Here is a 56,668-nt window from a genome sequence, read left to right as displayed (position 1 = left end):
CGTGATAGGCGTGCCTTGCTTCTCGTTAGCCTCGCGGCCACCAACGATGCACTTAATCTCGGGCTTAGGAATTGGACGAACCTGGAAGGTTTGCGAACCAATGGCATTGCCGCTGCTGCTCACGCTCAGAGTTACTTCGCGCGAGTTAGGAATTAGGGTTACGTCACCAGTTTTTGAACCAGAAATAACCGAAGCACCTGACGCCGAGAAGCTAGGCTTGTATTGGGCGCCCAGAGCGGGTACCTGTACGCTCAGCTTGTTGCCACACTTGAAATACAGAGCCTGGACCGAAGCCGATTGAATCTGCATTACAGGCTTGGTTACCGTGTAAGGAACCGTAACCTTAAAGGTAGTGTCGCGGCCGTTCTGCTTAAAGCGGATCGTGCCAGTCCACTGGGCTTTGGCGTTGCCAGCAGCGTCAAAAGAGCCAGGGCGAGCGGTGAACTCCACTTTACCTTTGCCATCGGGACCAACTGTCAGCGGGCTGCCGTTCAAGGTCATCGAGGGCTTCAGGCCAGTCGCCGAAGCCGTCAAAAATAGCTCAGCTTTGTACTTAGTGCCGGCAGCTACCGTGTTCGACTCTGCGCTAGCGAAAGCACCAACTTTGTCGAATACAATGATAGTACCACCAACTTTAGCTGACTGAGCAGCCAGAGCATCCGACTCGTACTTCAGAACTTCAGCTTCTTTTTGAGCCAACGTAGCCAAAGCTGCTACTACCGGAGTATTTTCAAAGTTCAGCTCAGCAAAGTTCTTGTTACGCTGCTCTTTGTCTGTAACCATTGGATCGTCCTTGGCATCGAGTGCCAAAGGAGCAATACCTGGAACATATTTGCCGATGTAAGAAGAATAGGCATTCAGCTTATTCTTCATCTCATAGGCAACGCCGTCTTTTTTGCCGCCAAGCATGGTGCTAGCCACCTTGTCTTCGGCACTCATATTTTTAAACTCGTTTTTGCCAGTATTTTCAGTGGCAGCCAAGAGTTTTTCGCGTACAGTACCTAGGTAGGCAACCATCTCCTGAGTGGATTTGCGAATCTCTTCGCTTTCTTTCAGGATAGCTAAATCGCGGGGTTGACCATGGTTTTTCTCGACCTGGGCCTGGATACCTTTTACCGTACCGTCGTTCGACTTCGAAACCTTATCGTTGATTGCAGAAAGGCTGTCATCGAGGAACTTGAACTTGAGTAGAATTGCTGAGTTTACTTGAAGGGCCAGAAGTGCAGTCAGTACCAAGTACATCATGCCAATCATCTTCTGCCTTGGAGTTTCTTTTCCTCCCGCCATCGTGTCGTGCCTAATCTATATGTGTTGGACGGAAACTTTTGCTACGCTATGATTAGCTGGTAGCACGCATAGCGTTGAGCATGTTGCCATACACCCGGTTCAACGAACCCAGGTTGCTGGTCAACTGAGTTACTTCCTGCTTGAACTGGTCGGTTTCTTTGCCAGCTTCGGTCAGGTTCTCCATAGCCTGGCTCAGAGTGCCATAGAATTTGTTCATGGACTTCAGGTGCGTGTTAGCATCCTGCAGCTCCATTTCGTACACTGCATTCAGAGCGCCCAAGTTTTTGGTTACGTTCTGCACCTGCAGGTGGTACTCGCGAGCATCAGAAGTAGCTTCAGACATTGCGCCAATAGCCTGAGCCGTTTGCGAATACGCTTCGTTGATGCGCTCCAGCGACTGAGCAGCCGAACGAACCTTTGTGGTGTACTCTTCGGTAGCGTTAGTAGCATCACCCAGCGAAGAGAGTTGCTGCGTGGTCGTCGACAGACGGTTCAAACCAGCACCCAAAGAAGAAATAGCCTCTGGCGTCACGTTGGCATCCTTTAGCATGTCATCCAATTTCTTGGTCAAACCCATGCTATTGTTGTCCGAAGTAGAGAAGCTTTTGCTTCCGGTAGAAGGATCATATCCTTCGCTCAGTTCAGGGTAAACCAACGACCAATCTGGCTCGTGTGAAGCAGGCTGGAACGCACTAAGTAAGAAAATCAATGCTTCAGTGCCGAGACCAACGATAAGCATTTCGCTAGCGCCATCCCAGTGCTGAATTTTAAACAAAGCCCCGACGATTACGACTGCGGCCCGATGCCGTACACCTTGGGCATAACCACGTCATACAGGAAACTACCGCCTTTTGCTGCCATTTGAATTTGAATTGGAAAATTTGTTGTGTGATGATGTAAAACCGAGGGGGGATGCGAGTATTAAGTTTTCCTAAAGAGCTGATCCGATTTGGATCATAGCCGTGCGGAAACCAATGTAGGAGCGCGCGGAATCTTGGTACTCAAAGTTACGAGTACCAGTTTCCAGGAAATAAGAGATGTCTTTCCACGAACCGCCACGTACTACTTTGCGGGGCTCGTTGTCGTCGGGGTTGGTTGGGTTCATGTCCCATACCACCGGTACTGAAGCTTCCATGTAAGCATCATCACACCACTCCGACACGTTGCCCGACATATCGTACAGGCCAAAATCGTTCGGGAAGAAGGCCCCTACGGGGGCGGTGTAAGCGTAACCATCGCTGGCGTAGTCACCACGGCCCGGCTTAAAATTTGCCAACATGCAGCCTTTCGAGTTGCGCAGGTAAGGGCCACCCCAAGGGTATGTAGCAAGGTCACGACCACCACGAGCAGCGTACTCCCATTCAGCCTCGGAAGGCAAGCGGAAGTTTGGCGTAGGAGCCAAGCCCGCCTCCGCGTTAGCAGCATTCTTATTCTTGGTGCGCCAGTTGCAGAAATACTTAGCCGCGAACCAGTCAACACCAACTACCGGGTAGTCATCAAAAGCAGGGTGAGTGTAGTAATACTCCATCAGGGGGTCACCCATGTGGTAGGTGAAGTCCCGGACCCATACCGTAGTATCGGGGTAGAGCTCTGTCATTACATACTCCTCGCCGAGCACATCAATAGAGTCCTGCCGAATGGCGTTCATAAATTGACGATACTCATTGTTGGTAATTTCCGTCTCATCCATGTAGAAGCCGGCGATAGTCACCTGCTTGTTCATGTTAACCATGGAAGCCGAAATGTCTTGGTCGGTTTGACCCATGTGGAAGGTTCCGCCGGGGCAGGGTACCATGCCAAAAGGAACTTCCTGCGGATTGAACTCGGGGCGGTCCTCCGCTCCGACCAAATCGCCTTGCGGTCCTTTGCCGAAACCACAGCCTCCCAGAAACAGCGCCGACAGGGCTACGAGAGGCAATACGAGAAACTTGTTCATGTTAAGGAAAAAAAGACTGTTCAGGCGGCGATACCCTAAGATTACAATTTAACGATCCGGCAAATCTAGCGAATATTACATTCGCTCGCAAGCCTGTCGCCCAATGCTTGCCTTTTGTCTACGAACCGGGACAGATACCGGTTAAACGATGGTAAGCAAAGAGTTAGTGTAAAAGCCCTGCAAATTACCCATGCACACAACCAACAACTCAACAATCTAGAAAGAGCCCCCTAAAATCAGAAGCTGTATCGGGAGTGCGGATAGCTGGACGTGTAGTGGGACCAGGCTTTGGTAACCGGTACGAAAGCATAATCTCGTGAGAGCTGAATGCACGTGCAGCTTGGTTAAATGCAATAAAGTCGAATGCGTAGCCGAAGCGCAAAGCATTGTCCTTAGCAAAGCTCATGCCCAATAAGCCAGTAATGGACTCATCGTACCGGTAACTTACTCCACCCCAGAACTTATCATTGAGCGTAGCCCGAACACCACCTTCGTACGAGTTGTTCTTCAAACTGAATTTATTGTTGTCACCAAACTTCCCGGGCAATACCATCTTCACCAGAACTGTGGGGGTAACAATAACGGAGGCCGAGGCCTCAATATTGTAACCAGCCGTCAGATATGCGTGATTTTCACCGATTACCTTAGCGCTGTTGGTTCCACCTTCGCTTTTAAAGCGGTATTCTGAGCGCAACAGGTTGTTGGTACTCAAGCCAGCGTAGAGCTTGTCTGACTCGTACCACACTCCTACGCCCGCATCAAACTTCTGGTCCGATCCTTCCCGCGGCACGCTTCCATCAGGACGCTCATCGGCTGGCCGGTATACACCTTTGCTCAGGTGATTGAAGATACCCTGCACCCCAATACCCAATCGACCCTCTCCCACCTTCAGGTGTTTAGAGTAAGACAGTTGCACGTTCGTAATGCTTGACTGGGCTATTTTGTCGCGGAACAGGCTAAGGCCTACGCCGCCGCCAATAGCCGCTACTGGCAGTGAGGCACTAAGTGTGTAGGTCTGGGGAGACCCACCGTCGTCAAACGTTGCGTTATAACCCAAGTATTGATAACGGCCCAACGTAGTAATTTCGCCCTGCCCTTGATACCTGCATAAGCGGGGTTCAGATACATCCCATTAAAGCCGTAATGGCTAAACTGGGGCTGCTGCTGGGCAAGCGCAGTAGCCGAAATTGCTGTGGTCAGCAGGATAGAAAGTAAAGTTCTCTTCATAGAACTGATTGATTTGTGGCCTGTTAGGGCTTGGGTTGGCCAACGTAGGTATTTCCAAATGTATGGAAAAAACCCTCCTCTACAAACCTCTATAAAAAAACAAGCGGAAGAGCATTTTAGTGCCCTTCCGCTTATTTTACGTGCTAAGCGTTTTGTTTGCCGCTTTTACTTTTTTCTTTTCCCACATCAGGTCCATGATGCAGGCGAATATAGGCTTCAATAGCTCCCGTCATGGACGGGGCATTAGGCTGCGGGGCCTCAATATCTAACTCTAAGCCAGCATCCAACACGGCTTTAGCCGTCGTGGGACCAAAGGCCGCGATACGGGTTCCGTTTTGCTCGAAGTCGGGAAAGTTGATGAAGAGCGAGCTAATACCGGAGGGGCTGAAGAAAGCAATGCAGTCGTACTTCACATCCGACAAGTCGGACAGGTCGCTGGCGACGGTGTGGTAGATGACGGCCTCCGTGAATTTGAAGTTATTGGCCCGCATAAACTCAGGGATATCGTCTTTACGGATATCCGAGCAGGGGTACAGAAACTTCTCACCCTTATGCTTTTTGATTACGTCAAAAAGATCAGCGGCAGTGCGCTGGCCGACAAATAGCTTACGCTTTCGGAGCACAATGTACTTCTGCAGGTAGTTAGCGGTTTGCTCCGAAATGCAGAAATACTTCATCTCGGCGGGCATTTCCAGCTTGGCTTCCTGGCAAATGCGGAAGAAGTGGTCTACTGCGTTGCGGCTGGTGAAGATTACCGCCGTGTGCTCCGCAATATTGATTTTCTCCTTGCGAAAATCCTTATAGGAAACTGGGTCCACCTGGATAAACTCGCGGAAATCGACTTTAATGCCATACTTCTCAGCAATGCTGAAGTAGGGGGAAACGTCGGTTGCGGGTTTAGGCTGGGTAACCAGAATGCTGGAGATGCGCTTGGCGTGACGGCCCGTCCCCGGTTTGTCTGTGCTCTCGGCCATAGGGTAAAAGAAAGAGTAAATCTAAGGCAATAAGGCGGCGTTGGGGTAATAGAAGAGCTTCTGCTACAGCACGATTAGTAAGTGAATACAATCAGTTTTAGCAGAATGATTAAGGGAATCACTTCTGTGGCGCAAAGGTACGAAAACAAATGCAGATTTAGTAAAGACGCACGCCGGTGCAGGGTGCGTCCAATCCGGATAACGGTACCAATCAACATCAAGGAAACCACCCCATTGGATACCCACAGGACAGTTTCGGGCAAAGTCTGGTTCAGTCCGAGGTAAAGCAGCATGACCCCGGGCAGGAAAAGGCCCATAAACAGGATGGTCCGCATAAACTCGCGGTACTGCACCATCACCAGTTCGGTCACATCGAAGATGTAGCCCATTACTTCCAGAAACAGGTATTTGCCTAGCACGAAGGCGGCAATCAAGGTGGCGTAAAAGAGCACCCGCACAACAATAGCTGACTCGGGCACGTCGAACAGGCGCCGCAGAATGATGATGCTCTGAATATTGGTATGAATAGCCACCAGCAGCAGGGCAAAGGACAGGGAGAATACCATGACCAGCAGCAGGTTCAGCCAAGTGACAGTGGGCTTGGTGAGAAAATCCTGGTCGTTAGCTGGTTTACCCCAGAGTCCTTCGAAGTGGTAGATGCGGGCAAAGCCGGGTTGATAGGCCGAGCGGATGCTGCCGTAGAGCAAGCCAATGAGCAGCAGAAAGCACAGAAAAACGTTTTGCCCCTGATGGCCGCGGGGAAGCGGCTGTACCGTTACCGGACCAGCGGGACTCTTGTCGGTAGCACGCACTGCAGGCAGAGCATTGGTAAAAGTGGTCAGGTTAGGGGGCGTTTCAGGGTGCCACACGCAAAGCAAATGGGGACCTGAGCCCGTTCCGGCCGGCAGTAATTTGGCTACATCCAGGGTATATGATGCGGAGGAAGCAGCCGAGAAAACCAGCCGGTTATCTAGGAAGACGCTTAGCCCCTTAGGAGCAGCAAAGCTGATGGTAAAGGGCCGGTTGGGCCGGATAGAAACCCACTGGTAATACGCCAGCGCCGGGCTGTGGTAGTCGGGCAGGTATAGCACCAGACGGTTGTGGGCCGCATCGTGAATCAACCAATCGGTGGATAAGCCCCCTTTGGCCGCGGGCGGCAGGGGCCGGTACTCGGCGGCGAGTGAGGCTGACCAGCCCAGCATTAGTAGCAGCCCCAGCAGCCAACGTACCTGTTGATAGAAGCTTGGCCTAGCCATTGCGGCGTGTACTGATAGAATTAGGATGCGACGCGCTGCTGGGCACTTCGGCTCTGGTAAACACCCAGGAAGATGCTGATCAGCACGGAGAAGCCGACGAGAGCACCGATTAACAGCATATTCCCTAGCGCCGCGAAGTTGATGACAAACAGAATCACAACCAGATTGAGCAGGCCGAGCAGCATAACGGTGCTGATTTGCTGGAAGCCCATAGCCAGAATCCGGTGGTGAACGTGGTTCTTGTCGGGGGAGAAGGGCGAGCGGCCGGCCATCATGCGGACGATAAACACCCGCAGCGTATCGAAGAGCGGCACGAAGAGGATGCCAATGGCTACGGCCGGCGACGAGGTAGCAAATGGGCCACCCACTTTCAGACCCATCTCAATGAACTGAATAGTGAGAATGGACACGATAAAGCCGCAGACCAACGAGCCAGTGTCACCCATAAAGATGCTGGCCCGGTGAAAGTTATAGCGCAGGAAGCCCAGCATGCCGCCAATCAGGCAGATGGAAACAAACACGTAGTTGCCGTAGCTAGCCCCACCGTAACGCGCAAAATAGTAGCCGTAAGTGCTGGTGATAATCAGCACGATAGTACCAGCCAGGCCGTCGAGTCCATCGATGAGGTTGATGGCGTTGGTGATGCCGACAATGGCCAGGAACGTGAAGGCATAGCTAATGCCAATGGGCAGCTCATGTACTCCCAGGATGCCCTGGAAGCTGGTTACACGGATATCGGCCATAATCATGACCACACCGGTAGCCAGTAGCTGGCCTACAAACTTCTTGGAGACGGAGATGCTGACCAAATCGTCTTTCAGACCCACGAAAAACAACACGATGCAGCCCGCCAGCAGCTGTTGAATTCCGTTGCTGAGGTCGGCGAAGATGGTGAGGGCCGACATAAAGCCCGCAAAAACGGCTACGCCACCTAGCCGGGGCGTTAGCGACTCATGCACGGTACGCACGTTGGGCGTATCCAGCATGTTCTTCAGGTGGGCAATATAGATAATGGATGGCACGGCAAAGAGTGCTACCAAAAATGCCCATAGGAAGGACAACCCCAACTGAATTCCGAGTGCATTCATCACGTATCGGCTCAAAATTAAGCAAATAGCCAGGATTCTTCTCTCCTCGCTGTCTGCAAATAGAAGTTAGCTGTGCAGGACGCCTTCGCGGTTTAGCAAAGCAATGTGAATCAGGTTGGCGGCAACGATAGAATCGGGGACGAAGATGAACTTCTTGTCGAAAATCTGGGAACCCCGGTAGTAGCTTACCCAATACTGGTTATTGAGGTGAAACAAGGCCGGGTCGATGGGCTCGATAGGTACAGCCGTGTGGGGCTCCACCTCCAGGATAACGTGACGCAAAGTAGAGGTGCGTACGCTTTCCCCGTCGCTCTGGATGCCGTAGCCGTTGGAACTGACGATGACATTGCTCAGCGGATAAGGGTTGTGGTTGAGCAGGTACACCTGCCAGGCCGTCGTACCTTCCTCTGTAGCTACAGTTTCGTCGGGAGCAATGGCAATGGAAACACCCTCTACTGGGTCGAATGAAATATGCTCTTTCATGGATTAGGCAACAAGGAATTCAGCCCCGAAGACGTGCGCCAGATAACCTACCAGCCGCTGTTCTACTTCCGGCAAGGGCACGGCACGGCCCAGCTCCTGCTGCAGCGAAGTCACGGCTTTATCGGTGATACCGCAGGGCACGATATAGCCGAAATACGAAAGGTCGGAGTTGATGTTGAAAGCAAAGCCGTGCATGGTAACCCAGCGGCTGCACTTGACGCCCATGGCGCAGATTTTACGGGGGTTAGCAGCACCTTCTTCAAAGTCGAGCCAGACGCCGGTAAGCCCGGCAATGCGGCCCGCGGCCAGACCGTAGTCGGCCAGGGTCAGGATAACGGCTTCTTCCAGCAGGCGCAGGTAGCGGTGAATGTCGGTGAAGAAGTTTTCTAGGTCGAGAATCGGGTAGCCTACCAGCTGACCAGGGCCGTGGTAGGTGATGTCGCCGCCGCGGTTGATGCGGTGAAAAGTAGCGCCGTGCTGGGCCAAGCCGGCCTCATCGAGCAGCAGGTGTTCGGGCTTGCCGCTTTTGCCCAGGGTGTACACGTGCGGGTGCTGGCAAAGCAGCAGGTAATTGGGCGTGGGCTCGGGGGCACGACCTTCTTCCTGGGCCTGTCGGTTGCGGCTTTTGATGGCCAGCGTAGACGCCAGCAGCTCTTCCTGGTACGCCCAGGTCGTTTCGTAATCGGCCAAGCCCAGGTTACGAACCTCTACCTGCCGGCCGGCTACTACTGGGGTAGCAGCCACGGCTGCCGGAGCCGGGTTGGGAGCTGATGTAGTGCAGGAACTGTATTGGGACATAATCAACTCAGGGAATGGCCAAACGACGGACTGCTCTGCGCTGCTTTCTACGGCTGCCGGGCGGGCTAAAAGGCTGAGCTTTCGCTCATGACCGAGCTTAACCAGCTGCGGCAGTTTCCGCAAAGAACTACTACGGAAAGCGCGCAAAGGTACTAGATTTAGACCCAACCCCAATCGGCTGACTGTAACTACCCACCCTATGACCCACGCGGCGCACGAGCTCGGACAGGCCGGAGAAACGGCAGCCAGTGCCTTCCTGACGAGCTTGGGCTACGCGGTGCTCCGGCAGGGGTACCGCCACCGCCGGGCCGAGGTAGACCTGATTGCGCAGCACGGCCCCGATCTGCTGGTGTTCGTGGAAGTTAAAACCCGTTCCTCGACTCAGTATGGTTTTCCGGAGGAGTTCGTGACGGAACGCAAACGCCAGCTGTTTCGGCTGGCTGCCGAGCAGTTTCAGCTCGAAACCGACTGGCACGGCGACATCCGCTTCGACATCGTGGCCCTGACGCCCAGCAGCACCGGGTTTCGGGTTGAGCACTTCCAGGACGCTTTTTACTAGGGACTTAACTCCACAAAAAAGCCCATCCTTGATGGATAGGCTTTGTGCTTAGCTGGCAGTCATAGACGAGTTAGCGCTTGGCACCGGGCCGGTCAGATACGGCGTCGCGCTTGTCGATGCCCTTTTCCTTGTCGTAGACCAGCACCGAGTTGCGGTTGTATTCCTTTATCAGCTCGGGCTCGGCCACTTCCGGGTCGTAGCCGGATTCGCCGTACTGATACTCGAAGCGGCGGCGGTTGCGGAAGCCCCAGTACTTGGTCCAGACGCCCACTTTCTTGCCGTTCTCAAACTGCCCGTCCCAGTCGCGCTGCCCGTTTTCGAGGTAGCGCACGTAGTCGCCTTCTACTTTGCCGGCCACGTAGGGAATAACCTCCTTTATCTTCTTACGCTCAGCGTCATAGTACGTCACGGCCGCGTCGCGCGGGAAGCCCATTTCGTAGTGGGTCTTGGTTAGCAGCTCGTTGTCCTTATTGAGCCGCTCCCACCGCAGATGGCGGGTGCCCAGGGCAAAGTAGCCCGTTTCGACCACCTTGCCACCCTGCAGCTTTTTGTAGGGCCCGTGTAGCACCTTGTCGGTAGCGGGGTTCAGCTCAGCCGTCGACTTGAAGATCTTACGCTTCTTGGGGTTGAAGTAGTACAGAGCGGGAGCGTACTCGTTGGGCTTCTGGAAGGTCTTGAGGTAGTAAAACTGCTCAATGATCTGGTTGCGGCCCTTGGGTCCCGACTTGGTGAAGCTCTTTTTGATCTTCTCGCCCAGGAAAACGTTCTTTTTCTTCTTGGGCTTACGCTGACCAGCCTTTTCCTTCTCTTTAGCAGCCCGCTCCTGCTCCTTGGTCATGGCCACGCGTTTGGTGTCCAAGGAAGGAGCGTTGGTCGTATCCCGGCTGTTGGTCAGCGAGTCCGGCATAAGGGCCAGGGCCGGCTGCTCGGGCTTACTATTAAAGGAAACCGTCTTTTTGCTGCAGGCTCCTACTATGAGCAGGGTCAGGGTGAGCAAAAGAGGCAGAAAGGAAAACCGAAGTAGGCGCATCAACAAAGCTGACAGAATTCTTAGGGTCGAACGTAAAGATATAGGGATTTAGTGCCCCGGCGGCGTAGGGGGTACGCTGGTGAAATATGGAGCCTGACGTTCTGCTGACTCCAGAAATGGAAAACGGCTCCGGCAGCAAATGCCACCGGAGCCGTTTTCTGTTGCTGCTATGGAAAGGTTGAATGACAACGCTTGCACGACAAACTCACCATTCTCACCATCTCGCCGCTACGCCGTCAGCAGGTCGGCGCTACGCTTCACGAAGGCTGTCAGGGCTTCGCCTTTCAGCAAACCCTGCGCCAGCAAGGCCAAATCGAAAGCCTGGCGGGCCAGTTTCTGGCTGGCTTCGTCATCGGTGCTGAGCACGCGCTGGGCTACGGGGTGGTTGGCATTCACGCTCACGGTGTAGGTATCGGGCAGGGAGCCAAACATCTGCATGCCTCCTCCCCCACCGGCACGCTGCATGTCCTTCATGCGGCGCATAAACTCGGGCACGGTGATAATGACCGGCGCATCCTGGGGCGAGAGGGCCTCCACCTGCACGTTCATGCTCGGGTTGCTGATGGCCTTGGTGAAAAGCTCCTGCAGCTTGGTCTTATCCTCGGTGCTCAGTACGCTCTCGATGGTCTCGTCCTTCTCGATGAGCTTGCCGATGGTATCGGCGTCCACGCGCTTGAAGGTGACTTTCTCCAGCTTCTGCTCCAGCTGCCCGATGAAGTGGGAGTCGAGCACTGCATCGAGCTTGAGCACGTCGTAGCCCCGGTCGAGGGCGGCCTGCACGAAGCTGTGCTGGGTTTCGGCATCGGTGGTGTAGAGCACCACGGTCTGCTCGTTTTTATCCTTCTGGTTGGCCTGCACAAACTCCTGGTACTCGCTCAGGGTAAAGAACTTGCCAGCCGTGTTCTGCAGCAGCACGAAGTCCTTGGCCTTGTCGTAGAACTTGTCATCGGAGAGCATGCCGTACTTCACGAACAGCCCAATGTCCGACCACTTCTCCTCGAAGCCCGTGCGGTCCTTGCGGTAGAGCTCAGCAAGCTTGTCGGCTACCTTCTTGGTAATGTAGGTGTTGATTTTCTTCACTGCCGCGTCGGCCTGCAGGAAGCTGCGCGACACGTTCAGTGGAATATCGGGCGAGTCAATCACGCCGTGGAGCAACATCAGGAACTCGGGCACTACATCCTTTACCTCGTCGGTGATGAATACCTGGCGCGAGTAGAGCTGAATCTTGTTGCGGGAGAACTGCAGCTCGTCCTTCACCTTAGGGAAGTAGAGAATACCGGTCAGGTTGAACGGATAGTCTACGTTGAGGTGAATCCAGAACAGCGGGGGCTCCGAGAAGGGGTACAGCTCCTGGTAGAACTTGGTGTAGTCCTCGTCGGTCAGCTCGGCCGGCTGCTTGGCCCAGATCGGCTGGGTCTGGTTGATAACCTCACCTTCGAACTCGATTTCGATGGGCAGGAACTTGCAGTACTTGGTGAGGATGGTGCGCAGGCGGGCCGCTTCCAAGAACTCGTCGGAATCAGCGGCTACGTGCAGCACCACGTCGGTGCCGCGGTCGGCTTTGTCGGTGGTTTCGAGGCTGAACTCGGTGCTACCGTCGCAGGTCCAATGGGCACCTTCGGTGTCGTCCTTGTAGCTCTTGGAGAAGATTTCGACGTTGTCGGCCACCATGAAAGCCGAGTAGAAGCCCAAACCGAACTGCCCGATAATCTGGTCTTTAGCAGCCGTGTCCTTCTCTTTGTACTGCTCCACAAACTCGGTGGCGCCGGAGAAGGCAATCTGGTTGATGTACTTCTTGATTTCCTCGGCCGTCATGCCCAGGCCGCGGTCCGAAATGGTGATGGTGCGGGCTTCCTTGTCCACGCTCACCTTCACTTTCAGTTCGCCCAGCTCCCCTTTGAACTCTCCCAGCTGCCCCAGGCTCTTGAGCTTCTGGGTGGCGTCTACGGCGTTGGAAACCAGCTCCCGCAGGAAGATTTCGTGGTCGGAGTAGAGAAACTTCTTGATGATGGGGAAGATATTCTCGGTATGAATCGAGATGCTACCTTTCTCTTGCATAGCGCGTTGGCAAAAGGGTTTGAAATAAGAATCCGGACGAAACGCCAGCTTCCGCAGCCAGCGTCCCGTACCGGTGCTCGTCTCAAAACCTGTTCCACGACTTCCTTTCTGCCAGTTTGACAGCGCAATACCTGTTTACCCGGAAAAAGAAAAAGCCGTCCGGGTCGGGACGACTTTCATCAGCACTAGCTACGTAAACTAGAACGTATCCGTGAGCTGACTGGCCGAGGCGGTCATTTTACCAGCTGCCGGGTTATTTAACTTTTCTAGCTCAGCACCATTCTCTTCCAGCCACTCCAGCTCCAGCTCCGGTCCGCGGCCCGAGGAGTTGGTGAGCCAGTCCAGAGCGGAAGTAACGTCGGAGAAGAATTGAATTTCTCCACAGTCGTAGCGCTGACCATCAGCCAGTACGGTTTCTACCACCAACTGATTGTGCAGGCTAGAGGGCAGAATAATAGCAATGTCCGTCACCTGTAGCCGGGCAAAAAGCGGCAGCCAGGTATCGCTCAGCCAGGCCTGCTCGTCAATGCCGACTACGGGCATGCCCGTTGTGTCCACCAGCCAGCGCCTAACCTTCTCTTTTTCCGAAATTTCCGTCAGATGATAGAAGGCCGCCTGAAACTGAGCTGCGTGAATAGGACCGCGCCACTGCCAGCGCAACAGGCGCAGGCCTTTGTCATAATGCAAAAAGAGAGAATCGGGCTTGGTCATACTAGGCAATTCCGACTACGAACTAATAGTCAGCAATAGAACAAAGGTAAAGTAAACAAAGTGCGAATCTATAACTTTTCGACTATGCCCTACTATCACCGGCTTAATGATGCTTTGTAACCGGCCGGTAGCTTCAGGGGGCGCAAAGGCAAAAACCAATAGAGTCAGCAACTTAGTAAAAATTGCATTTATTGACAACCAAAAAGCACTTAAACATATCAATAAACGTCTACGCGACTTATTTAATATTGCACTTATATAAGATTAAACAGAGCCTTTAAATTAACTTTAGCTTTGGACGCTCTATACTCATGAGCTTAACGCAGCTGTTGAGCTTGCCCGTTTCTGGGTTAGGAATAAAGCAAGCTTTCACTTGTGTAAAGTAAGGAATGAGGCCGTCGTCATTAGCCTACAAAGCACTCATTTCAAACCTATTATATATAACTAACTGGATATTATTAGGCTTCTTCCAGGAAATATCCTGCTCGTTTTGCTGATTCATAATTTGTTTTACCTTTGGCTCACCTTCTGACACATTGTTGCAAATGCACGCACTTCGGTCCCGGTTAGCTATTCTGTTGCTGCTCTGCTTCATGCGGGTGCTGCTGCCGGATACGTGGGTTCTGGCGTTGCACGCACACGAGCACACCAAGGAGGAGACAACTCAGTTGCCGGGCTCAACCAAAGGCAAAGCCCTGCTCTCAGCCAAGCACCAGCACTGCGCCGTCGACCATTTCTACGACGTACCCTTCCAGGCGGCCTCGCCCCTGGAGTTTGCGTTTTTTACCAGTTACGCCGCCCCCACCACCGAGCGGGGCACTTCCGTATGGCTGGCCACCAGCCCGTCGACTGCCGACCTGCGCGGCCCGCCCAGCCAGGGGTAAATTTCGAGTAATGAGCTGCTGCTAGCCTGTAATCCGTGCCCTCGCACCTGATTCGGGCTGGGGCCCAACGTTGCCCAGAGCCGTTGAGCTGCTCCATTGCAGTAGTGGTTTTACCCACTGGCTTCCCTCTTTGTTTATGAATTTTCGCTTCCTGGCAGCCGCTAGGGCAGCGTGCGTACTGTGGCTTTTGCTAGTATTGGCAGCAACCGGAGTAGCGCAGGCCGCCCAGCAGCCGTCCGAATGCACGCTCTCCTTGAGCGGCCGTGCTACCGACCATGAGTCGCGGGAGGGGCTGCCGGGCGCTACGGTGGTTTTGCTGGAAACCCAGCAGGCTACCCAGACGGACGCGGCCGGCAACTACCATTTCCACGTTTGCGCGGGCCTTTACCACGTGCAGATAACCTACCTCGGCTACAGCAATGAGGTGGCTGAGGTGCGCGTGGCTGAGGCCGTCATTCGGGACTTCCGGCTGCATCCCGATGCTATTCTGCTTAACAGCGCCCTGGTACAGGGCCAGCGGACGGCCGCGCCTACGACCCAGCCCACGGCGGTGCTGAGCGGGCAGGCCCTGCAACAAACCCGGGGCAGGCATTGGGAGAAGCCTTGCAGAAAATGGCGGGCGTCACGGCTATTCAGACCGGGCCGGGCATTTTCAAACCCATGGTGCACGGCCTGCACTCCAACCGGGTTACGATTCTGAACAACGGTGTGCGCCAGGAAGGCCAGCAGTGGGGCGTAGAGCACGGCCCCGAAATTGACCCCTTCATTGCCTCCCGCCTCACAGTGGTGAAGGGCGCGGCCAGTGTGCGCTACGGCTCCGATGCCATTGGCGGCGTGGTACTAGTGGAGCCCAAGCCTCTGCGCGACTCCGCCGGCACCAGCGCCGACCTCAGCCTGGTGGGCATGAGCAACAATGGGCTGGGCGCGGCATCGGGCACGCTCGATGGCAACCTGCGCCAGCTACCAGCCCTGAGTTGGCGGGTCCAGGGAACCTTGCGGCGGGCCGGCACGATGCGTACTCCCGACTATAACCTGAAAAACTCGGGGTTTGCCGAGCACAACTTTTCCGGGGCCGTGGGCTGGCGTAAGCCGACCTACGGACTGGAAGTTTTCTACAGCCAGTTCAACACTCGAATCGGCATTTTGCCGGCCTCGCACGCCGAAAGCAAGACCGACCTGCTGCTGGCCATTGCCCGGACCGAGCCCCTGGAAACCACTGGCTTCAGCTACGCCATAGACCGCGCCTACCAGCACGTGCGCCACGATGTAGCCAAGCTCACGGGCTTTGTGCAGACTGGTGAGGCGGGTCAGCTGCAGTTCACCGTGGCCCAGCAGACCGACTTCCGGGACGAGTACGACAAGTTTCGGCCCCGCAACGACAACTTGGCCAGCCTCAACAAGCCCGAGCTGAGCTACACCAACCGCACCAGCACCGGCGAGCTGCTGTGGGAGCACAAGCCCTGGCACCACTTCCGCGGCAGTGTGGGCCTGGCAGGCACCTATCAGGCCAACCGCTACGCCAACGGCAGCCGGCAGTTTATTCCCTATTACACCAACTTGGTGGGTGGAGCATTCTGGATTGAAAAGTGGCAGCAAGGTCCCTGGCTGCTCGAAGCCGGTTTGCGCCTAGACCGACGTGACCTAGCCGTGAAGCGTGGCGACCGGGACGCCAACGGGGCCTTCTTCGTGGACCGCAGCCGCTTTCAGTATACCACCCGGCGGCCTCAGTAGGCGCTACCTACGACCCCTCGGCTCACCTTACCTTCAGCCTGAATGCCGGCCTGACCCGCCGGGCTCCGGCCGCCAACGAACGGTTTAGTGAAGGCGTGCACAATGGCATGTATGAGCTAGGCAACGACCTGGTACCGGGCGCTGTGCCCCTAAGCCCCGAAACGGCGCTGAATACTGGCCTAACGATGAACTGGCACGCCAACCCCCGCTTCAACGGCGAGGTGACGGTGTATCAGAACCGTATTCTGGACTTCATCTACCAAGTCCCGCTGGCGGAGCCCGTGCAAACTGTGCGCGGCAGCCATATCAGCTGGCAATACCTACAAACTGACGCCACCTTCCGCGGCGTGGATGTGAGCAGCAGCTACCAGCTGACCCCCGAGTGGCTGCTGTCGGCGAAAGGCTCGGTGGTGCGCACCCGCGACACCCGCGCCGATGAATGGCAGATTTTGATGCCCGCCGACCGGCTCGAAACGACCCTGCGTTACACCTGGAGCCGCGACCAGGGGCGGCTGGCGGGCCGCTACGCCCAGGCCGGCGTGTATGCCGTGGCCCGCCAGACCCGGGTGCCCGACAACTACGAAGCCCGCGACCTGCTGGCCCCGCCGGCTGGCTACGCGCTGCTCAACGCGGAAATCGGGACGACCATCCGTTGGGGCCAGCTGCCGCTAGAGGTGAGCCTGGCGGGCTCAAACCTGCTCAACCAGCGCTACCGCGACTACCTGAACCGCTACCGCTACTTCACCGACGAAATGGGCCGCAACGTGAGCCTGCGGGTACACATCCCGCTGGAACTGCCCCACAAGCTTCATTAATCTCCTTTCCATTTTTTACCTTTTTTACCCATGACTCATCCTTCGATCAAGAAATCCTGGTTGGCCCTGCTGTTGGTTGCTCCTTTACTCGGAGCCTGCAAAAAAGACGATGACGACCCTCAGCCCGACGACGACAACGAGCAAATCACGACGGTGCGCTACGAACTGACCCCGGTGGGCGGCGGCACGCCCGTGACGGTGCAGTACCGTGATGCGGACGGCGACGGTGGTGTAGCCCCGGTTATCGGGACGCTCACGCTGGCCGCTGGTACCTCCTACACCGGCAAGCTGGTTCTGCTCGACGAAACCAAGAACCCGGTAGTCAACACTTCCGACGAAATCAAGGAAGAGGCCGACGAGCACATCTTCTTCTTCGAGCCTAGCGGCGTGAACCTCACTATCACTCCCACCGATAAGGATGCCAAAGGCCTGGCAGTGGGCCTCGAAACCAGTGTAATAGCCGGCGCGGCTAATGCTACTGGCGCTACGGGCAACCTCAAAATCACGCTGCGGCACCAGCCCGGCGCGAAGAATGGCACGTTTGCCCCCGGCGACACCGATGTGGAAGTTACCTTCCCGACGGCCGTGCGCTAGGGCAAAATCACGATAGTCGGGCCCTGCTTCGGTTGGGCCTCACGTCTCCAATTGGTTTGGTTTTGGAGAGCTTAACGAAGACATCGGCTGCTGGCCGGTGTTTTCTTGTTTCCGGGCTGCATCTTCTCCCCTCATTTCCCGTTCATGCGCTACGGCGTATTTGCAGTTATTATGTCTTCTTCTTCCTGGGCTCCTGGCCTGCTCCTTTTCGCTTTCTCCGGCACCGTGTTGGCCCAAACACCCCCGCCGGTTAGTTCTACTCCAGCTACTCCCGCTACCCGCGCCGCCCGGGTGCCCGCTGTGCCCACCACCGGCCGGGTACTGGATGCCGCCACCAACGAGCCGCTGCCCGGCGCCACCGTCGTATTTCCCGACCTGCGCCAAGCCACGACCAGCGGCCCCGACGGCTCCTTCCGTCTCCCGAATCTGCCTAAAGGGCGCTTTCTGATGCAGGTGCGCTTTATCGGCTACAACACGTTTGTGAAGACTGTGGATACCGGTACGGGGCAGCCGCTGGACGTGACACTGGCTACGGCCGCCACCGAAATCGGGCAGATCGTCGTTACGGGCGTGTCGGCTTCCACGGAAATGCGCCGCTCCCCGGTGCCTACCACCGTCGTGGACCGCAACCAGCTCAACCAGGCCGCTTCGACCAACGCCATTGACGCCATTGCCCACACGCCCGGCCTGGCCCAGATTACGACCGGGGCGGCCATCAGCAAGCCCGTAATCCGGGGGCTGGGCTCGAATCGGGTTATTACCCTGAACAACGGGGCCAAGCAGGAAGGCCAGCAGTGGGGCGACGAGCACGGCATCGAAATCGACGAGTACGCCATCGACCGGGCCGAGATTATCAAGGGCCCCGGCAGCTTGCTGTACGGCTCCGACGGCATGGCTGGGGTAGTCAACTTCCTGGCCCCCGACCCAGTGGAGGAAGGCAAAGTGCTGGGCTCGGTGGCGGCCAATTACCAAACCAACAACCACCTGCAGGGCTATTCGCTGATGAATGCCGGCAACCTGAATGGCTTCAACTGGCTGGTGCGGGGCAGCGGCAAAATAGCCGGCGCCTACCGCAACCGCTACGACGGCCGCGTGTATAACTCCGGCTTTCGGGAGCTGGATGGCAACGGCTACGTGGGCCTGAACAAAAGCTGGGGCTACTCCCACCTGACCTTCAACTCCTTTAACCAGCAGCTGGGTCTGGTGGAAGGCGAGCGGGACGAGGAAACGGGCCGGTTTCTGAAGCTGGTGAACGTGGGCGGCCAATACGCCGACGAGCGGGCCGTAACCGACCAGGACCTGCGCGGCTATGACCTGGACGTGCCCCAGCAGCAGGTTAACCACCTGCGCATCGGTACCGACAACAACTTTATCCTGGGCCAAAGCCGACTGACGGTAAACGTGGGCTGGCAGCAGAACCTGCGCCGGGAGTTTGGCGACGTGCTGGCCCCCAGGACCCTTCCTTGTTCTTCCAGCTCCGCACCCTCGACTACGCCGCCCGCTACTTTCTGCCCGAAATGAACGGCTGGAGCACCACGCTCGGCTTGAGCGGCATGCGCCAGGAAAATACCAACAAGGGCGTCGAATTCCTGATTCCGGCCTACCGCCTGCTTGACGGCGGGGTGTTTGCCGTGACCAAGAAAACCTTCGGCAACCTGGACCTCAGCGGTGGTCTACGCTACGACCTGCGCCGCATCACCGCCGATGCCCTCTACCTCGACCCCGACACCGAGCAGCCCGTGGGCAGTGGGCAGGGCGAAGAGAAATTTGGGGCTTTACCAGCAATTTCCGCAACGTGTCGGGCAGCCTGGGCGGGGCTTACAGCCTGACTGAGAAGCTGCTGCTCAAGGCCAACGTGTCGCGCGGGTTCCGGGCCCCCAACATTGCCGAGCTGGCCTCCAACGGCAAGCACGAAGGCACCATCCGCTACGAGCTCGGCGACCCTACTCTCAAGGCCGAAACCAGCCTGCAGCTCGATGGCGGCGTGAGCTACACCACCGACCACATCAGCCTGAGCCTCGACGCTTTCCGCAACCAGATTCAGAACTACGTGTTTCCGGAGCGGGTCGAAGGGGCCGTGAGTGAGGAAGGCGACCCGGTGTTTCAGTACAACCAGGGCACGGCCCGCTTGGCCGGCGGTGAGGCCACGCTCGACATTCACCCCCACCCGCTCGACTGGCTGCACTTCGAAAACTCGTTTTCCATGGTGCGGGCCCGGCAGCTCAACCAGCCCGAGGGCCAGCAGTACCTGCCCTTCATTCCCGCCGACCGGCTACAGTCTACCGTGCGGGTAAACTTCCACACCGTGGGCAAGTCCCGCCTGAGCAACCTTTACGCCCGGGCCGGCCTGGAGCATACCTTCGCCCAGAACCGCTTTTTCTCAGCCTTCGACACCGAAACCCGGACGCCGGGCTACACGCTGGTCAACGTGGGCCTGGGCTCCGACGTGGTGAATGCCCGGGCCCGCACTCTTTTTTCGCTTTACCTGACGGCCACCAACCTCTTCGACGTGGGCTACCAGAGCCACCTGAGTCGCCTGAAGTATGCGGCTTACAACGTGGCCAACGGGCGTAACGGCGTATTCAACATGGGCCGCAACGTGAGCCTGAAGCTGGTCGTGCCGCTGGCGTTTAACTAAAGCCCAGGAGTCGGCAATAGCTTCTTAATGCCGATTCCAGCCGATAAAGGCACCTTACGTACGTTCCGGTAGTTGGCAGCAAGTAGGTAACTTGCTGCCAACTGCTTTTTTAGCCCCTGGCCTGTATGGCTCATTCTCACGACCACCATAGCCACGACCATCACCACCATTCCCACGCCCCGGCGGAGTTTGGGCGGGCGTTTGGCATAGGCATTGCCCTGAACGTGGCCTTCGTTATTGCGGAAGTGGTCGGCGGCCTGTGGGCCAATTCCACGGCTCTGCTTTCCGACGCGGGCCACAACCTGAGCGACGTGCTCAGCCTGGCCCTGGCCTGGGGCGCGGCGGTACTGGCCAAGCGCCGCAGCTCGGCCCGCTACACCTACGGCTACAAGGGGGCCACCATTCAGGCCGCGCTCATCAATGCTGCCTTGCTCTATGCGGCCTTAGGGGCCATTCTGTGGGAAACCATTGAGCACCTGCGCCACCCCGAGCCCGTCAACGGCAAGCTGGTCATGCTGCTAGCCGGCCTGGGCATTGTGGTCAACGGCTTCACGGCCTGGCTGTTCAGCCGGGGGCAGAAAGGCGACGTGAACGTGCGCGGGGCCTACCTGCACATGCTCACCGACGCCCTGGTTTCGGCTGGCGTGGTAGTGGGTGGCGGCCTGGTGCTCTGGACCGGCTGGCTCTGGCTTGACCCGGCCATCAGCTTTATTATTCTGGCCGTCATTGCCTACAGCTCCTGGGGCTTGCTCCGCGAAACGGTGCAGCTCAGCCTGCAGGCCGTGCCCCCGGTATTGATTTGGAAGCCGTCCGCACCTTTCTACTGGCCCAGCCCGGCGTGACGGAGGTCCACGACCTGCACGTGTGGCCCCTGAGCACCCAGGATACCGCCCTGACGGCCCACGTGGTGCGCCCCACCAGCAGCTCCGACGCCAACCATTTCCTTAAAAACCTGCAGCACGACCTGGTCCACGAATTCAACATCGGCCACTGCACCGTTCAGATTGAGCAGGACACTGCCGTGGCAGGCCACCACGGCTGCTGCGACGCCGAGGAAGTAGCTGCTGCTACTACATCAGGGAAATCTTTGTAATCTGCGGCTCTAATCCCGCTCACTCCGCTCTTTTCCCGCATGGCCACTACCACCCCCGCCCTGATTCCGCCCCAAAACAGCCTCTCTGTTCAGCGCCATTGTCATTGTGGCTTCCCTGGGCTACTTCGTCGATATCTACGACCTGATTCTGTTCAGCATCGTGCGGGTGCAGAGCCTCAATACGCTGGGCATCACAGCTGCTGCTGAAGTAACCGACCAAGGCTTGTACCTGATTAACATGCAGATGGGCGGCATGCTGCTTGGCGGTATTTTGTGGGGCATTCTGGGCGACAAACGGGGCCGGCTGTCGGTGCTGTTCGGTTCCATTCTGCTGTACTCCCTGGCTAATCTGGCCAACGGCTTCGTCCAAACCATCGACCAGTACGCCTGGCTGCGGCTGATTGCCGGCGTAGGTCTGGCCGGGGAACTGGGCGCGGGCATTACCCTGGTTTCCGAAACCCTGCCCAAGGAAAAGCGCGGCTACGGCACCATGATTGTGGCCACCGTAGGTGTGTCGGGGGCCATGCTGGCGTATTGGGTGGGCGAGGCTCTTGGCTGGCGCAATGCCTATTTCGTGGGCGGCGGCCTGGGTCTGGCGCTGCTGGCGTTGCGCGTGGGTGTCTATGAGTCGGGTATGTTTGAGCAAGCTAAGCAGTCGGAGGCCTCGCGGGGCAACTTCCTGAGCTTGTTTACCAATGGTCCGCGCCTGGCCCGCTACCTGAAGTGTCTGCTCATCGGGGTGCCGCTGTGGTTTGTGGTCGGCATCCTGATTACCCTGGCCCCGAGTTTGGCCGCGCGTTGGGCATCACCGGCGAGGTTACAGCAGGCCTGGGCGTGTTCTGGTGCTACTTCGGTCTGGTCTTCGGCGACTTTGCCAGCGGCACCCTAAGCCAGCTGCTACGCAGCCGCAACCGGGCGTTGCAGCTGTTTCTCCTTATCTGCGGTATTTTATGCGCAGTATACCTGTTTGCCATTCGGGGCGCTTCGCCCACGGCGTTCTACGCAGTGTGCTTCGTGCTGGGCTTCACGGTAGGCTTCTGGGCCTTGTTCGTGACGGTGGCCGCCGAGCAGTTTGGCACCAACCTGCGGGCCACGGTGGCTACTACGGCCCCAACTTTGCCCGGGCTCGGTGGTGCTGCTGGTTCCTATCTTCAAAGGTCTTTCCGGATTGCAGATTGGCGGGCAGCCGCTGGGCATTATCGGCAGCGCGGCCATTATTGGGGTTGTGTCGCTGCTGGTAGCTTTCTGGGCCGTCAGCACCCTGCCCGAGAGCTACGGCAAAGACCTTGACTATCTGGAGGAATAAACGCCTGCATTACCAACTATGGCACCCGGGGCCGTTACAGCCTAAACAGTAACTCCCCTTTGTCATGAAAAAGTTTCTCGCCATACTTACCGGCGCCGTGCTGCTCGCCAGTGCTGCCCAGGCCCAAACCGCTCCCGCTGATACGGCCCAGGCCCGCCTGCAAATGCAGCAGCAGCGCACCGCCGACGCCAAAGCCACCCTAGCCACCCAGAAAGACCAGGCCACGGCCAGCAGCAGCGCCGTATCTGACACCAAAGCGCAGATGAAAGAGCAGAAGCGCCAGCTCAAGGAGCAGCAATTGGCGGCCAAACAGGCCCGTACGCAGCAAAAAGCCGCTAAGCAAGCCTTGCAAGAAGAGAAAAGGCGCACTCGGGCCGCCAAAGCCGCGACCAAAGTATCGTAGGCGGGCTCCGCCTGCTGTGCGCTGATACCCGTACATACTGACACTCCGGCCCTTGGGTCGGAGTGTTTTTTGTGCTACTTGCCCCTTCCTTCACCTTCATTCTTTCCGCGCTATGGCCGATAATCCGACCAAAAACAAACCAATGTATTATCCCTGGCACCACTTTGTACTGGTGCCCGCTGCCCTAGTGCTAGCTGGCTACGGCATTCGGCGCTACCTGAACGTGGCCGGCAACGACGACGAAATCTCCCGGCTCTGGTTTACCGTGATGCTGCTGGGCATCGTCACCCTGGGCGGGCTCATCATGCTGCGCCAGCACTACGCCCTGAGTTTGCAGGACCGCTTGATTCGGCTGGAAGTTCGGCAGCGCTACTTCGAGCTGACTGGCAAAAGCCTGCGCGCCTACGAAACCCAGCTCCAGATGAAGCAGATTCTGTCCCTGCGCTTTGCCGGCGACGCCCAACTGCCTGCCCTGGTCGAGACGGCTGCCAAGGAAAACCTTAGCCCCAAAGACATTCAGGCCCGCATCCAGGACTTCCAATTCGACCACCTGCGGGTCTGATTTTCGGCTCCTACCGCCGTAAGAATTCCGGAGCATGGATTTTTCCGCCGACTTTTGCGTTACCCTAGGCTGATACGCCGCTGGCCGGCCCACCTTCACTTGGCCCCAGCTGAAATTTCTGCCTTTCAAGCCCCGCAGCACCAATAGCTCACTATGATTCTCTACAACGTCACCACCAGCCTCGATCCGGAAATTGCGGAGGAATGGCTTGTTTACATGCGCGACACGCACATGCCCGAAGTTATGGCCACCGGCTTTTTCCTGAAAAGTCAGCTCTGCCGCATGCTCAATGAGGAAGACAACGGCGTTACCTACGCCTCCCAGTACTACTGCGTGAGCATGGAGCAGCTCGAAGAATACCAGCAAGTAGCTGCTCCGGCCCTCATCCGGGAAATGGAAAAGCACTTCGGGGGCGCTATGCCTCCTTCCGCACCATGCTGGAAGTAGTCGACTAGCACCAGCTGTTTGCCGCTTAGCCCAACAGAAGGGGCCGTTCCTGTCAGGAGCGGCCCTTTTTTGCTATATTCCTATTCCCAACTCTGCCCTCTCCCACCCTAGCTATTCCCACCCATGAACCTGAACCCTATCGTTTTATCTATTCCAATTTACTTCACCCTCATCGGCGTGGAGCTGCTGGTCGAGCGGCTGCAACACACCGAGCGGTACCGCTTCCACGACGCTATTACCAACATCAGCTGCGGCATGACCTCCCAGATTACCGGCGTGCTGCTCAAGGTTGGCGTCATTGGTATGTACGAGCTGCTGTACACTCACTTTGCCCTGTTTCACATTCCGCAAACCTGGGCCTGGGGCATCGTGCTCTTCATCCTGGCCGACTTGTGCTACTACTTTGCCCACCGCTACTCCCACGAAATCAACTTCTTCTGGGGCGGGCACGTGGTACACCACCAAAGTGAGGACTACAACCTCTCGGTAGCCCTGCGCCAAAGCTCATTGCAGGGCTTCTTTACTTTCCTGTTTTACTTGCCGCTGGCTATTCTGGGCTTCGAAACCGAGTTTTTCGTCTACGTCTCGGCCCTGGTTACCCTCTACCAGTTCTGGATTCATACCGAGTTTATCGGTAAGCTAGGCCCGCTGGAATGGGTTTTCAACACTCCATCTCACCACCGCGTGCACCACGGCCGCAACCCCAAGTACATCGACAAAAACTACGCGGGCACCTTCATTATCTGGGACCGGCTGTTCGGCACCTTCCAGGTCGAAGAGGAAACCCCAGTGTACGGCATTACCACCCCGGTGCAGTCCTGGAACCCGGTGTGGGTCAACTTCGGGCACTACTTCCAGATGCGGGAGCAGGTGCGCGAAACGCCCGGTTTCTGGAATAAGCTGCGCGTCATGTTTGGCCGGCCCGGCTGGCGCCCCGCCGCCCTGGGCGGCCCCTACCAGATTCCGGAAGTCAGCGCCGACACCGTGCAAAAGTACACGACCAGCGCCCCGCGTACCGTCAACTTCTACGTGCTGCTACAATACGCCGTGCTGCTGAGCGTGGCGGCTGTGTTTATGTTCACCCAGAAAGACATGCAGCCCGCCGTGCGCTACCTCGTGGCCGGCTGGTGCATGTGGACAGCCGTAGCCTGCGGAGCCCTGTTTGAAGCCAAGCGCACCGGCTACCTGCTGGAGCCGGTGCGCCTTGCGGCCTCTTTGGCCCTGCTACTGTTCGCCCTGCGTGAGTCGTCCCTATTCGTAACTGCGGCGGCGGCTGGCACGGCCTGGCTGGCAGTTTCGCTCTGCTGGGCTTACTCGTTCCGCAAAGTATTCGCCTCTACGGCGGCTACTACAGCCTCGTCGCACGCGTATGCCTGAAGCTGCTCGGCGTTGAGGTTGCCGTTGAACCATTCCGGGTCGAGGTTGGCGCCGATGTGCTTGTAGAAGCCAATGGCGGGCTCATTCCACTCCAGGACCTGCCACCTGAGGCGGTGGGCCCCGGTGCGGCGGGCTTCGGCTACCACGGCATCAAACAGCTTCTTGCCGATACCCGTGCCGCGGGCTGCTTCGGTTACCACCAGGTCTTCCAGATACAGCATCCGCCCCTTCCAGGTCGAGTAGGCCGTGTAGAACAGCGCAATGCCCAGAATGCCCTGCTCAGCCGTTTCGGCCACGAAAAAGCCGAAGATGGGCTCGGGCCCGAACCCGTCGCGGTGCATGTCCACCAGGGTATTGGTGACTTCCTCGGGAGCCCGCTCATAAATAGCCAGCTCCACAATCAGCTCGTGCACGCGGGCCAGGTCGTCGGGCGTACCGCGCCGAATGGTAATGTTTGCCATGGATCAGAAGAATTTAGAACCGAAAAAGCACGTCATGCAGAGCGCAGCATCACAAACGGCTTTCAGCCTCGCAAGAATAGCAAAAAACACCAACGCCCACCTGCTCAAACGAAGCGCAAGTGGGCGTTGGCAGAAAAGCCCGAAGGCTGAAATTACATCTGGGGCTGCATTTTCTTGATATCCTCGGTAGCATTCACCGAGTTGATTTCGCGGGTAGCGGCGTTCTGAGGAGCCGTTTTGCCGCCCGTCGTGTCGGGAGCCGGAGGAATGGGGGCAGGGCCTGAGCCTCTACCGTCTCATTGGTTTCGTTATCAGGATTTTTGCACGAGGTCACGGACAGCGTCAGCAGCGAAGCGCCGGTCAGCAGACCGAGCAGGAACTTTTTGTTCATAGTAAGCCGAAATAAGACAGGCGTTTGGGACTTTGGGGCCGCAAGATACGAAGCGACGCCCGAAACCTACCTACGGCTTAGCGCCCCATTGGATACGGATTGACGCCCATGTTCTGGAAGGCAAACGACCACACATCGGCCCACTCCTGAATCTGCAGGGCCGTACTCTTGCCCGCGCCGTGCCCGGCATTCACGTCGACGCGAATGAGCTGGGGGTTGGGTCCGGCGTTCATTTCCTGCAACGTAGCCGCGAATTTAAACGAGTGCGCGGGCACTACCCGGTCGTCGTGGTCGGCGGTGGTTATCATCGTGGCTGGGTAAGTGGTACCAGCGCGCAGGTTGTGCAGGGGGGAGAATTTGTAGAGGTTCTTGAACTGCTCGAAGTTGTCGGAAGTGCCGTACTCGGGAGCCCAGTTCCAGCCGATGGTGAACTTCTGGTAGCGCAGCATGTCCATCACGCCCACGGCCGGGAAAGCCACGTGGGCTAGGTCGGGCCGCTGCGTCATGATGGCGCCCACCAGCAGGCCACCGTTAGAGCCGCCGGCAATGGCCAGGTGCTTGGAGTCGGTGTAGCTCTGCACGGTGAGGTATTCGGCGGCGGCAATGAAGTCGTCGAATACGTTCTGCTTGTTGGGCGTCATGCCGGCCTGGTGCCAGGCTTCGCCGTACTCGCCGCCGCCGCGCAGGTTGGGAATAGCCAGAATGCCGCCGTTTTCGAGCCACAACATGCGGGCCACGCTAAAGCCGGGCGTCAGGGAAATATTGAAGCCACCGTAGGCGTACAGATACGTCGGGTTCTGGCCGTTGAGCTTCACACCCTTCTTGTGTACAATGAACATGGGCACTTTCGTACCGTCCTTGCTGGCGTAGAATACCTGCGTGGTCACGTAATCTTCCGGCTTCACGTCCACTTTCGGGGCCCGGAACACGGTGCTTTGCTTCGAGTCGAGGTCGTAGCGGTAAATAGTAGTGGGGTAGGCAAACGAAGTGAAGGCATAGTACACGCTCTTCGCGTCGCGGCGGCCGCCGAAGCCCGAGGCCGTGCCAATGGCGGGCAGCTCCACGTCGTTCTGAAACTCGCCTTTCTCCGAGTACACTTTCACCTGGCTGCTGGCGTCCTTGAGGTAGGTCACGATGAGGCGGCCACCCACGTGGGCCACATCCTCCAGCTTGTTTTCGCCCTGCTTAATTACCTCTTTCCAATTGGCCTCCTGAGGCTTTTTGGGGTCAATCAGGACGATGCGGTACCGTGGGGCCTTGTAGTTGGTAAGCACCAGCAGCTGCCCGCCCACGTTGCCAATGACGGAGTTGTTATACTGGTAGCTCGAAATGAGCGTAGTAAACTTGGTGGCCTGCTTCGAGTCGGTCAGGTCGCGCACGGCCAGGCGGTTGCCGTCGTTTTTGCCGTCGGTGGTGTAGAGCACCAAGAACCGCTCGTCCTCGGTGGTGCCCACCGTGCGGAAGCCCAGGGGCATGGTCTTGTCTTCGTAGACGAGCTTGTCGGCGCTTTGGGCGGTGCCCAGCTTGTGGTAGTACACCTTGTGGAACTCGTTTTTTCCCGACAGCTGGTTCTGACCTGCCTTGGGCGCGTCGTAGCGACTGTAGTAGAAGCCATCCTTGCTCCAGGCCGCCCCCGACACCTTCACCCACTGCAGCTCGTCTTTGAGCGGCTGCCGGGTTTTGAGGTCCAGCACCTTGAGCTTTTGCCAATCGGAACCGCCGCCCGAAGTGGCGTAGGCCATGTAGCGGTGGTCGTTGGAGAAATAGGTGCCGGCCAGGGCTGTTGTGCCGTCGGCCGAGAACTTGTTGGGGTCCAGCAGCACGTCGGGCTGACCTTCCTGCCCGTTTTGCTGCACATACAGCACGCCCTGGTTTTGCAGACCGTCGTTTTTGGAGTAGTACAGGTTGGGGCCCTCAATCTGGGGCACGCCAAACCGCTCGTAGTTCCAGAGCTTGGTCAGCCGGTTTTTGATTTGGTCCCGGAACGGAATTTTCTCCAGGTAGCCGAAGGTGACCTTGTTCTGGGCCGTTACCCACTCCTTGGTTTCGGGCGAGTCGAGGTCTTCAAGCCAGCGGTAGGGGTCCGTGACGGGCGTGCCGAAGTAGTCGTCGGTATGGTTGGTTTTGCGGGTCTGGGGTATTCCACGGGTAGTCGGGATTCGGCCGCGGCCGCCGCACCGCGCCGGCTCGGACCATTGGTTTCAGCAGTAGGCACTTCCGTAATGGGCCGACGGGCGGCCACGTCATTGGCCGGTTGGGTCGACTTACAAGCCGCCAGGGCCGTCAGCGCCAGTAACGGGTAGGATAATTTGCGCATACGATACAGAGCGTAGAAAGGAGGATGGGCCGAATATAAACCCAGAACCCGCAAACTGCGCGGATTGCGGCTTTTTGTTTTGGCTTACCTACTTCCTAACGGTGTTTACTCCGGCTTTCGTCTGCACTGAAACAGGATGGTCATGTCGAGCAAAGCGAGACATCTCGCGTGCCATAGTAACCCACTTGTTGAGCGAAGCCAGCACGCAAGATTCTCCGGCAAGCTCGGAATGACGTTCTGGAAAGGCGCTTTCTGATTTAGGCGCTGCTACCGGCTGGTAATACGCCCGATCTTGGGAATCACCTGAATCAAAAACCGCTTGTTCTGGCCTTCTTTTGCGCCCCGGTAGCGGCCGGTGCCGAAGAAGCCGCTGCCGCCGATGATGAGCTCCACCCCGCTGTCCTGACTGAAGTCGAGGCCGTTCTGTTTCCAGAAGTTGAGCAGGTTCAGGGCCCGGCGGTAGCTGAGCTGGTAGGTGAGCTGCTCCTCGGCGCGGTTGCGGGCGTCGTTGCCGGCGTAGCGGGCCGCCATGCCTTCTACAATGACGAGGTAGCGCACTGGCTGCTCGGTTTTGATGGTTTTGAGCACCGAGCGCAGCGTGCGACCCGCCTGCAGCAGGGCCGGCTTGTAAGCGTCCTGGATTTCGTCGCGCCCCGACTTGAATTGCACCGGCACCAGCAGCTCGTGCCGCTCCAGGGCAGGGTCGTACTTGAAGTAGCGGCCTTCCAGGCGCTTGAGCGAGTTGCGGATCTTGGTAATCTGCTCCAGCTCCTCGGCCTTGGCTTTGAGCTCCCCGTTGGCTGTTTTCAGGTCGTGCTCTCGGTCCTTGAACAGCTTGAAGCTATACACGAACAAAACCAGCATCACCACGAAGAGCGACGTCATCAGGTCCACGTAGCTGGGCCAGAAGAAGTCGTTGGAAGAGCGGTTTTGCGGGTCGTTCATGGTACTGGTACTATACTGTTCCTATTTGAACGCCATTCCGAGCTTGGCGAGGAATCTCGCGTGCTGATGTTGAGTTATTAACCGAACGATGCCACGCGAGATGTCTCACTGCGTTCGACATGACGTTCTAATTATCAAGATCTATACTGGCTTCACGCCGCCGAACAGGCTGTCCATAAACCGCTGGAACCGATTTTTAGACGTGGCCTTCACTAGCACCGTGTTTAAGTTGGTTAGCTCGGAAAGCAGCTTGGCCTGAATCTGGGAGTCCAGCTCGATTTTGCGCAGCAGCTCGCGCTGGGTAGCGGTTACGTCGCGGTTCAGGGCTTCCTGCTGGCCGTTGAGGGTCTTGAAGGGCTCCAGGTACTGCCGGATTCGGTCGAAGACGTTGTCCTCGTTGAGCTTCTGGAAGTGCTGCTGCCACTTTTCGTAGGCCTGCTGAGCGTCGCGCTCGTGGAAGCTCAGGCGCTGCTGCATCAGATCGGTGAGGCGGCCGGTGGCTTCGTCGAAATACTGCTCGGTGCGGGCCGCCAGGTTGCCCATTTCCTTCTGGTGGCGCTGGAAGAAGTCGAGCTGGGCCTGTACCAGGTTGTCGTGCTGGCCGATGTACTGCCCACGTTGTTGATGCCTCGCTCGAAGCCCACGAGGCGGTCCAGGATGCTGCTGACGGCCTGGGCCGTGGCGGTGCCGTCTTCCAGCATCTGGTTGAGCCGCTGCTGGTAGCCCACAAACTGCCCGAACATTTCGGCCGACTGGCTCACCTTCTCAAACACGGCCACGTTGGCGCTGGCCATCTTGTCGAACCCGATTTCATTGAGCCGCGTCAGGAAGTCGCGCTGCACTTTCACGTTCTCGGTGAGCGTGCCAATGACGGGCTCAAAGACGGTGACCTTGCTGACAAAATCCTGGTTGAAAGCGTCGAGTACGGCCTTCAGATTCGAGAGGCTGCCGGCCATATCCGAGTGCAGAATGGGCAGCAGGCGGGCTTGCAGGAAAGTGTAGTAGTTGTTCTGGGCCTGGTCGAGCTTCTGGTGGGCGTTGCGCACCACCCCGTTGCCGAGCAACGTGAGCAGCAGGCCTACGAAAGAGCCAGTCATGGCAATGAGTACGCCGGTGAGGAAGGGTGTCAGGGCTTCGTCGTCCGATACGCCATTGCGGGCTATGCCCACCAAGCCCAGGATTACGCCCAGGAACGTGCCGAGCAAGCCCAGGTAGAGCGGGGTAGCTACGTTGGCCTGCACCGCGTTTTCCAGCACCTGACTCTGGCGCTCAGAAATGTCCTTCAGAATGCTAAAATCAGCCGCGCCCTTGTTGTAGCGCAGGTAGCCGTTGGTATCGTCGATAATCTCGCGGAAGCCCTCCGACACGTTGTCGGCCTTAATGATGTCCACCAGAAAGGAGTCGGCCGGGGCGTCGGCGGCGTAGTCGGGCAAGTCGATGCCGGCCGGCGTAACCAGGCGGCGCTCCACGCGCAGGGCGTCGCGGGTTGGGTAGAGCTGGCTGAGTCGCAGGGCCTGAGTGCGGGTTTGCAGAAACGTGCGAATCTGCAGACCTACCACGATGGCGACCACAACGACTTCGAGAATGATTTCGAGCATAAGGCTACGAAGCTACATACTATTGCCTTAGGTTAACAATGCGTAGTAGCCATCTTCCTCGCTCAATAAGATGTTTGGCCTACCCCGCCATGCACATACAGGTTGGCAGAAGGATTACAAAGGCTTCTTTTCGTGTAGTGCCAATTCTCATACGGGCCGTCCTCTACGTACAGTTCCCAGCCATTTTCAAAAACGAGCAGCAGCGTCCCATGAGTGCCGCCCGTTGCCGCCTTAATTCCTAAGCTCAAGATATCGTAGCCACACATATAAGCCTCTTTGGAAAGTGGCTCGAAACGAATGGTTTGATCATAACGGGTAATACTGAATGCGCCGTCAAGATCGAGCCGGCTTTGTTCAGCATCATCAAAAACCAGTTTTAAGCGCCCAGAATAGACAATCTGCGCTACCCGCAACCCGATTATTGGCAATTCAAAACCACCATTTTTCTTTTTTAGCGCCACGGCTACTCAAAGTGAATAGCCGCTTTCTGCTCAATCTGCCAGGCGCCGTTGCTCTTCACCAGCGTGCCGTCCTTATCGGTGACGATGCGCGACACAGGGCCGTTGGGCTGCTGGTAGGCGCAGGCCTCGCGCAGGGAATACTGGGCGCTTTGAATGGCGTAGGCGTGGACGCCAGTGTTGGAAGTAACGCGGAACGTAGCCCGCTCGGGCACTTTTGCGTCCGTTATGATTTCGTAGATGCTGTCGTGCTGGGGCTGGTCCTGCAGGTCGTACTCGCTGAAACCGCCGTTGACGGGCACCTTCACATAGTAGCGCGTCGGCATGGGTGCGGGAGCAGGTACTACTGGGGCAGCAGGCGCTGGCGTTTCCCAGGTTTCGGGACCGGGCAGCTGCACGGGTGGCACGAGGCTGTCAAAGTCGTCGCGCGGAGCGGAAGCCGGGGAGCCCGAAGGAATGGGCTGGGGTGTCTGCGCCGTTTCGTGCATCGGAACCTGCGGCGGGGCGTACGTCGTAGGCGCAGAGGCAATGTTCTGAAACTGGTTCTGCACCGGCGGCGCCGGAGCTGGAGCGGGTGCTGGCTGCGCCGGAGCCGGAGCCGCCTGGCGGACGGGGCCGGAGGGCCGGCAGCACGGTTCGGCACATTCGTGGCCCGATTAGGAGCTTGAGCTACGGGAGCAGCCTGACGCGGGGCTGGGGCCTCTGCCTTAAGTGCGGGAACTATTGGAGCCGACTGCTGCTTGGCAAGTTCTTCGGCAACCCGCTGCTGCACGATTCGCTCAATTTCGCGCTGCAGCTCGGGCGTCATTCGCTTGGAAGCGTTGGCGGCCACTACACCCGCCGAGGGTGCACTACCACTCAGAGCCGCCGCCTTCACCGATTCCAGCTCACTGCGGTGCCGGTCGGCGCGGGTGCCCAGGGCGCTGATGCTGCGGCGCAGCATCACGTAGAGAAAAATGCTTAGCAAGGACAGAATCAACGCCAGCGGGGCAAACAGCTTGCTCATCAGGCTTTCACTGGCCGCCGGACGAGGAGCCACGGTATTAGCTTCCACAGCCCCCTGCCCTACTCCGGCGTCGGTCGTAGCCAGAGCGGCTTCATCCACAACGGCAGCTTCTTCGGTATCCGTCGCGCCGGCGGTTACGTCCTCGTTCAGGTCGGCGGGCGGGGTGCCGTTGGTTACGTAGGCGTCGAGCTGGCCTTTGAGGGTGGTGAGCTTGGCCATGCGGGCTGCATCTGCGCGGCGGGCTGGCGAAGCTTGGAGCTTGGTGATGATTTCAGTAGTCAGCTTCTGCAGGCGCGACTTATCCGAGCCCAGGCCTTTATACATCGTGCCCTTGCCTTCCAGCGGCTGATACAGCATGCTGTACACCTTCTGGCTGTCAGCCTTGATGCTGCTCACGAAGTCTTGCAACGACCCGCCGCAGTTCAGGCTGTTCTTGAGATTAGGACGGTTGTTGTCGTCGTACACGTAGCGGGCCGTAGCGCACCAGATCTGCACCTTTTGCTCGTCGAGCGTGGGCTGACCCAAGGGCGTTTGGGCCGATAGGCGGGAAGCCGTTAGCAGCAGGATGCTAAAGAGTAAGAAAAGGCGGCGGGGAAAAGTCATATGAAGGGGAAAGGAAAGTAGACGGGCTACAACATCTGGTAATGGTGCGTGAAACATAGGGCCGTATCACCGTTCATCTGTCGCAGTTTTTGATAAAAGGTACTCTTATCAAGCGGGCCAAGAATATTCTTACGTGCGGTATTCCGGTCGGCGTCGGATACTATTCTAGCAATGTAGTAATGGTTTTCACCAAAGCCTTTCAAGACTATATTCCTCTCATTGGCTCCCACTGCTTCAAGCATCTCCGGAATTAACGCTTCGGATACCTCATCATCAGTTTCTTTGAAATACAGATAAACTGCACTCATAGGCTGCTGCCAATGCTCATACCCTGAAGTGTAATACTTGCCAGTAATGTGTTTCTCTTCAAACTCACTGCCCCAAAAGCAAGAGCTCAGGGGCAGGAGAAGAAGCAGAAACAACTTGCAGATGTATTTCATAAGTCAGCAGCACTATCAACTACTGATTTGATTCCTACCCGTTCGAAATCAGCTCCCGGCTCAGGTTATACAACGCCTGCTTCATGGGGTAGAAGAACAGCGTTTCGGGTAGGGTTTCGCCCTGGCCGAGATTACGGCCAATCTGGTGCAGGCCCAGGTTGAGGCTGTCCTCGATTTCGCGCAGCAGGATTTCCTTGATGCGGGTGCGGTCCACGTCCACGCCCACCTCGCGCATAAGCGGGGCCACGTCGTCGTTGTCGAGCACGATTTCCAGGAAGCGGCGGGTGTTGTCGATAACGCTCTGCTTGAGGTCGGCATCCACCTGGGGCATTTTCAGGCGGGCCGTGTCGATGTCCTGGCCTTCGGTGGCGCCGTTGAGCTTCACGGTGCGGATCTGGTCGAAGTCGGCGGCGCTGGTAGCGCTTTCCTCGAACAGTACGCCGCCGTTGGTGGTGGCTTCCTTGGGGTTGTCGGCCAAAATCACACGGAAGTTCTGGGGAGCTTCCTGGCCCGTCGCGGCCTTGAACACGGCCTTGCTGATTTTCTCAATGGCCGCCATGCTGGCCCCGCCGCTGAGCAGACGCAGGTACAAACTACCCTTACCGGAGAAGCACAGGTAGCGCGGGGGCTTGAGGCCAAGGTGCTGCACGAGCTGGGCCACGTGGTAGACGATGGCCGTGTAGTGCAGGTAGAACAACACCCGCAGCTGCCGCCCTTTGCCCAGGCCCAGGCTCTGGGTGAAGCGCAGCGCGTCGTTGTAGGTGAACAGCAGGCTGGTCACGTCGGCCGAGCCGAAATCGGGGTTTTGCAGGGCGGCGCGCAGGTAGCCCTTGTACTCCTGGTTTTCTTCGGAGTCCGGCAGGCTTTCCACGTACTGTACCCCGAGGCGCAACAGACCGTTCTGCTTGGGCGCGCCTTGCACGCGGGCGTAACCATCACCCCACAGGTCGTCGCCGGCGAAGCGGAACGAGGAGCTGAAGGCCGGCTTCTGCTCGGCGAAAATCAGCAGGTCGGTGGTGCCGCCGCCGATGTCGATGTTGATGACGTTTTCGTCGCGGTTGGGAACCACCTGGTTGGTGGCCGTGAGGTAGTAGTACGGCGCCACCGACTCCGAAATGCACTGGGTGGGGCGGCGGGCCCGGAAAATCTGCTGGAAGGCCTCGTCCCAGACCTGCTGAAACTGGTTGCGCAGGAACATATCAAAGCTCAGTGGGGCAAACCACACCACGCGGGTGTCTTCCAGAATACCGCCCTGCATGGCCGCCTTATGCTTCATCAGCAGCAAGATCTCCTTGAAGAAGGCCGCAATGCGGTTCACGCCCTGGGGGTCCAACTCGGCGCTCCACTTCAGGTTGGTCACGAAGCGGTTCTGGGGCGGCTGCCCGGTCTCGGTGTTGATGCTGAAGCCAATGTTAATGTTACTCAGCACCTTGCTCGGCTCGTTGGCGTAGGAGTTCGTTTCGCACACGGCCGTCCGAATCGGGAATTCATACACCGAGCCGGCCTCCCCGATGATGCTGGGCACGAATTCGCGGTTTTGAATCAGCGGAATGTCGAACAGCTGGCCGGGGCCGCGCATGTAGCGCTGGAAAGCCGAGTAGCCGGTGTCGGGCAGTGGGGCGTTGAGCAGCTCCATCTGCAAGTCGTTTTCGCCGATGGTAAACGGGCGCGGGTGGGCCGAGGGACCATCCGCGTAGGCCACGTGGGTGTTGCTGGTACCAAAGTCGACGGCGAAGGTGAAGCGCCGGGTGCCACGGTCCAGCTCCCGCCAGCGCGGCACGATGAGGCCCCGAGCTGGCGGTGCGCCGTGAAAAGCGGGCGGGCAGGTCAGCTCCGCTAGGTCGAAGTGCGTCCCGGTGATTTCGTAGTAGGTGCTGCCAGCCGTGGATACGCTCTTCTGAGTGCGCTCAAACTTGGTGGCTTTCTTGGCCGCGCCCTGGTCGGTGAGCCGCTCCCCGTTCACGAAGAACGTGAGGTCGTAGCGGCGCTGCAGCATCGTGGGCGAGTTGTCGGCGTCCACGAGCATGACCTTGTAGAAGTCGTTGTACTCTGGCTGGGCGCGCATCTTGTAGAACGGGAACACGCCCATTCCAATGTTGGCCTTCACAATGCGGCCCTTCTCGGGAATCTCCCGACCCTGGGCGTCCTTGGGGTTCTGGGGGTTCTGGTAATAGCTCCGCTCGAAGGTGATGAAGCGGCCTCCCTGCACCGGAATCCGCAGCGCGATGCGCACGTGGTTCAAATCGATGGTGAAGGTGAGCAGCTCGGCCAGGTCGTGGTCGGAGAAGTACTCGAAGAAGGTCTGGCGCAGGGGCAGCAGATAGGGGAAGCGCGCCCGGCCCTGGGTGTCGGCTCCGTACTGGAAGGTGACCTTGCCGGTGTGGAAACGTTGCGAATTCAGCTCGTAGGGCAGCTCCACCAGGGCGTCTTCCAGGAAGTCGCCCACGGTTAGGTACGGATACTTGAAGCCTTTGCCGGGCAGCACGCGGTTTTCTAGGGTCAGCTCGTCAGCGTAGGGCACCGGCGTCCGGTCGTCCCAGGGCTGACCGTTGAGGTAGTTGGCGCCCTGCATCGTGAGGTTGGGGCGCAGCACCAGCGGCGTGGGCCGGCTCTGGTTGGTTTGCCGCGTGGGCGCGATGAACAGGTCCGAGCTGGTCACGGCCGACTGATCGGCGCGGCTCGGTAGGGGCACGTGCTTCACGCTGGCCAAGTTGCCCTGGAAGTCAGCAATGGCGGGGTACTTGGTGGCAAACTGCTGGGCCGTATGGTCGCCCCGCATCTGCATCTGGTTGATGATGTTGCGGTCCAATCCGGCAAACACGCTGCCGGCAAAGTCGCGGCGTTGCAGCTGCGGATACGCCAGGAACAGCTCGTAGACAAACTCCCGGAAAGCCGGCGAACGGTCTTCGAGCAGCACCACCTGATCATCAAAGTAATGGCCGCGGGCCTGGGCGCGCTCCAAGTCCAGCCGGCGCACGGCCGGAGCCGTGAAGAACATGGTCAGCGGCGAGGTGCCACCCAGCAGCTGCGGGCCACCGGGCAGGTTCGGCGACTCGTAGAAAACGAGGTACATGTCCGAGAAGTCGCGGAACCGGTCGTCCTGCAAGAACAGGCGCAGGGTTTCACCCAGCAGGCGGGTGCCTTCGTCACCCTGCATCCGCCGCAGCTCCGACTCCACGTTCCAGCGGCGCAGGGTGATTTTGCGGCCGGCCTGGGTATAGAGGTTGTAGTTGTAGAGGATTTCGAACAGGTCCCAGAAGTGCGACACCAGCTCGTGGTAGACCGAGCCGGGTTGCGCTGCCCTTCGCGGGCCAGGAAGTCGAAGGCCGTTTCAAAAAGGTGCATCCGCGCAAAGGGCGTCGGGATGCTGACCGCCACGTTCTTGGCCCGCCCGCCCGTGGGGTCGGTTACGGTATTGATTTCGGTGCTGGTGATGGGGGCGGTTTTCTGCCAGCCCTGCACCTGCTGGGAACCGTTGTTATGAAGACGAAGAACTTTGGGCATTGTCGGGAGTTTGCTTTAATAAGGAGAGCCACCGGAAGGGAAACGGCGGATGAACGTCAAATAAGCTAGCCGGTCATGCTGAGCTTGCCGAAGCATCTTTACCGCAGTAGTAGACAGACTTTACCATTGCGGTAGAGATGCTTCGGCAAGCTCAGCATGACGTTCCAGGTTGACGTTCTACTAAACGACTTTCACCTTTTCCTCAAAGGCTTTGTCGGTTACCCTGTCAAACAAAGCCACGAGCTTCTTGAAGTTGTCGGGCTCCTGCACGGACTTGGCCGCGTCGTTGAGCTGGTTAAGGAAGTAGTTCTGGCTGAGACCCTTGTTGAAAAAGTCGTTCCACTTCTTTTCTACGGGCTTGCCGGCAATCATGGCGTTGAAGTCGTCGGTGGTTAGGTCGAAGGGGCGGAAGGCGCGGCGGTTTTGGGCCAGCTCCTTCAGCCACTCATCCACGCCGTACTCGGGCTATGCAGGAAATTGTTGAGCTCCTTGAAGATGGGCTCGTTGCGCAGGGCGTGGTCCAGGTTCAGGTTGTCGAAGTAGGGCGCCTTGTCGGTGGGCAGGTGCTGCTTATGGTAGCGCGAGAAGTACAGCAGCTGGGTCAGGTTCTTGGCTACCAGCTCGCGGCTCTCATCGGGCAGGTGGCTGAAGTTGAGTTCCTGGGTGTCGACGCCGAGGCCGTACTCGTGGAAGTGCGGTCCGCCGTTGCGCAGTTCGGCATCGGTGTACTGCATGAAGTCGACCACGCTCAGGGCCGCCAGCAGCTCGATGAGGTGGGCCTTGTTGCGCTGGGCCGTGCCGCCGGGCTGGTTTTCGTAGGGCGTGTCGGGCGTGTCGGCCAGGTAGTACAGCGCGTCGAGGCCCTGCAGGTTGTGCTCGTAATAGCTGAGCGCCGCCTTGGTTTTGGTCAGGAAGGAGTTGGAGTCGATGATGGAGTTGTCCTCGCTCTGCAGGGCGAAGTAGGGCATCACCGTCACGGCCCCGGTGAGGGCGTCGCGCAGGTAGCGGGCGTTGCTCAGGCGGGTATTCTGGTCCTTCAGGTTCTTGAGCAGCAGCGGGAAGCCGGCCGCGCCGGTACCACCGAAGATGCTGGAAATGAAGAACACCCGGTCGCCGGCCTGGAAGTTGTCGGCGAAAAACCGGATTTCCGGCGATTCCACTACTTTGTTCAGCACGATGCTGCCCACGTTGGGCGAGCCGCGGAAGCCGATAGTAAGCGGGCTTTCCAGGTTGTCCTGGGTGAAGAGCAGTTCCACCAGACCCTTGGAATCCACGGAAAGCTGGTCGTAGCTCAGATACTGGCGGAAGCTCTGGTTGATGCCGCCGAAGTCGAACACGAAGGTGTCCTTCACGCCGCCGTTGTTGTCGGCCGAGATGCTGCTGAGCGTGCTGATGTCAGTCTGGAAGAAGCCCTCGTCGCGCTTGCCTAGGCGCTGGTAGATCTGCTGGTAGCTCTTGAGCATGTCGACCGTGCGGTTCATGTCGCCGTTGTGGGCGTCGGGGTCGATAATGATGGGCACCACCCGGTCGCAGTTGGCGAGCTTCACGCCCGAGGCCAGCAGCATGGTCAGGGACCGAATAACGCGGGAACCGGTGCCGCCAATGCCGAAAATGAACAGTTTAGCCATGTTGGAGTTGAAGTTTGGCGAATCTCCCCTGTGCAGATGATGCGGGGATGATGCAGTTTGGGTAGGCTTGACGGAGGTCGTTGAGCGTCAGTTGTTCTGGATTTTCAACCACCCCACCCTTCGGGCACCCCTCCTTATCTAAGGAGGGGACTTAGTTCTGTAGCCTTAAAAAGGAGTCGTGCTGGCGTTGGTTGAGCCGCGCTTGAGGATGACGGAGAACAGGAAAAACCAGAACAAGCCCAGAATAGCGTTCCAGGTCGACATCCAGTAGATATAGCTGTGGGAGGCCACAGCCTGGGAGTTGGCCTGCCAGATACCGATGATGAAGGCCAGCAGAGCGTTGACAACCAGGAAAATTACCCAGTGCCGCACCTTGTTAAAGGTAGCTACGCCCATGGCGCGGTTGATGAGGTAGTAGAAAATAAGAACCATGGCCAACGATACGCCCAGGGTCAGCAGGCCCACGTTGGGAAAAATCACGTCCCGGTATACTGGCGTTTCGGACGGGGCTGGGGTGAGCCAATGAGTTCGTAGATAAAGCGGAAGAAGCCTTTCATAGAGCGGAATGTAGAGCAAACGGTGGTTTGCGGAGCGTGGAACGAGGGTGAAAAGCGGTAGAGCGGGTGCCGGTGATACGGGAATTGACGGAGTGCGTTACCGGGTTAATCGGCCGACTGCAGGGTAAGTGGAATGGTGAAAATTGGGGCCTTGTCTTGCTCACCAGTGGTTACGGCCTCCACTCCGTCGAGCAAGGAAGTGAGAGCAAAGGTCTTGGCGCCGGACTGGTTGATGTTCCCGTCATTCTTGGTGGTCCACTGCCCTATCCAGGCTGGGCGCTGGTTCTGGAGCACGAGCTGGAGCGGGCGGGCAGCTTTGCCGAGCTTGGTAACGCGCACTTTCACAAAATGCGTGTACTGATTTTCGGCCCCGCTGCTGTTTTTGGTTTGGTCGTTGGCCGCAAAGACGTCGATAATCTTGGCGTCGGTGTCCTGGGCCTGCAGTTTGAGGTTGGGCTTCAGATACTTTACGTCCCGGTACAGGCCAGGCAATGTTTTCAGATCCAGGCCCACCACAAACTCCACCGGCTCCTTGGCCGACACGCTGCTGACGGCTACCGTGTGGTAGGTAGCGCCGGCGGCCCGCTTGCTGGCGTCTTTCTCGCCGTAGTACCAGGAGCCCACGTTCTGGAAGCGGTTCAGCAGCGAAGAAGTTGGCACCGGATATTTCACCCCAAAGTGAGCCTGCTGGGCCGGCTGCTTTTCGAGCAGGGCATTATCGAAGCGGCGCACAGCATCGGCGGGCCCGATTACCCAGAAGTAGTAGGGAATATCCGTGTCGCAGCAGCTGTTGATGCGCTTCACGCTTGAGGTCAGAGCCGGGTAGTAGGTACCGCGGAAGTCAGAGGTGTAGCCATACACCGACACGGCCAGATCCTGCTGCTGGGCCCGATTGAGGGCGTCGGTAATGTCGGTGCTGATGTAGGGAATGGCGCCAGCGTTTTTCGGGGAGTAGATAAAGTCCGAAATCAGCACGCTGACCGAGTTGGGCGCGTAGTAGTTGGCCACCAGCGTATCGAGCACCGTGGGAATATCGGTGCTGCTGGCCGGCTGCTGAATGCCGCCGCGCACGGTCTGGGAGAGTTGCTGGTAGGAGTCACGGTAGGGCTTCTCCTTGATGCGCAGAAAGTTTTTGCGGGCCGCCGAGCTGCGGTTTACTTCCGACAGAAACTGCGCCACGTGCTGCTGAAAGCGGGTATTGGAGCCGCTGGCCCCGGTTTTGGGCATGAAGCCTTCCATGGAGCCCGATACTTCCAGAAACACGTTGACCTGAGCCAGTGGTCCAGAGCTGGCCGCAGTGGGAGCAACCTCCGCCGTAGATTCTTTGGGCGCCACAGCCCGGGCGCTTCCGTGGGGGTACCTCCGTGGGAGTTTCGGCCCCGGCCTCCTCTTTGATATCCTTGCGGGAGTAGCAGCCGGGTAACAACAGCAGCCCAAGGGCCAGAGCTGGGAGCAGACGGAAAGAACTGGTCAAATGCATTCGAACAAATTAAGAGCCGTCGACGGAGCGCCGCCCTCTGCGTACTGCCAGCACGGCCGGCAGGTTGTGGGTGGAACGTACGTAAGGCTATAAAATTTTACGGCAAAAACCGCATGCCGGCCCGCAGACCGTAGCAAGGTTGTGCCCGTCAGGTGCTTAAAACTGTGCCAAAGACCGGCAATTGGCTTAGGTGAAGTGGCAACTGAACTCTACTTGCTTCCGCCAGACTGGGTTATCAGCAGGCAGTTGCGCATCTTGTAGCGCCCAGCTTGGGGCTCGTCGGTGGGCTTGGCTGGTTAGCCTGTAATTATGCCTAAATCATTTGTAGCAGCTCTGCTGCTAAGCGCCGCGCTGCTGAGCTGCGAATCGCGGCAGCCCGCAGCTACCACTTCGTCCCTATTGCTCCCGCGGAAGTAGCTCCTCCCGCCGCCGCGCCGCGCCGCCTGGGCCCCGCCGTAGCCGATACGGCCGCAGCTTTCGTGACCTTACGCTCCCAGGCCGATTCTACCCGTCGCCCGCCGCTAGTCACCATCGGAAGCCAACAGTACCGGGTGCTGACCAGCGCCACCACCGACGCCAGCCGCCGCCTGCCCGTACCCAAAGACCCAACCGACTCAACTGAGGTAGCCACGGCAAAGTCGGAGGCTATGGCGCTGGAGGGCAGCTACGGCTACGACGTGAACTACACCGTGCGCCTGGTGGCAGCTAATGGCAAACCAAAATTCACGACAACGCTGCACAAAGCCGACTTTGCCGCTGCTCTAGGGCAAGACCACGTCAACGAGTCCTTTGCCGCCGCTCCCGACTTTTACGGCTATCTGCCCAAGTTTAACGCCCTGGTCTTCGTCGTTCCTTTTTACCTGCACGACACCGACGATGGTGGCGAAGCGCTGCTGCTGCTCGACGCCGCTACCGGCAAAGTGCGCCACATTGGGCCGCAAGGCTGGGCTTTTGGGGCCACAGACGACATCACGCTGACCCGGACGGCCGCACCCTGCTCACCTCCTACGAAATCGTGCATGCCGATGGCAGGCACGTAAAGCTGGCTCGCAAAAACCAGGAAACAGCCGGTGCGCTACTCATTGACGACAATACCGTACTGGCAGTGTATAACGGAGAAACCTACCTGGATGCGGATGGCGGAATGACCAGCCGGGAAATAGCAGGCCCCAACGCTTACTTGCTCGACCTGAACGGCCGTGAAATCGGGCGCTCCAACTTTCAAGGGTTTCAGGCCGAAATGGGCTACGGCTTCATTCACCAGTACTTGGCCCAAACCCGCTCCCACTATTTATTCGACGCGGGTAATAAGGTTCTTTGGGTGCTGTCCCGCGACAAACCGTTGGCGCACCGGCCCGTCAGCGTGAACCGGCTGCGCAAGTTTGTCGCTCCGCAGCGCCCTAGCGAGGTCCGGTTTCACCTTGCTTCTGACTTGGGCAGCCGGCTTACCCTGTACGTTGATACTGTGGGCGGGGCGGCGCGCTACTCGCTCGTAACGCCGAAGTACGAGTAGGAAGGGTCGCCTAGGTACTCATCTCCACGTTGTCCCACTCCTCGGCCCGGTTGAAAATCCATTCCAGGGCCTTGCGGCGCTCATACACCAGGCTTTCCGACACCAGGGCTTCGCGGCCGTTCAGGCGCTCATCCACGCAGTACCAGTGCAGCCGGTAATAGTAGTCGAGCATGCGGTAGAGCTCGGCAGCCGGGCGGAGCGCCTGGACCTGCGCCAGCTTGGTGTTGTCTTCGTTCTGTTCCAGGTTCGGGAGCAGGGAAGCCATGTCGTCGCCGCACCACTCGGTGGGTTGCAGCTCGTCGGTCATGCCGGTAGCCCACATCATGGCCCAGAGACTTTCCAGACTCCAGCGCAGGTTTATTAGCTCCTGCTCGGTTAGCTCGTCGTTGTCTTTGTCAAGCAGTGCTTCTTCCTCCGGCGAGAGGAATACCAGCAAATCGTGCCGGGTCAGCCAGTCGCGGATAATGTCAATAGGCGCCTGAAAGGAAATGTTGATTAGCGCGTTCAGCACGCTCATTCGGCCTTTCACTTCTTCCACGGCGCGCAGGGCCGGCGTGTCCAGTATCGGGAGCCAGTCACAGATCCGGCCGCCCAGCATCAGCACCTTGCCCTCCGACTCCGTTTTGGTTTGAAACTTAAATTCCTCGCTCATATTTCCGTAGGCATGATTTGGAGGCTAAAGAAAACGCCGCTACCGGATATTTCAATCTGGTAGCGGCGGCAAATGACGTGGCTCTTGTCGGCTAGCTGTAGTCGATTTCGGTGTTGTCGCCGATGTTGAGGCTGTGGTTCAGGCCCCGGAACGAGGCGTCGGAGCCCACGATACAGTCGTGCATCACGGCCTGGCGTAGCTCGCTGTAGGAGCCAATAATGGAGTCGCTCAGGATGGTGTTTTTCACGATGGTCCGGTCGCCGATGGCCACGTTGGGCCCGATGATGGAGTGCGAAATCTGGCAGTCCTTGCCGATGCTGACCGGCGGAATAATGATGGTATCCGGAAATTCGGGGTACTTATTGCCCAGGAATTCGGGTCGGTTGAGCAGCTTGGCGTTGGCTTCGAGCAGGGAGTCTTTGCGGCCGCAGTCAAACCAGTGGTCTACGGGCGCGGTGGTCATCTGGGCGCCGTCCTGAATCATGAGCATCAGCGCGTCGGTGAGCTGGAACTCGTTGTGGGTGCGCAGGTCCTGCTCGATGATTCGCTCCAGGGCCGAAGCCAGCCAGGCCGGGTCGGCAATCTTGTACAAGCCCACCAGCGCGTAGTTCGACTTCGGAATCCGGGGCTTCTCAATCACCTTGGTTACCCGGCCGCTGTTGCTGGTTTCCACCACCCCGAATATTGACGGCGTCTTGACCTCCTTCACGGCCAGCACGTTGCCTTCGGTGCGGAGTAGCTCGCGCAGGTCCACGTCCACGATGGTGTCGCCGAGCATGATGAGCACCCCGTCCTGGTCGTGGCGGAAGGTGTCGCGGGCCAGCCACAGGGCGTGCCCGATGCCTTCGCGCGGCTCCTGGATAACGAAGGTGGAGCGCAGCTGTGGGTAGTAGCGCCGAACGTAGCTTTCAATTTTTTCGCCCAGGTAGCCGATGATGAACACAAACTCATCGATTCCGGCGTCCTGCAGGCGGTCAATGATATGACCCAGAATGGTATTGCCGGCCACCGGTACCAGCGACTTGGGCTGGGTGTGGGTGTGGGGGCGCAACCGGGAACCGATACCAGCGACGGGGATAACAGCTTTCATGCGGTATGAAACATGCGTAAGTCCGCAAAATAGTGAATCATTGCGGGAGCGGACCATAATACAACCGCAATGACCTGAATTCGTACTGGGAACCCGACAGCAACCGTGCCCTGGGCCTCCGGTTTGCCTATCTGACCCACTTGTCTGACACCCTTCTTTCTTCTTTTCCTTTCAACTACCTATTTCTTTTTCCCATGAAACGTCTTTTTCTGTACCTAATCGGGCTGGTAGTGCTGCTGAGCCAATCGTCCTGCGGCTACAACACCATGGTGTCGAAGGACCAGGCCGTGAAAGCCCAGTGGGCCAACGTGCAGAGTGCCTATCAGCGCCGCTCCGACCTGATTCCAAACTTGGTGAATACCGTGAAAGGTGCCGCCAACTTTGAAAAAACGACGCTGACCGATGTCATCAATGCCCGCGCCAAGGCTACCAGCGTGCAGCTCTCGGCCGAAAACCTGACGCCCGAGAATATCAAGCAGTTTCAGGAAGCCCAAAGCCAGGTTAGCTCCGGTCTGGGTCGCCTGCTGGCCGTGTCGGAAAACTACCCCGAGCTGAAGGCCAACGCCAACTTCCAGGAGTTGCAGGCTCAGATTGAGGGCACCGAAAACCGCATCAACGTGGAACGCAACAAGTTCAACACCGTCACCAACGACTACAACGGCACGGTGAAGTCTTTCCCCAACAACATTTTCGCCGGGATGTTCGGCTTTAAGGAGAAACCCTATTTCGAAGCTGACGCCGCTTCGCAAAAGGCGCCTACCGTACAGTTCTAACTTCGTTTTTGGTCTCTGGTTTTTGGTTTTGGCTTCTTTATTGGCCAAAGCCAAAAACCGAAAACGATTCACCAAAAACCGATGTCATGACCAATCCTATTACCCCGGAGCAGGAAGCCGCGTTGGTGGCCGCCATCCGGCAAGCCGAAATCACCACCTCCGGGGAAATTCGGGTGCATCTGGAAGATACCTGCCCCACGCCTGAGCCCCTGGACCGCGCCGCCCAGGTGTTTGCCGAGCTGGGCATGCACAATACCGCCCAGCGCAACGGCGTGCTGTTTTACTTGGCCTGGCAAACCCGGCAGTTTGCCGTCATCGGCGACTCGGGCATCAACGCGGCCGTGTCCGACGACTTCTGGGAAACGACCAAGGAAACCGTGCTGGAGCATTTCCGGGCCGGCAAGTACGTGGTAGGCCTGGAGCGGGGTGTGCGCATGGTGGGCGAGCAGCTTAAGCGCTACTTTCCTTACAACGCCAAGACCGACAAAAACGAGCTTGACGATTCTATTTCCTACGGCGACCCTGCGCCGCCACGCGTATGAGTAACCCTTTCCCTGTGCTGAGGCTTCGTCCCAGCTTACACGTACTCTTGCTGCTGCTAGGGCTGGTGCTAAGCGCCAGCCTGACGTTTGCGCAGCAGGTGCCGCCCCGGCCCAGCCCGCCCCGCTTGGTGAATGACCTGGCCGGCATGCTGCAGCCCGCCGAAGAGGAAGCTCTGGAACGGAAGCTGGTGGCCTACAACGATTCCACATCCTCCCAGATTGCCGTTGTGACCGTGCCCACACTAGGCGACGATGACATTGCCAACTACTCCCAGACGCTTTATGAAAGCTGGGGCATTGGGCAAAAAGGCAAAAACAACGGCGTGCTGGTGCTGGTAGCTGAAAAGGAGCACCTGGCCCGCATCCAAACCGGCTACGGCTTGGAAGGAGCTATTCCGGATGCCCTGGCCAAGCGTATTATCTCCAACACCATCATTCCAGCTTTTAAGGAGCAGCGGTACTACGAGGGCCTGGACCGGGCCACCGACCAACTTATTGCCCTGGCTAAGGGCGAGTACCAGGCCGACCAGGCCCCGGTGCGGCAACAGCAGCGCCGCGGCGAATCCGGCGGCTCGGGCTGGATGTTCTGGCTGGTTATCGGCGTCATTGTGCTCTTTATCCTGATGCGCAGCCGCGGTGGTGGCGGGGGCCGGGGCGGCGGATTCCGCGGCGGCATGATGCCGCCCATCATCTTCGGCGACTTCAGCGGCGGCCGCGGCGTGTTTGGCGGTGGCGGCTTCGGCGGAGGATTTGGCGGCGGCGGAGGCGGTGGTTTCGGCGGCTTCGGGGCGGTTCCTCCGGCGGCGGCGGGGCCAGCGGCAGCTGGTAAGCTCATTTCGCAGTTTCTAGCAAAACGAAAAAGGCCTGAACCAACATGGTTCAGGCCTTTTTCTTTCTACACAAATAACTTTTACTCGACCACCACGCGGCGAGTCACGGGGCCACTGGCGTAGTTGACGCGGAGCAGATACACCCCAGCTTTCACCTGCCGCAAAGGCAAGGTCGTTTCGGCCTGCGTGACTTTCTGGCTCAGCACCGTGCGGCCCAGATTGTCGAGCAGCTGCACCGACTCTGGCTGAGCAACAGCGTCGAGGGAGAGATTCAAAGTTCCGTGAGTGGGCACGGGCCAGGCCTGGGTGCGGGCTTCGAGTTGTTTCTCAGTTATCACCAGCACATTCGAGGCCATAATACGGGCGATGCTGATGCTGGCCTGGTTGCTGATTCGGGTAAACTCTCCGCCAAGCACGATCTTGCCGTCTTGCTGCACTACAATGGCTCGGACCGTAGCATCGGGCTTGGCTGTAGGCGCGAAACTGGCATCAATCTGTCCATCGGGGAGCAGGCGCATGAGGCTGTTGTGGGCCGGCACTGCGGTGCTTACAAAGTTACCCCCAAGCAGGATACGGTTGTTGGGCTGTACCACCACTCGGTTGATTACGCCGCGCAAGGGAGCCACCTGGGCGAAGGCCGGATCGGGCACGCCGTTGCTGGTCAGGCGTACCAGGCCCGAGTACGAAGCGGTACCGTATTTTTCAAACGGCCCGCCCACCAGCATCTTGCCATCGGGCTGCTGCACGATGTCATATACAGCGCCTAAACGGTTGGTACCAGGGTTCGTTACGGCCGTAACGGCAAAGGTATTATCCAGAGCTCCGGTGCTGGAATACCGGCTCATATACAGATCCCAAATGTTGTGTAAAGCCCCTACTACGACCTTGCCATCGGCCTGCAATCCTAAAGCATACACGGTACTAATCCCGTCAAGATTTGATATTTCTTCCAGGTTGAAAGAAGTATCGACCGTACCGTCGGGGTTGAGCCGGGCTACTGGCCTCTCGTACACGTTCACATTACCTACCTGTGTGAAAGAGCCCCCAATCAGGATTTTTCCATCGGGCTGCAACACCGGCCGGGCGTTTATTGAGCCACCGGTGACAGTGACGGCAGCAAAACTGGGGTCAAGGGTCCCGTCGGCATTATACCGCCTCACCGTTGTACTGGTAGTGACAATAATTTTGCCGTTGGGCTGGGGTACGGCCGTGGTTGGAGTCAACAGAGACGTTCCTACCGTAGTGCTAAATGCTGCGTCCAATGCCCCATTGGCTGTTAGGCGGGCCAGGCGGTGCACCCGTTGCCCATTGAATTCTGTGAAGTTGCCGGAAACAACCAGTTTTCCATCGGCTTGCTGAACGATGTTGCCAATGTTAGCCGGTTTTAGCACCGTGGGAGCAAAAGTAGGGTCAAGAGCCCCCGTGCTGGTAAGCTGCACCAGCGGAGCATCATCGCGAGAACCAAACAGATAGAAGGGGCCGCCCACCAGCACCGTTCCATTGGCTTGCAGGGTCAGCGTATATGGACGACCAATGCTGCCTGTATTGCCTATGCCGGTACCTACTTGAAAGGAAGCATCGGTACTACCGTCGGCATTCAGGCGGGCTATTCCATTGCCCGGACCACCATTAGCTAACGAGAAAGAGCCACCAATGAGAATTTTGCCATCGGGCTGCACTTGCACCGTGTTGTTGAAATACGGCTGGCTCAGGGCAAGCGTGCTTATTCTGGGGAAAGTAAAAGTGTTATCCAGCGAGCCGTCGGCATTTAGTCGGGCCAAGCTTGCTACACCGGAGGCCAAACCAAGCACTCCATCTACAAGGAGCTTACCATTGGGCTGCACCGTTATGTTGGCCGTGGTGCTACCCATTGCCAGGGCTGGTACGAAGCTGGTATCGAAGCTGCCATCCGCATTGAGGCGAGCTAGGCCCGGACAGGGACGGCCATCGAACGAATTAAAGTAGCCACAAAGCAGAATCTTGCCATCGGGCTGCTTTACCAGGGTCGTTATTTCCTCGCTTGGGTCGGTGCCGAGCTTGTAGCTAGTGTCTACTGTACCGTCGCTGTTGAGGCGCATGATGTTGCTGACGGCAGCTCCATTAAAGCTATCAAAGTAGCCCGCCGCCAGAATCTGACCGTTGTTCAGCTCCTGGGCATCATCTATCCAACCTCTCTTACCCTGCGCCATAGCCAAGCCTCCCGTGTTGAAGCTGGCATCGGCGGTACCGTCAGCATTGAGGCGTAACAGGTTCAGGCGGGTAAGCCCACCGGCGCGCACGGTGTCGAAGGTAGAAACTAACAGGTACTGGGAGCTAGCCAGCAGATGGACTTTCAGAATTTCGCTGGCCCTGCCCACGTTTTGAGTAAAGCCCAGATCCAGAGCTCCAGTGGCATCAAAGCGGGCCAGCGCGTAGGCAGCCGTACCGTTAATGCGGGTAAAAGAGCCACTGATGACGCGTTTACCGTCGCCTTGTTGCAACGACGAGTATACCTCGGCCGGCGCATACACGCCGTTGCTGGCAAAGGAGGCATCAGGCACCTGCGCGGCTACCCGCCCGCTGTAGCTGGCGCCCAGAAGAAGTAATAAAAGGTGTAAGGGTTTTTTCATGCAGGAAAGTATAAGGACATCCGACAAATGTAGTCCTTATTTCTACCCTCAATCCAGCTCTTCCGCGTTGTTTACCTGCTTATACAGCGGCATTTCATAGAACGGCCGCAGCAGCTGCACCACGTCCAGGGCATCGGCCAGGGCCTGGTGGGCCACGGTATCGTCGGCGAAGTGGGCGCGGGCCTTACAGATGCTCATGGTGGGCAGGCGGGAGTCTTTGCGCCAGTTCAGGTAAAAGGCGGCCGGGTCGAGCAGGGCGGGCTCGTGGCGTACCAGGGTGCCCCAGCCTGGCAGCAGCCGCAGAAAAGGCACGTCGAAGGAGCCGATGTTCTTGCCCGCCAGCGTCACGGCTACGCAGTCTTTCTTGTCGGGCCGGAAGCCGTGCAGTAGCAGAAACTCGCGCAGCTGCGGCATCAGCTCCTCGGGCAGGCACAGCTCGGGGTTGGGTTCCTTGCGGGCCAGCTCTTCCAGCAAACGGGCATTGAGGGCCAGGGCGCCGGCCGTGCCCGTGTAATCGGGGTGGCGCACCACCCGCCGAAACGCGGGCAGCTCCGCCAACGGCCGCAGGTGTTTGGTATCTTCTACGACGGCGGCCAGCTCCAGAATCTGGTGGCGGCCGGGGTTTCCGCCGGTGGTTTCGAGGTCGAGAGAAATATAGCGCATACCGTGAGCCTATACGGCGCCCCGGCACTTTCTGCCAACCTGCATGACTTAATGGTCGCTACGCACCCCGGCCCGAATAGCTACGGGCAGACGATTTTCGGTCGGTGGTATTGGGCAGGAGCACTTGCCGCTAGCCGCGTAAGCGCAGTATGGGTTATAGGCCTGGTTGAAGTCGAGCACTACCACAGGATCCGAAGGTCGATGTAGCGGCCCCGCCGTAGGTATCCCGTATTTCGTTGGCCCCGCGTTAACAAAAGAAAGCCGCCGCACCCCCATAAGGCACGGCGGCTTTCTTCCAAAGCACCCCGCAGTATCCGGCTACTCTACCACAATGCGGCGCGTCATGGGCCCGGCCGCGTAATGGACACGCAGTAGGTACACGCCCGCAGCCAAGCCCCGCACCGACAACTCGGTGCTGGCCTGCGGGGCCGCCGTCTGGCGCAGGCAGCGGCCCGTCAGGTCCAGAAGCTCAACTTGCCGGGGCTGCAGAGTCATGTTCAGCCGCAGGTGCAGCTGGTCGTGGGCCGGGCTGGGCCAGATACCGGTAGTAGCATCGGCAACTGTAGGCTCAGCGGCTAGCACCTGCGGGGCCGTCAGGCGGGCCACCGACCAGCGCGTTTGGCCCGCAATCTGGCTGAACTGCCCGCCCACAATGATTTCACCGGAGGGCTGCACGATGGCGCTGTTCACTTGTCCGTTTACCAGGGTTGTGCTGTTGGCAAAAGAAGCATCCAGGTCGCCGTTCGGGAGCAGCCGCATCAAGGTGCCCTGGTTTACCCCGTTAATGCGCATGGTAAGGCCCGAGCCAATAAGTAAACGGCCGTTGGGCTGGGGCGCTATGAAGCTGACGCCGGTGCTACTAATGGCGCTAGATGCCATATTGGCGTTGAAGCCCGGGTCGGCGCTACCGTCAGCATTCAGCCGCACCATATTCACCCGGCTTGCCCCATTATAGTTGCTGAAGTGTCCACCAACCAGCACCTGCCCGTTGGCCAGGGGCAGCACGTCATTTACCACGACACTAACGCTGGAGGTTCCTGGCGTAAAACCAGCATCAGGCCGCCCATCGGCCAGCAGGCGCAGCAAGCCGCTCCCAGTGTAGGCACTGCCATTGGAGGGCGTGAAGGAGCCGCCCACGTAGGCCCGGCCGTCGGCCAGAACCTTCAGGCTCAATACCTGAACTTGCTTTGGATTAGCCTGCAGGTTGTTTTCATAGGCCTGATCGAGCTGGCCCGTGGGCAACAACCGGTGCAGCGCGTCGCCAAAGGTACCCGTATAAGTCAGGCTAACCCCGCCAACCAGCACCTTGCCGTCGGGCTGCAGGGCTACAGCGGTTATCTGACTACTGGTACCATTATGCACAAAGCCCGCCGCAAATGACGCATCGTAGCGGCCATCGGCCTCTAGCCGCGCTACCAGAGCAGCAGGGTTGCTGGCCACTTCCGAGAAGCGGCCGCCAATCAGGATTTTGCCGTCGGGCTGCTGGGCCAGCGCCTCCACAGCGGCGTTGGGCCCCGTGGTGGCAAAGGAGGCGTCGCGGGAACCATCGGCATTCAGACGCGCTATATTGCTAACCCTCTGCCCCTGAATACTGGTAAAGCGGCCCCCGACCAGCAGCTTGCCATCCGCCTGCCGGAGTAGCTTGGCCACGCGGCCGGGAGTTACCAGTTCCGGCTGAAAAGCCAGGTCGGGCTGGGCCGTAGCGGTGAGCCGTACCACACTGGCCCCGGGCAGGCCAAAGGCTGCTCTTAGATTCCCGGCCACCGTTACGCCGCCATCGGGCTCCAGCTGCACGTTGTTAATAGAGCCCAGCAGCGTAGGCCCGGTAGCAAACTGCGCGTCGAGTTGCCCGTCGGGCTGCAAACGCACTAAGCTGGTAACAGGCGAAGCAGGGGAACCTAAAAATTTCTCGAAGCAGCCGCCCAGCACAATACGCCCCTGGGCATCGACGGTCATTTGGTCGTTGCCGGTCAAGTTGTTCAGGTAGCACCCAGTATGGCCCAACCCAGGGGAAAACTGCGAGTCGGCGCTGCCATCCGTTTTCAGGCGGAACAGGGACCGAGCCCCTCCCGTGGTGAACCGCAGTAGCACGCCTTCCACAATCACGTCATTGTTGCGGGGGTCCAGGGCCAGGTGAGCCACGTAGGCATCGGGGCCACCCGTTACGGCCGGTACAAAACTGTTGTCATAGGTACCATCAGCATTCAGGCGCACCAGCAGGTGGCGGCCCGTGCCGTTGAAATTCTGGAAATGCCCGCCGAGCACGATTTTACCGTCGGGCTGCACTACCATCGTTCTTACTCCGCCCGTAAAGCTGGTGCCCAGGTTGGTCATAAACGGCGTATCCACGCTTCCGTCAGCGTTTAGGCGTACCAGGTAGGGCGCGGCTACCCCGTTGAAAGACGTGAACAACCCACCGAGCAGAATCTTACCATCCGGCTGCACGGCTACTGCCTGGGCGCCAAAGTTGTTGGTGCCCGTACCCGTGGCCAGCGCCGGCCCCAGCGTACCATCAGCATTCAGCTGCACAAGGTTGCGAAAAGCCTGACCACCCACGGTGAGCGTACCCGGGCTGAAGAGCAGAATTCGTCCGGAGGGTAAAAGGCGCAGGGCATCGGGTGGAGTTTGCACCGCAGCGGCCGTGGTAAAACTCTGATCCAGCACTCCAGCAGCATTCAGCCGGATAAGCCCAGTAGCAGCCGTGCCATTCACTTTCTGGAAGTTACCACTGATGATGTACCGACCATCAGCCTGCCGCAGCATAGCTGCCACGGTCGCGGGCTGATCGATATCGGCCACGGAAAAATTTGGGTCGATGGACTGAGCCCGGCTCGCAGGGGCAACAACCACGGCAAGACCTACAGCGAGCAATAAGCGGTGTAAGCGAAGTAACATAGAATGCAAGTAGAAGAAGAGGAGAGCGTAGTAATTCTGTCACCAACCTAGCCACACATTGTCCAGGCAGGTGGGCAAGAACTCGTGTGAATAACCGGTTCGGCTGAAAGGACTGCTACCTTTTATTCGATTACCACGCGGCGGGTGACGGGGCCCGTGGCATAGCGTACACGTAGGAGGTATACCCCGGCCTTAAGCTGGCGCACGGGCAGCGCTAGCTCAGGGGCAGTAGCGCGGCGGGTCAGGACCACGCGGCCCAGCGCGTCGAGCAGTTCCACCGACTCCGGTTTGGCCGCTGCATCCAGGCTCAGGTTCAGGGTTTCGTGCGCGGGCACCGGCCAAGCCTGGGTGCGGGCGTCCAACTGCTGATTGGCCACGGCCAGTACGCCGGACGCCGTAATGCGGGCTATTGACGGACGGCTTTGCCCATATACCTGGCTGAAGCTGCCGCTAATAATCAGCTTACCATCGGGCTGCACCAGGAAGGACTGCACAACGGCGTCGATCTGGCCAGCAGTGGCGTTAAAGCTGTTGTCGAGGCTGCCGTTCGGGTTCAGGCGAAACAGGGTGTTCAGGTTGGTGCCGGCTACTTGATTGCCAATGCCGGCAGCAATGATTTTACCGTCGGCCTGCTCGTAAATGGCGGAAACCTGACCCGTGGTTAGGGTGGCGTCGAAGCTTGGATCAATGGTGCCGTTGGCATTGAGCCGCACCAGATTGGTGCGGGCTGTGGTACCAAAGGTGGTGAATGCGCCCGCCACCAATACCTGACCACTACTCAGGGCAATGCTCTGAAAATAGTCCGGGTTGTATTGCTGGTCGTAGGCGTAAAGGACGGGTCGAGGGCGCCGCTGGGCAGCAGGCGGGCTACGCCCTCAACCGTCACCCCGTTTAGCCGAGAGAAGAACCCACACACATAATGGCGGCCATCGGGCAACAAGGTAATGTCGCGCATGGACCCGGTGGGGCCGGTACCGTTGTTCTGGCCGTAGGTTGCGTCGGCCTGCCCGTTGGGCAGCAGGCGGTGCAAGAAGGCACTACGCCCCCGATGGTCAGCGCCGAATTACCACCCAGCAAAATAGCACCGTCGGGCTGAATGGCCAATGCCGTGACAGCGCGGTTACTGACAACGTTGCTGGTAAAGCCCGGGTCGTAGGTACCATTGGGCAGCAGCCGAGCAATACTGGGGGAGCTTACACCCGCTACCGTCGAGAAGTCGCCGGCCAAAACGATTTTACCATCGGCCTGTAGAGCCAGGCTCTGCACCGGACCATTTACGGCTGGCACAGTAAAGGCGGCATCCAGGGTGCCATCGGCATTAAGCCGGGCCAGATTGGCAGCGGGCTGCCCGTTTACCTCGCGAAATACGCCGCCAATAACCAGTTTCCCGTCTGCTTGCCGCACGGTTCTCAGTACCGAACCTACGGCATCCAGAGTGGGGCGGAAGGTAGCATCTACCTGCACGAAGTTTTGGTCGGTAAACCGCACTAGCGGAGCATTGGCCACTCCGAGGAACTGGTTGAAATTGCCGCCGGCTACAATAAGTCCGTCGGCCTGTTGAAACAGCACATTCACCGTTCCATTGCTGGCCCCGGCGGCCGAGAACTGCGGGTCTACGTTGCCATTGGACAGGTACCGCACCAGATACTCGGTGCTGCCTGCGGTCACGCAGCCGCGCCCATACCACACCCGGCGCAACCGATCCACAATGAGGCGGCGGTTATTGGCCCCAGTAAGACCAATACAGTAGCTTGTTGCCGCCGTCTGGAAGGAGTTATCAATGGTACCATCCTGGTTCAGCCGGGTTAACTCTCCTAACTGGCCATTCACAACAGCCTGGTTTGTAAGAGGGTCAACGGCCAGCAAGGCAACGTAAGGGCGGGGCGTGGTATCAACGTTGGGATTGTAGCTCGTATCCAGTGCGCCCGTGGTTTGCAGCCGCACCAGGGCTTTACGGCCCGTACCGTTAAAATCAGTGAACATCCCCCTACCAGAATTCGTCCGTTGCTTTCCAGAGCCAGTACGTACACGTCGCCGGTAAAGCCCGTGCCCAAAGCCGTTTGGAAAGCTTGATCCACCGTGCCATTGGCATTGAGGCGCACCATGCCCGGTGCGGGCGAACCATTGAAGGTTGTGAAAGCACCGATTACCAGCACTTTGCCATCCGGCTGCGCAGCTATTGACTGAATCACGCCCGCAGCCCCGGTCCCGAACCCATCGGCCACGGTCCCGTCGGCATTCAGCTTAACCAGGTTGGAATAGCTCTGCCCATTAATATTAAGAACGAGCGTGCCCGGCGAGGCCACCATAATCTGCCCATTGGGCAATACGGCCAAAGCTGAAACGGGCGAGCGGGTTCGCAAATTCTGAGCGAAACTCTCGTCGAGGGTGCCATTGGCGTTGAGGCGAACAATAGTAGAAGCTGAGGAGCCGTTGATCCGGGTGAAGTTGCCGCTCACCACATATTTACCATCAGGCTGCTGCACAGCCGCCGTTACAGAAGCCGAAGCGAATAGGCTGACCGGGGCAAACGTGGGGTCCACACTCTGAGCCCAGCCTTCCAGCCGGACAGATAAGAGGACCAGCAATACGAGGAAGAGTATTTTATTCTGCATAATATGAATCAGGTAAAAGAAACTATTGGTGAGCAAGTTACCACACTCTTATCAGGAGCACGAAAATAAAATTCAAACAGCACGCCAGCAGACTAGCCCTTTGCGGTCCGGCCGGTGCCGGGTAAAAGTAAGGCCCTGGCGCCATGTTTTGCCAGGGCCTTTTTATATGCGGCAATTCCTCTCTTATCTATTCAACAATGACCTGCCGCACCGCGGCGCCATCGGCATAATCGACGCGCAGCAGGTATACCCCGGCGCGCAGGTGCTGAGTAGGCAGCGCGAGGCTGGGCTGGGTGACGACTTGGGTGAGCACAGCCCGACCCAGGGCGTCGAGGAGCGTTACTGTGCGGGGCTGGCCGTCGGCATCAAGGCGCAGGTTCAGCACCGAGTGGGCTGGCACGGGCCAGGCTTCGGTACGGGCTTCCAGCTGCTTGTTGCCGACGGCCAGCACGTTGGGGGCCGTCAGACGGGCTAGCCCCGGGCGGGTTTGCCCGTTCACCTGCGTGAAATTGCCCGCCACCAGGAAGGCGCCATCGGGCTGCACGGCCACCGTATTGATGGTCGCGCCGGTTGGACCAAAGGCGTTGACAAACGAATTGTCAGTTGTACCGTCGGGATTGAGGCGCACCAGCGGGCCGCGGGCCGGGCCGCTGGGTACCAGCGCGCTGCCCCGACCAGAATCCGGCCGTTGGGTAGCTCAGCTAAGGCAAATTGGCTGAAGCTATTGATGCCGGCGGCGAAGGTTGCGTCCAGCCCACTGGTAGCCGTAAGCCGGGCCAGGTTGTTACTTTGGCCGTTGGTATTCACGCCCGTTACCAGCACTTTGCCACTGGCCAGCGGCAGCACCCGGGCCATAGACGTATTGCTCAGGCTGGGGACAAACGTGTTGTCGCGGGTTCCGTTGGCGTTTAGGCGCAGCAGGGCCGGAGCCCCCACACTGTTGAATTGATTAAACAGACCAGCGACATAATGCTTGCCATCGGGCAGCGAAGCAATGACATTTACGCGCGGTACTATCCCGTTTTGCCCTGGTCCGGTACCAATGGCGGCTTGGTAAGCTGCGTCCGCGGTACCCGTGGCCGACAACCGGTGCAGGAAAAACAACCCCGCGCCAGCAGAACGGCGGCGCGGGGTTGGGAAAAAAGTGTGGCGCAGGTTATTCCACCGCGACGGGGCGGGTCACGGAGCCGTTGGCGTAGTTCACGCGCAATAGGTAAAGCCCGGCCCGCAACTGGCTTACGGGCACCACGGGCTCGGCCTCCCGAATAGCCCGACTGAGCACCACCCGGCCCGTCGCGTCGAGCAGTTCCAGACTGCGGGGCTGGGCGGCGGCTTCTACCTGCACGTGCAGCTCTGAGTGGGCCGGAACGGGCCAGGCCTCGGTGCGGGCCGTGCTTTGGCGGCTGCTCACGCTCAGCACGTTCGGGGCCGTCAGGCGCACGAGCGGCAAGGTTTGATTCGGCGTGCTGCCGAAATACAGTGACGTGCTGTACACCAGCGCCGACTCGTCGGCCTGCAGCGTCACGTAGGCATTATACCCACTCCGCAGGGTGCTGCTAAACGACGCATCGTAGGAGCCATTCGGATTCAGGCGCGCTACCGTTCCCCGCGAAATGCCGTCGACGCTCAGGCTGCCGCCACCAATTAGAATTCGCCCATTCGCGTAGCGGGCCAGCGAGGTAATCCCGGTGCCGCTGAGCACCGGCGGCACAAACGCCGCATCCACCGTCCCGTTGGCATTCAGCTGCACCAGGTTGGTGCGGGCTGTGCCGCCGTAGTTGGAAAACGAGCCGCCCGCCAACACCTTCTCATTGGGCAAAACCACCAGGTCGTTAATCACG

The 56,668-nt window shown here is 58.4% G+C and carries 57 protein-coding genes and 4 pseudogenes (2 of these 61 only partly in view); 21 read left to right on the top strand and 40 right to left on the bottom strand.

The window, feature by feature from the left end; translation table 11 throughout:
• The 9 genes and pseudogenes from porM to lipB all read right to left on the bottom strand — a co-directional run.
• A protein-coding gene (gene porM / locus MUN79_RS07125; protein ID WP_262923002.1) for a type IX secretion system motor protein PorM/GldM crosses the window boundary here: on the bottom strand, positions 1-1,287 show its 5' portion. It extends 294 nt beyond the left edge of the window; the window shows 1,287 of its 1,581 coding nt (coding positions 1-1,287); the start codon lies at positions 1,285-1,287; its stop codon lies beyond the left edge, outside the window.
• Between the two features lie 52 nt (positions 1,288-1,339).
• Positions 1,340-2,026 carry a type IX secretion system motor protein PorL/GldL gene (porL, locus tag MUN79_RS07120; protein ID WP_311136758.1) on the bottom strand — a complete coding sequence of 229 codons (687 nt, stop codon included), beginning with the start codon at positions 2,024-2,026 and terminating at the stop codon, positions 1,340-1,342.
• Between the two features lie 192 nt (positions 2,027-2,218).
• Positions 2,219-3,223: a T9SS ring complex lipoprotein PorK/GldK gene (gene porK, locus MUN79_RS07115; RefSeq protein ID WP_135396255.1), complete on the bottom strand. Its 1,005-nt coding sequence runs from the start codon at positions 3,221-3,223 to the stop codon at positions 2,219-2,221.
• 208 nt (positions 3,224-3,431) lie between these two features.
• Positions 3,432-4,351 (bottom strand): annotated as a pseudogene (locus tag MUN79_RS07110) (PorP/SprF family type IX secretion system membrane protein).
• Positions 4,352-4,593: 242 nt separating this feature from the next.
• Positions 4,594-5,424 carry a uroporphyrinogen-III synthase gene (locus MUN79_RS07105; protein WP_244677036.1) on the bottom strand — a complete coding sequence of 277 codons (831 nt, stop codon included), beginning with the start codon at positions 5,422-5,424 and terminating at the stop codon, positions 4,594-4,596.
• 74 nt (positions 5,425-5,498) lie between these two features.
• The gene (locus tag MUN79_RS07100) at positions 5,499-6,626 is read right to left on the bottom strand and encodes a DUF4271 domain-containing protein (RefSeq protein WP_244677035.1); all 1,128 of its coding nucleotides are present in this window, start codon (positions 6,624-6,626) and stop codon (positions 5,499-5,501) included.
• A gap of 74 nt (positions 6,627-6,700) precedes the next feature.
• Positions 6,701-7,720 (bottom strand): MraY family glycosyltransferase, encoded by a 1,020-nt coding sequence (locus MUN79_RS07095; protein ID WP_244677034.1) that lies wholly within the window; start codon positions 7,718-7,720, stop codon positions 6,701-6,703.
• Between the two features lie 114 nt (positions 7,721-7,834).
• Entirely contained in the window at positions 7,835-8,251 is a 417-nt protein-coding gene (locus MUN79_RS07090) for a hypothetical protein (RefSeq protein WP_244677033.1), read from the bottom strand.
• A gap of 3 nt (positions 8,252-8,254) precedes the next feature.
• Positions 8,255-9,049 carry a lipoyl(octanoyl) transferase LipB gene (gene lipB, locus MUN79_RS07085; protein WP_244677032.1) on the bottom strand — a complete coding sequence of 265 codons (795 nt, stop codon included), beginning with the start codon at positions 9,047-9,049 and terminating at the stop codon, positions 8,255-8,257.
• A 199-nt stretch (positions 9,050-9,248) separates the two neighbouring features.
• Between lipB and MUN79_RS07080 the strand changes: the two genes are divergently transcribed.
• Positions 9,249-9,608 (top strand): YraN family protein, encoded by a 360-nt coding sequence (locus tag MUN79_RS07080; RefSeq protein WP_244677031.1) that lies wholly within the window; start codon positions 9,249-9,251, stop codon positions 9,606-9,608.
• 70 nt (positions 9,609-9,678) lie between these two features.
• On the opposite strand, the gene MUN79_RS07075 is transcribed toward MUN79_RS07080, so the two are convergent.
• From MUN79_RS07075 to MUN79_RS07065, 3 genes are all read right to left on the bottom strand, one after another.
• Positions 9,679-10,638, bottom strand: a complete 960-nt coding sequence (locus tag MUN79_RS07075; protein ID WP_244677030.1) for a toxin-antitoxin system YwqK family antitoxin — start codon at positions 10,636-10,638, stop codon at positions 9,679-9,681.
• A gap of 228 nt (positions 10,639-10,866) precedes the next feature.
• Positions 10,867-12,696, bottom strand: coding sequence for a molecular chaperone HtpG (gene htpG / locus MUN79_RS07070; RefSeq protein WP_244677029.1), 1,830 nt, complete (start codon positions 12,694-12,696; stop codon positions 10,867-10,869).
• A 198-nt stretch (positions 12,697-12,894) separates the two neighbouring features.
• Positions 12,895-13,407 carry a hypothetical protein gene (locus MUN79_RS07065; RefSeq protein WP_244677028.1) on the bottom strand — a complete coding sequence of 171 codons (513 nt, stop codon included), beginning with the start codon at positions 13,405-13,407 and terminating at the stop codon, positions 12,895-12,897.
• 578 nt (positions 13,408-13,985) lie between these two features.
• Between MUN79_RS07065 and MUN79_RS07060 the strand changes: the two genes are divergently transcribed.
• From MUN79_RS07060 to MUN79_RS06990, 15 genes and pseudogenes are all read left to right on the top strand, one after another.
• Positions 13,986-14,291, top strand: a complete 306-nt coding sequence (locus tag MUN79_RS07060; protein WP_244677027.1) for a hypothetical protein — start codon at positions 13,986-13,988, stop codon at positions 14,289-14,291.
• A 136-nt stretch (positions 14,292-14,427) separates the two neighbouring features.
• On the top strand, positions 14,428-14,991 hold the full coding sequence (locus tag MUN79_RS07055; RefSeq protein WP_244677026.1) for a carboxypeptidase-like regulatory domain-containing protein: 564 nt from the start codon (positions 14,428-14,430) through the stop codon (positions 14,989-14,991).
• The gene (locus MUN79_RS07050; RefSeq protein ID WP_244677025.1) at positions 14,904-16,022 is read left to right on the top strand and encodes a TonB-dependent receptor plug domain-containing protein; all 1,119 of its coding nucleotides are present in this window, start codon (positions 14,904-14,906) and stop codon (positions 16,020-16,022) included. The genes MUN79_RS07055 and MUN79_RS07050 overlap by 88 nt, the downstream gene beginning before the upstream one ends.
• Before the next feature lie 38 nt (positions 16,023-16,060).
• Entirely contained in the window at positions 16,061-16,837 is a 777-nt protein-coding gene (locus MUN79_RS07045; protein WP_311136757.1) for a TonB-dependent receptor domain-containing protein, read from the top strand.
• A 30-nt stretch (positions 16,838-16,867) separates the two neighbouring features.
• Positions 16,868-17,431, top strand: coding sequence for a hypothetical protein (locus MUN79_RS07040; protein ID WP_244677024.1), 564 nt, complete (start codon positions 16,868-16,870; stop codon positions 17,429-17,431).
• Between the two features lie 171 nt (positions 17,432-17,602).
• Entirely contained in the window at positions 17,603-18,952 is a 1,350-nt protein-coding gene (locus MUN79_RS07035) for a TonB-dependent receptor (protein ID WP_244677023.1), read from the top strand.
• On the top strand, positions 18,895-19,260 hold the full coding sequence (locus MUN79_RS07030; RefSeq protein ID WP_244677022.1) for a hypothetical protein: 366 nt from the start codon (positions 18,895-18,897) through the stop codon (positions 19,258-19,260). Before MUN79_RS07035 ends, MUN79_RS07030 begins: the two co-directional genes overlap by 58 nt.
• Positions 19,227-20,069, top strand: coding sequence for a TonB-dependent receptor (locus tag MUN79_RS07025; protein WP_244677021.1), 843 nt, complete (start codon positions 19,227-19,229; stop codon positions 20,067-20,069). The genes MUN79_RS07030 and MUN79_RS07025 overlap by 34 nt, the downstream gene beginning before the upstream one ends.
• Before the next feature lie 125 nt (positions 20,070-20,194).
• Positions 20,195-20,911: a cation diffusion facilitator family transporter gene (locus tag MUN79_RS07020; protein WP_244677020.1), complete on the top strand. Its 717-nt coding sequence runs from the start codon at positions 20,195-20,197 to the stop codon at positions 20,909-20,911.
• Positions 20,869-21,162, top strand: coding sequence for a cation transporter dimerization domain-containing protein (locus tag MUN79_RS07015; protein ID WP_244677019.1), 294 nt, complete (start codon positions 20,869-20,871; stop codon positions 21,160-21,162). Before MUN79_RS07020 ends, MUN79_RS07015 begins: the two co-directional genes overlap by 43 nt.
• 85 nt (positions 21,163-21,247) lie before the next feature.
• A pseudogene (locus tag MUN79_RS31730) lies at positions 21,248-22,468 on the top strand (MFS transporter).
• A 64-nt stretch (positions 22,469-22,532) separates the two neighbouring features.
• The gene (locus MUN79_RS07005) at positions 22,533-22,871 is read left to right on the top strand and encodes a hypothetical protein (protein WP_244677018.1); all 339 of its coding nucleotides are present in this window, start codon (positions 22,533-22,535) and stop codon (positions 22,869-22,871) included.
• A gap of 112 nt (positions 22,872-22,983) precedes the next feature.
• A complete protein-coding gene (locus tag MUN79_RS07000; RefSeq protein WP_244677017.1) occupies positions 22,984-23,433 on the top strand; it encodes a DUF6526 family protein in 450 nt (149 codons plus the stop codon).
• A gap of 153 nt (positions 23,434-23,586) precedes the next feature.
• A complete protein-coding gene (locus MUN79_RS06995; RefSeq protein ID WP_244677016.1) occupies positions 23,587-23,880 on the top strand; it encodes a DUF4286 family protein in 294 nt (97 codons plus the stop codon).
• A gap of 123 nt (positions 23,881-24,003) precedes the next feature.
• Positions 24,004-25,257: a sterol desaturase family protein gene (locus MUN79_RS06990; protein WP_244677015.1), complete on the top strand. Its 1,254-nt coding sequence runs from the start codon at positions 24,004-24,006 to the stop codon at positions 25,255-25,257.
• Here the strand turns inward: MUN79_RS06990 and MUN79_RS06985 are convergent.
• The 15 genes from MUN79_RS06985 to MUN79_RS06915 all read right to left on the bottom strand — a co-directional run bounded on the left by MUN79_RS06985 (position 25,191) and on the right by MUN79_RS06915 (position 40,500).
• Positions 25,191-25,718 (bottom strand): GNAT family N-acetyltransferase, encoded by a 528-nt coding sequence (locus MUN79_RS06985; protein ID WP_244677014.1) that lies wholly within the window; start codon positions 25,716-25,718, stop codon positions 25,191-25,193. The two genes, MUN79_RS06990 and MUN79_RS06985, sit on opposite strands and share 67 nt — an antisense overlap.
• 468 nt (positions 25,719-26,186) lie before the next feature.
• Positions 26,187-28,250, bottom strand: a complete 2,064-nt coding sequence (locus tag MUN79_RS06980) for a prolyl oligopeptidase family serine peptidase (protein WP_244678287.1) — start codon at positions 28,248-28,250, stop codon at positions 26,187-26,189.
• Positions 28,139-28,426: a hypothetical protein gene (locus tag MUN79_RS06975; protein WP_244677013.1), complete on the bottom strand. Its 288-nt coding sequence runs from the start codon at positions 28,424-28,426 to the stop codon at positions 28,139-28,141. Before MUN79_RS06975 ends, MUN79_RS06980 begins: the two co-directional genes overlap by 112 nt.
• Before the next feature lie 267 nt (positions 28,427-28,693).
• Positions 28,694-29,371 (bottom strand): OmpA family protein, encoded by a 678-nt coding sequence (locus MUN79_RS06970; protein ID WP_244677012.1) that lies wholly within the window; start codon positions 29,369-29,371, stop codon positions 28,694-28,696.
• Positions 29,372-29,512: 141 nt separating this feature from the next.
• Positions 29,513-29,914: a hypothetical protein gene (locus tag MUN79_RS06965; RefSeq protein WP_244677011.1), complete on the bottom strand. Its 402-nt coding sequence runs from the start codon at positions 29,912-29,914 to the stop codon at positions 29,513-29,515.
• Entirely contained in the window at positions 29,848-30,969 is a 1,122-nt protein-coding gene (locus MUN79_RS06960) for a hypothetical protein (protein WP_244677010.1), read from the bottom strand. Before MUN79_RS06960 ends, MUN79_RS06965 begins: the two co-directional genes overlap by 67 nt.
• A gap of 62 nt (positions 30,970-31,031) precedes the next feature.
• Complete coding sequence (locus MUN79_RS06955; protein WP_244677009.1) at positions 31,032-31,430, bottom strand: DUF6188 family protein; 399 nt, start codon at positions 31,428-31,430, stop codon at positions 31,032-31,034.
• A gap of 2 nt (positions 31,431-31,432) precedes the next feature.
• Complete coding sequence (locus MUN79_RS06950; RefSeq protein WP_244677008.1) at positions 31,433-31,753, bottom strand: hypothetical protein; 321 nt, start codon at positions 31,751-31,753, stop codon at positions 31,433-31,435.
• Between the two features lie 17 nt (positions 31,754-31,770).
• Positions 31,771-33,036, bottom strand: a complete 1,266-nt coding sequence (locus tag MUN79_RS06945) for a hypothetical protein (protein WP_244677007.1) — start codon at positions 33,034-33,036, stop codon at positions 31,771-31,773.
• 26 nt (positions 33,037-33,062) lie between these two features.
• Positions 33,063-33,476, bottom strand: coding sequence for a hypothetical protein (locus MUN79_RS06940; RefSeq protein WP_244677006.1), 414 nt, complete (start codon positions 33,474-33,476; stop codon positions 33,063-33,065).
• 34 nt (positions 33,477-33,510) lie between these two features.
• Positions 33,511-36,744, bottom strand: a complete 3,234-nt coding sequence (locus MUN79_RS06935; protein ID WP_244677005.1) for a hypothetical protein — start codon at positions 36,742-36,744, stop codon at positions 33,511-33,513.
• A gap of 416 nt (positions 36,745-37,160) precedes the next feature.
• Positions 37,161-37,433 carry a hypothetical protein gene (locus tag MUN79_RS06930; protein WP_244677004.1) on the bottom strand — a complete coding sequence of 91 codons (273 nt, stop codon included), beginning with the start codon at positions 37,431-37,433 and terminating at the stop codon, positions 37,161-37,163.
• A complete protein-coding gene (locus MUN79_RS06925) occupies positions 37,418-38,608 on the bottom strand; it encodes a hypothetical protein (RefSeq protein WP_244677003.1) in 1,191 nt (396 codons plus the stop codon). The genes MUN79_RS06930 and MUN79_RS06925 overlap by 16 nt, the downstream gene beginning before the upstream one ends.
• Positions 38,609-38,773: 165 nt before the next feature.
• On the bottom strand, positions 38,774-39,088 hold the full coding sequence (locus MUN79_RS06920) for a hypothetical protein (RefSeq protein WP_244677002.1): 315 nt from the start codon (positions 39,086-39,088) through the stop codon (positions 38,774-38,776).
• Between the two features lie 182 nt (positions 39,089-39,270).
• Positions 39,271-40,500, bottom strand: coding sequence for a hypothetical protein (locus MUN79_RS06915; RefSeq protein ID WP_244677001.1), 1,230 nt, complete (start codon positions 40,498-40,500; stop codon positions 39,271-39,273).
• A gap of 624 nt (positions 40,501-41,124) precedes the next feature.
• On the opposite strand from MUN79_RS06915, the gene MUN79_RS06910 reads away from it, so the two are divergent.
• Positions 41,125-41,685: a hypothetical protein gene (locus MUN79_RS06910; RefSeq protein ID WP_244677000.1), complete on the top strand. Its 561-nt coding sequence runs from the start codon at positions 41,125-41,127 to the stop codon at positions 41,683-41,685.
• Entirely contained in the window at positions 41,661-42,158 is a 498-nt protein-coding gene (locus MUN79_RS06905) for a hypothetical protein (protein WP_244676999.1), read from the top strand. The genes MUN79_RS06910 and MUN79_RS06905 overlap by 25 nt, the downstream gene beginning before the upstream one ends.
• Positions 42,159-42,168: 10 nt before the next feature.
• Here MUN79_RS06905 and MUN79_RS06900 read toward each other — a convergent pair whose 3' ends face one another.
• Together MUN79_RS06900 and MUN79_RS06895 are read right to left on the bottom strand one after the other, a co-directional pair.
• Positions 42,169-42,810, bottom strand: coding sequence for a DUF4272 domain-containing protein (locus MUN79_RS06900; RefSeq protein WP_244676998.1), 642 nt, complete (start codon positions 42,808-42,810; stop codon positions 42,169-42,171).
• A gap of 91 nt (positions 42,811-42,901) precedes the next feature.
• Positions 42,902-43,900 (bottom strand): sugar phosphate nucleotidyltransferase, encoded by a 999-nt coding sequence (locus tag MUN79_RS06895; RefSeq protein ID WP_244676997.1) that lies wholly within the window; start codon positions 43,898-43,900, stop codon positions 42,902-42,904.
• A 194-nt stretch (positions 43,901-44,094) separates the two neighbouring features.
• On the opposite strand from MUN79_RS06895, the gene MUN79_RS06890 reads away from it, so the two are divergent.
• The 3 genes from MUN79_RS06890 (at position 44,095) to MUN79_RS06880 (ending at position 46,168) form a co-directional block, all read left to right on the top strand.
• Positions 44,095-44,673, top strand: a complete 579-nt coding sequence (locus tag MUN79_RS06890; RefSeq protein ID WP_244676996.1) for a LemA family protein — start codon at positions 44,095-44,097, stop codon at positions 44,671-44,673.
• Positions 44,674-44,759: 86 nt separating this feature from the next.
• Positions 44,760-45,215: a TPM domain-containing protein gene (locus tag MUN79_RS06885; RefSeq protein WP_244676995.1), complete on the top strand. Its 456-nt coding sequence runs from the start codon at positions 44,760-44,762 to the stop codon at positions 45,213-45,215.
• 47 nt (positions 45,216-45,262) lie between these two features.
• Complete coding sequence (locus tag MUN79_RS06880; protein WP_244676994.1) at positions 45,263-46,168, top strand: TPM domain-containing protein; 906 nt, start codon at positions 45,263-45,265, stop codon at positions 46,166-46,168.
• Here MUN79_RS06880 and MUN79_RS06875 read toward each other — a convergent pair.
• The 11 genes and pseudogenes from MUN79_RS06875 to MUN79_RS06825 form a co-directional block, all read right to left on the bottom strand.
• The gene (locus tag MUN79_RS06875; RefSeq protein ID WP_244676993.1) at positions 46,126-48,654 is read right to left on the bottom strand and encodes a T9SS type A sorting domain-containing protein; all 2,529 of its coding nucleotides are present in this window, start codon (positions 48,652-48,654) and stop codon (positions 46,126-46,128) included. The genes MUN79_RS06880 and MUN79_RS06875 overlap by 43 nt on opposite strands.
• Before the next feature lie 48 nt (positions 48,655-48,702).
• Entirely contained in the window at positions 48,703-49,317 is a 615-nt protein-coding gene (locus tag MUN79_RS06870) for a 3'-5' exonuclease family protein (RefSeq protein WP_244676992.1), read from the bottom strand.
• Positions 49,318-49,365: 48 nt separating this feature from the next.
• Complete coding sequence (locus MUN79_RS06865) at positions 49,366-49,593, bottom strand: DUF1684 domain-containing protein (protein WP_244676991.1); 228 nt, start codon at positions 49,591-49,593, stop codon at positions 49,366-49,368.
• Between the two features lie 42 nt (positions 49,594-49,635).
• A complete protein-coding gene (locus MUN79_RS06860) occupies positions 49,636-52,116 on the bottom strand; it encodes a T9SS type A sorting domain-containing protein (protein WP_244676990.1) in 2,481 nt (826 codons plus the stop codon).
• A 218-nt stretch (positions 52,117-52,334) separates the two neighbouring features.
• Entirely contained in the window at positions 52,335-52,994 is a 660-nt protein-coding gene (locus MUN79_RS06855; RefSeq protein ID WP_262923049.1) for a T9SS type A sorting domain-containing protein, read from the bottom strand.
• Complete coding sequence (locus MUN79_RS06850; RefSeq protein ID WP_244676988.1) at positions 52,991-53,098, bottom strand: hypothetical protein; 108 nt, start codon at positions 53,096-53,098, stop codon at positions 52,991-52,993. Before MUN79_RS06850 ends, MUN79_RS06855 begins: the two co-directional genes overlap by 4 nt.
• Positions 53,099-53,103: 5 nt before the next feature.
• Positions 53,104-54,195 (bottom strand): delta-60 repeat domain-containing protein, encoded by a 1,092-nt coding sequence (locus MUN79_RS06845; protein WP_244676987.1) that lies wholly within the window; start codon positions 54,193-54,195, stop codon positions 53,104-53,106.
• Positions 54,196-54,281: 86 nt separating this feature from the next.
• A pseudogene (locus tag MUN79_RS06840) lies at positions 54,282-54,827 on the bottom strand (delta-60 repeat domain-containing protein); the annotation flags it as partial.
• Positions 54,828-55,014: 187 nt separating this feature from the next.
• Positions 55,015-55,347: a T9SS type A sorting domain-containing protein gene (locus MUN79_RS06835; protein WP_244676986.1), complete on the bottom strand. Its 333-nt coding sequence runs from the start codon at positions 55,345-55,347 to the stop codon at positions 55,015-55,017.
• A 230-nt stretch (positions 55,348-55,577) separates the two neighbouring features.
• Positions 55,578-55,913: pseudogene (locus tag MUN79_RS31725) on the bottom strand (delta-60 repeat domain-containing protein); the annotation flags it as partial.
• A 70-nt stretch (positions 55,914-55,983) separates the two neighbouring features.
• Positions 55,984-56,668: the final stretch of a T9SS type A sorting domain-containing protein gene (locus MUN79_RS06825; protein WP_244676984.1), read on the bottom strand. Its footprint extends 1,847 nt past the window's final position; only the last 685 of its 2,532 coding nucleotides appear in the window; the start codon falls outside the window, past its right edge — the gene reads right to left on this strand; its stop codon occupies positions 55,984-55,986.

It is taken from the genome of Hymenobacter cellulosilyticus (assembly GCF_022919215.1).
In the GTDB taxonomy this organism is placed as follows: Bacteria; Bacteroidota; Bacteroidia; order Cytophagales; family Hymenobacteraceae; genus Hymenobacter; species Hymenobacter cellulosilyticus.
This window is presented reverse-complemented; position numbering and strand designations above follow the sequence as displayed.

What these genes read in the sequence shown, in the direction of transcription:
- porL (WP_311136758.1), bottom strand. Translation starts at nt 2,026, where the DNA reads ATGCTTATCGTTGGTCTCGGCACTGAAGCATTGATTTTCTTACTTAGT.
- porK (WP_135396255.1), bottom strand. Translation starts at nt 3,223, where the DNA reads ATGAACAAGTTTCTCGTATTGCCTCTCGTAGCCCTGTCGGCGCTGTTT.
- MUN79_RS07105 (WP_244677036.1), bottom strand. Translation starts at nt 5,424, where the DNA reads ATGGCCGAGAGCACAGACAAACCGGGGACGGGCCGTCACGCCAAGCGC.
- MUN79_RS07100 (WP_244677035.1), bottom strand. Translation starts at nt 6,626, where the DNA reads ATGCTGGGCTGGTCAGCCTCACTCGCCGCCGAGTACCGGCCCCTGCCG.
- MUN79_RS07090 (WP_244677033.1), bottom strand. Translation starts at nt 8,251, where the DNA reads ATGAAAGAGCATATTTCATTCGACCCAGTAGAGGGTGTTTCCATTGCC.
- lipB (WP_244677032.1), bottom strand. Translation starts at nt 9,049, where the DNA reads ATGTCCCAATACAGTTCCTGCACTACATCAGCTCCCAACCCGGCTCCG.
- MUN79_RS07080 (WP_244677031.1), top strand. Translation starts at nt 9,249, where the DNA reads ATGACCCACGCGGCGCACGAGCTCGGACAGGCCGGAGAAACGGCAGCC.
- MUN79_RS07075 (WP_244677030.1), bottom strand. Translation starts at nt 10,638, where the DNA reads ATGCGCCTACTTCGGTTTTCCTTTCTGCCTCTTTTGCTCACCCTGACC.
- htpG (WP_244677029.1), bottom strand. Translation starts at nt 12,696, where the DNA reads ATGCAAGAGAAAGGTAGCATCTCGATTCATACCGAGAATATCTTCCCC.
- MUN79_RS07065 (WP_244677028.1), bottom strand. Translation starts at nt 13,407, where the DNA reads ATGACCAAGCCCGATTCTCTCTTTTTGCATTATGACAAAGGCCTGCGC.
- MUN79_RS07055 (WP_244677026.1), top strand. Translation starts at nt 14,428, where the DNA reads ATGAATTTTCGCTTCCTGGCAGCCGCTAGGGCAGCGTGCGTACTGTGG.
- MUN79_RS07050 (WP_244677025.1), top strand. Translation starts at nt 14,904, where the DNA reads ATGGCGGGCGTCACGGCTATTCAGACCGGGCCGGGCATTTTCAAACCC.
- MUN79_RS07040 (WP_244677024.1), top strand. Translation starts at nt 16,868, where the DNA reads ATGACTCATCCTTCGATCAAGAAATCCTGGTTGGCCCTGCTGTTGGTT.
- MUN79_RS07035 (WP_244677023.1), top strand. Translation starts at nt 17,603, where the DNA reads ATGTCTTCTTCTTCCTGGGCTCCTGGCCTGCTCCTTTTCGCTTTCTCC.
- MUN79_RS07020 (WP_244677020.1), top strand. Translation starts at nt 20,195, where the DNA reads ATGGCTCATTCTCACGACCACCATAGCCACGACCATCACCACCATTCC.
- MUN79_RS07005 (WP_244677018.1), top strand. Translation starts at nt 22,533, where the DNA reads ATGAAAAAGTTTCTCGCCATACTTACCGGCGCCGTGCTGCTCGCCAGT.
- MUN79_RS07000 (WP_244677017.1), top strand. Translation starts at nt 22,984, where the DNA reads ATGGCCGATAATCCGACCAAAAACAAACCAATGTATTATCCCTGGCAC.
- MUN79_RS06995 (WP_244677016.1), top strand. Translation starts at nt 23,587, where the DNA reads ATGATTCTCTACAACGTCACCACCAGCCTCGATCCGGAAATTGCGGAG.
- MUN79_RS06990 (WP_244677015.1), top strand. Translation starts at nt 24,004, where the DNA reads ATGAACCTGAACCCTATCGTTTTATCTATTCCAATTTACTTCACCCTC.
- MUN79_RS06985 (WP_244677014.1), bottom strand. Translation starts at nt 25,718, where the DNA reads ATGGCAAACATTACCATTCGGCGCGGTACGCCCGACGACCTGGCCCGC.
- MUN79_RS06975 (WP_244677013.1), bottom strand. Translation starts at nt 28,426, where the DNA reads ATGCGCAAATTATCCTACCCGTTACTGGCGCTGACGGCCCTGGCGGCT.
- MUN79_RS06970 (WP_244677012.1), bottom strand. Translation starts at nt 29,371, where the DNA reads ATGAACGACCCGCAAAACCGCTCTTCCAACGACTTCTTCTGGCCCAGC.
- MUN79_RS06965 (WP_244677011.1), bottom strand. Translation starts at nt 29,914, where the DNA reads ATGGGCAACCTGGCGGCCCGCACCGAGCAGTATTTCGACGAAGCCACC.
- MUN79_RS06960 (WP_244677010.1), bottom strand. Translation starts at nt 30,969, where the DNA reads ATGCTCGAAATCATTCTCGAAGTCGTTGTGGTCGCCATCGTGGTAGGT.
- MUN79_RS06950 (WP_244677008.1), bottom strand. Translation starts at nt 31,753, where the DNA reads ATGCCGACGCGCTACTATGTGAAGGTGCCCGTCAACGGCGGTTTCAGC.
- MUN79_RS06945 (WP_244677007.1), bottom strand. Translation starts at nt 33,036, where the DNA reads ATGACTTTTCCCCGCCGCCTTTTCTTACTCTTTAGCATCCTGCTGCTA.
- MUN79_RS06940 (WP_244677006.1), bottom strand. Translation starts at nt 33,476, where the DNA reads ATGAAATACATCTGCAAGTTGTTTCTGCTTCTTCTCCTGCCCCTGAGC.
- MUN79_RS06925 (WP_244677003.1), bottom strand. Translation starts at nt 38,608, where the DNA reads ATGGCTAAACTGTTCATTTTCGGCATTGGCGGCACCGGTTCCCGCGTT.
- MUN79_RS06900 (WP_244676998.1), bottom strand. Translation starts at nt 42,810, where the DNA reads ATGAGCGAGGAATTTAAGTTTCAAACCAAAACGGAGTCGGAGGGCAAG.
- MUN79_RS06895 (WP_244676997.1), bottom strand. Translation starts at nt 43,900, where the DNA reads ATGAAAGCTGTTATCCCCGTCGCTGGTATCGGTTCCCGGTTGCGCCCC.
- MUN79_RS06890 (WP_244676996.1), top strand. Translation starts at nt 44,095, where the DNA reads ATGAAACGTCTTTTTCTGTACCTAATCGGGCTGGTAGTGCTGCTGAGC.
- MUN79_RS06885 (WP_244676995.1), top strand. Translation starts at nt 44,760, where the DNA reads ATGACCAATCCTATTACCCCGGAGCAGGAAGCCGCGTTGGTGGCCGCC.
- MUN79_RS06875 (WP_244676993.1), bottom strand. Translation starts at nt 48,654, where the DNA reads ATGAAAAAACCCTTACACCTTTTATTACTTCTTCTGGGCGCCAGCTAC.
- MUN79_RS06870 (WP_244676992.1), bottom strand. Translation starts at nt 49,317, where the DNA reads ATGCGCTATATTTCTCTCGACCTCGAAACCACCGGCGGAAACCCCGGC.
- MUN79_RS06865 (WP_244676991.1), bottom strand. Translation starts at nt 49,593, where the DNA reads ATGGGGGTGCGGCGGCTTTCTTTTGTTAACGCGGGGCCAACGAAATAC.
- MUN79_RS06845 (WP_244676987.1), bottom strand. Translation starts at nt 54,195, where the DNA reads ATGTTCACTGATTTTAACGGTACGGGCCGTAAAGCCCTGGTGCGGCTG.